This window comes from Pseudomonas sp. MT3 (assembly GCF_054720805.1).
In genome coordinates, this window is the sequence record NZ_JBTVPY010000006.1 from 1 (window position 1) to 56,209 (window position 56,209).

The 56,209-nt window shown below is 65.5% G+C and carries 48 protein-coding genes and 1 pseudogene (1 of these 49 cut by a window edge); 15 read left to right on the forward strand and 34 right to left on the reverse strand.

The window, feature by feature from the left end; translation table 11 throughout:
- The 4 genes from ACYCAX_RS07685 to ACYCAX_RS07700 all read left to right on the forward strand — a co-directional run.
- A partial coding sequence (locus ACYCAX_RS07685) for a type VI secretion system Vgr family protein (protein WP_460247737.1) occupies positions 1-2,078 on the forward strand: 2,078 nt, incomplete at its 5' end.
- Positions 2,075-5,380: a hypothetical protein gene (locus tag ACYCAX_RS07690; RefSeq protein ID WP_460247738.1), complete on the forward strand. Its 3,306-nt coding sequence runs from the start codon at positions 2,075-2,077 to the stop codon at positions 5,378-5,380. The genes ACYCAX_RS07685 and ACYCAX_RS07690, both read left to right, overlap by 4 nt.
- 575 nt (positions 5,381-5,955) lie before the next feature.
- Complete coding sequence (locus ACYCAX_RS07695) at positions 5,956-6,588, forward strand: hypothetical protein (RefSeq protein ID WP_294978773.1); 633 nt, start codon at positions 5,956-5,958, stop codon at positions 6,586-6,588.
- Positions 6,581-7,792 carry a hypothetical protein gene (locus ACYCAX_RS07700; RefSeq protein ID WP_367276023.1) on the forward strand — a complete coding sequence of 404 codons (1,212 nt, stop codon included), beginning with the start codon at positions 6,581-6,583 and terminating at the stop codon, positions 7,790-7,792. The genes ACYCAX_RS07695 and ACYCAX_RS07700 overlap by 8 nt, the downstream gene beginning before the upstream one ends.
- A 905-nt stretch (positions 7,793-8,697) precedes the next feature.
- On the opposite strand, the gene ACYCAX_RS07705 is transcribed toward ACYCAX_RS07700, so the two are convergent.
- The 8 genes from ACYCAX_RS07705 to ACYCAX_RS07740 form a co-directional block, all read right to left on the reverse strand.
- The gene (locus ACYCAX_RS07705) at positions 8,698-10,035 is read right to left on the reverse strand and encodes a carbohydrate porin (protein ID WP_294978750.1); all 1,338 of its coding nucleotides are present in this window, start codon (positions 10,033-10,035) and stop codon (positions 8,698-8,700) included.
- A gap of 99 nt (positions 10,036-10,134) precedes the next feature.
- A complete protein-coding gene (gene fucP / locus ACYCAX_RS07710) occupies positions 10,135-11,364 on the reverse strand; it encodes an L-fucose:H+ symporter permease (RefSeq protein WP_015475550.1) in 1,230 nt (409 codons plus the stop codon).
- A 63-nt stretch (positions 11,365-11,427) separates the two neighbouring features.
- Positions 11,428-11,784 carry an L-rhamnose mutarotase gene (locus ACYCAX_RS07715; protein WP_460247739.1) on the reverse strand — a complete coding sequence of 119 codons (357 nt, stop codon included), beginning with the start codon at positions 11,782-11,784 and terminating at the stop codon, positions 11,428-11,430.
- Entirely contained in the window at positions 11,781-12,557 is a 777-nt protein-coding gene (locus tag ACYCAX_RS07720; RefSeq protein ID WP_460247740.1) for an L-fucose dehydrogenase, read from the reverse strand. Before ACYCAX_RS07720 ends, ACYCAX_RS07715 begins: the two co-directional genes overlap by 4 nt.
- A complete protein-coding gene (locus ACYCAX_RS07725) occupies positions 12,554-13,402 on the reverse strand; it encodes an amidohydrolase family protein (protein WP_294978759.1) in 849 nt (282 codons plus the stop codon). Before ACYCAX_RS07725 ends, ACYCAX_RS07720 begins: the two co-directional genes overlap by 4 nt.
- Positions 13,403-13,455: 53 nt before the next feature.
- The gene (locus ACYCAX_RS07730; protein WP_015475554.1) at positions 13,456-14,748 is read right to left on the reverse strand and encodes an L-fuconate dehydratase; all 1,293 of its coding nucleotides are present in this window, start codon (positions 14,746-14,748) and stop codon (positions 13,456-13,458) included.
- Between the two features lie 243 nt (positions 14,749-14,991).
- Positions 14,992-15,837 carry a fumarylacetoacetate hydrolase family protein gene (locus ACYCAX_RS07735; protein WP_294978762.1) on the reverse strand — a complete coding sequence of 282 codons (846 nt, stop codon included), beginning with the start codon at positions 15,835-15,837 and terminating at the stop codon, positions 14,992-14,994.
- A 21-nt stretch (positions 15,838-15,858) separates the two neighbouring features.
- A complete protein-coding gene (locus tag ACYCAX_RS07740; RefSeq protein WP_460247741.1) occupies positions 15,859-16,599 on the reverse strand; it encodes an SDR family oxidoreductase in 741 nt (246 codons plus the stop codon).
- Between the two features lie 221 nt (positions 16,600-16,820).
- On the opposite strand from ACYCAX_RS07740, the gene ACYCAX_RS07745 reads away from it, so the two are divergent.
- Complete coding sequence (locus tag ACYCAX_RS07745) at positions 16,821-17,585, forward strand: FadR/GntR family transcriptional regulator (protein ID WP_015475557.1); 765 nt, start codon at positions 16,821-16,823, stop codon at positions 17,583-17,585.
- Positions 17,586-17,666: 81 nt separating this feature from the next.
- On the opposite strand, the pseudogene ACYCAX_RS07750 reads toward ACYCAX_RS07745, so the two are convergent.
- From ACYCAX_RS07750 to eat, 8 genes and pseudogenes are all read right to left on the reverse strand, one after another.
- Positions 17,667-17,831, reverse strand: a pseudogene (locus ACYCAX_RS07750) (isochorismate synthase); the annotation flags it as partial.
- 413 nt (positions 17,832-18,244) lie between these two features.
- On the reverse strand, positions 18,245-18,775 hold the full coding sequence (gene ppa, locus ACYCAX_RS07755; protein WP_015475559.1) for an inorganic diphosphatase: 531 nt from the start codon (positions 18,773-18,775) through the stop codon (positions 18,245-18,247).
- An 80-nt stretch (positions 18,776-18,855) separates the two neighbouring features.
- Positions 18,856-19,674: a M90 family metallopeptidase gene (locus ACYCAX_RS07760; RefSeq protein ID WP_294978770.1), complete on the reverse strand. Its 819-nt coding sequence runs from the start codon at positions 19,672-19,674 to the stop codon at positions 18,856-18,858.
- Between the two features lie 7 nt (positions 19,675-19,681).
- On the reverse strand, positions 19,682-20,341 hold the full coding sequence (locus tag ACYCAX_RS07765) for a DedA family protein (protein ID WP_015475561.1): 660 nt from the start codon (positions 20,339-20,341) through the stop codon (positions 19,682-19,684).
- A 318-nt stretch (positions 20,342-20,659) separates the two neighbouring features.
- Positions 20,660-21,124 (reverse strand): GNAT family N-acetyltransferase, encoded by a 465-nt coding sequence (locus ACYCAX_RS07770; RefSeq protein ID WP_294980096.1) that lies wholly within the window; start codon positions 21,122-21,124, stop codon positions 20,660-20,662.
- 340 nt (positions 21,125-21,464) lie between these two features.
- On the reverse strand, positions 21,465-22,262 hold the full coding sequence (eutC, locus tag ACYCAX_RS07775; RefSeq protein WP_294980094.1) for an ethanolamine ammonia-lyase subunit EutC: 798 nt from the start codon (positions 22,260-22,262) through the stop codon (positions 21,465-21,467).
- Positions 22,263-22,277: 15 nt separating this feature from the next.
- Positions 22,278-23,672: an ethanolamine ammonia-lyase subunit EutB gene (locus ACYCAX_RS07780; protein ID WP_294980092.1), complete on the reverse strand. Its 1,395-nt coding sequence runs from the start codon at positions 23,670-23,672 to the stop codon at positions 22,278-22,280.
- An 11-nt stretch (positions 23,673-23,683) separates the two neighbouring features.
- Positions 23,684-25,048, reverse strand: a complete 1,365-nt coding sequence (gene eat / locus ACYCAX_RS07785; RefSeq protein ID WP_460247742.1) for an ethanolamine permease — start codon at positions 25,046-25,048, stop codon at positions 23,684-23,686.
- Positions 25,049-25,394: 346 nt separating this feature from the next.
- On the opposite strand from eat, the gene qhpR reads away from it, so the two are divergent.
- Entirely contained in the window at positions 25,395-26,447 is a 1,053-nt protein-coding gene (qhpR, locus tag ACYCAX_RS07790; protein ID WP_294980089.1) for an AraC-like transcriptional regulator QhpR, read from the forward strand.
- A 193-nt stretch (positions 26,448-26,640) separates the two neighbouring features.
- Here qhpR and exaC read toward each other — a convergent pair whose 3' ends face one another.
- Positions 26,641-28,161, reverse strand: a complete 1,521-nt coding sequence (gene exaC, locus ACYCAX_RS07795) for an acetaldehyde dehydrogenase ExaC (RefSeq protein ID WP_460247743.1) — start codon at positions 28,159-28,161, stop codon at positions 26,641-26,643.
- Between the two features lie 319 nt (positions 28,162-28,480).
- Between exaC and ACYCAX_RS07800 the strand changes: the two genes are divergently transcribed.
- The 4 genes from ACYCAX_RS07800 to ACYCAX_RS07815 all read left to right on the forward strand — a co-directional run bounded on the left by ACYCAX_RS07800 (position 28,481) and on the right by ACYCAX_RS07815 (position 32,973).
- Positions 28,481-30,394: a sigma-54-dependent Fis family transcriptional regulator gene (locus tag ACYCAX_RS07800; protein WP_460247744.1), complete on the forward strand. Its 1,914-nt coding sequence runs from the start codon at positions 28,481-28,483 to the stop codon at positions 30,392-30,394.
- A gap of 317 nt (positions 30,395-30,711) precedes the next feature.
- The gene (gene mpl, locus ACYCAX_RS07805; protein WP_460247745.1) at positions 30,712-32,064 is read left to right on the forward strand and encodes a UDP-N-acetylmuramate:L-alanyl-gamma-D-glutamyl-meso-diaminopimelate ligase; all 1,353 of its coding nucleotides are present in this window, start codon (positions 30,712-30,714) and stop codon (positions 32,062-32,064) included.
- Between the two features lie 2 nt (positions 32,065-32,066).
- Positions 32,067-32,696 (forward strand): flavin prenyltransferase UbiX, encoded by a 630-nt coding sequence (ubiX, locus tag ACYCAX_RS07810; protein WP_015475570.1) that lies wholly within the window; start codon positions 32,067-32,069, stop codon positions 32,694-32,696.
- Entirely contained in the window at positions 32,686-32,973 is a 288-nt protein-coding gene (locus ACYCAX_RS07815) for a YceK/YidQ family lipoprotein (RefSeq protein WP_015475571.1), read from the forward strand. The genes ubiX and ACYCAX_RS07815 overlap by 11 nt, the downstream gene beginning before the upstream one ends.
- Positions 32,974-33,139: 166 nt before the next feature.
- Here ACYCAX_RS07815 and ACYCAX_RS07820 read toward each other — a convergent pair whose 3' ends face one another.
- From ACYCAX_RS07820 to ACYCAX_RS07830, 3 genes are all read right to left on the reverse strand, one after another.
- On the reverse strand, positions 33,140-33,781 hold the full coding sequence (locus ACYCAX_RS07820) for an oxidoreductase (RefSeq protein ID WP_015475572.1): 642 nt from the start codon (positions 33,779-33,781) through the stop codon (positions 33,140-33,142).
- Positions 33,782-33,822: 41 nt separating this feature from the next.
- Positions 33,823-35,541 carry a C13 family peptidase gene (locus ACYCAX_RS07825; RefSeq protein WP_460247746.1) on the reverse strand — a complete coding sequence of 573 codons (1,719 nt, stop codon included), beginning with the start codon at positions 35,539-35,541 and terminating at the stop codon, positions 33,823-33,825.
- A gap of 93 nt (positions 35,542-35,634) precedes the next feature.
- Positions 35,635-36,090: a MaoC family dehydratase gene (locus ACYCAX_RS07830; protein ID WP_015475574.1), complete on the reverse strand. Its 456-nt coding sequence runs from the start codon at positions 36,088-36,090 to the stop codon at positions 35,635-35,637.
- A 181-nt stretch (positions 36,091-36,271) separates the two neighbouring features.
- Here ACYCAX_RS07830 and ACYCAX_RS07835 point away from each other — a divergent pair, with 181 nt between their 5' ends.
- From ACYCAX_RS07835 to ACYCAX_RS07845, 3 genes are read left to right on the forward strand one after another with little or no spacing between them, the layout of a single operon-like run.
- Entirely contained in the window at positions 36,272-36,634 is a 363-nt protein-coding gene (locus ACYCAX_RS07835; RefSeq protein ID WP_015475575.1) for a CidA/LrgA family protein, read from the forward strand.
- Positions 36,634-37,347 (forward strand): LrgB family protein, encoded by a 714-nt coding sequence (locus ACYCAX_RS07840; protein ID WP_015475576.1) that lies wholly within the window; start codon positions 36,634-36,636, stop codon positions 37,345-37,347. The genes ACYCAX_RS07835 and ACYCAX_RS07840 overlap by 1 nt, the downstream gene beginning before the upstream one ends.
- Before the next feature lie 18 nt (positions 37,348-37,365).
- Positions 37,366-37,956, forward strand: coding sequence for an LON peptidase substrate-binding domain-containing protein (locus ACYCAX_RS07845; protein ID WP_460247747.1), 591 nt, complete (start codon positions 37,366-37,368; stop codon positions 37,954-37,956).
- Positions 37,957-38,126: 170 nt separating this feature from the next.
- Here ACYCAX_RS07845 and prpF read toward each other — a convergent pair whose 3' ends face one another.
- The 5 genes from prpF to ACYCAX_RS07870 all read right to left on the reverse strand — a co-directional run bounded on the left by prpF (position 38,127) and on the right by ACYCAX_RS07870 (position 44,955).
- On the reverse strand, positions 38,127-39,314 hold the full coding sequence (prpF, locus tag ACYCAX_RS07850; RefSeq protein ID WP_015475578.1) for a 2-methylaconitate cis-trans isomerase PrpF: 1,188 nt from the start codon (positions 39,312-39,314) through the stop codon (positions 38,127-38,129).
- Positions 39,315-39,446: 132 nt separating this feature from the next.
- Entirely contained in the window at positions 39,447-42,056 is a 2,610-nt protein-coding gene (gene acnD / locus ACYCAX_RS07855) for a Fe/S-dependent 2-methylisocitrate dehydratase AcnD (protein WP_460247748.1), read from the reverse strand.
- Between the two features lie 14 nt (positions 42,057-42,070).
- The gene (gene prpC, locus ACYCAX_RS07860; protein WP_294980710.1) at positions 42,071-43,231 is read right to left on the reverse strand and encodes a bifunctional 2-methylcitrate synthase/citrate synthase; all 1,161 of its coding nucleotides are present in this window, start codon (positions 43,229-43,231) and stop codon (positions 42,071-42,073) included.
- 128 nt (positions 43,232-43,359) lie between these two features.
- Entirely contained in the window at positions 43,360-44,247 is an 888-nt protein-coding gene (prpB, locus tag ACYCAX_RS07865) for a methylisocitrate lyase (protein ID WP_015475581.1), read from the reverse strand.
- Positions 44,248-44,250: 3 nt separating this feature from the next.
- A complete protein-coding gene (locus ACYCAX_RS07870) occupies positions 44,251-44,955 on the reverse strand; it encodes a GntR family transcriptional regulator (RefSeq protein WP_015475582.1) in 705 nt (234 codons plus the stop codon).
- A 228-nt stretch (positions 44,956-45,183) separates the two neighbouring features.
- Between ACYCAX_RS07870 and ACYCAX_RS07875 the strand changes: the two genes are divergently transcribed.
- Complete coding sequence (locus tag ACYCAX_RS07875; RefSeq protein ID WP_294980706.1) at positions 45,184-45,795, forward strand: class I SAM-dependent methyltransferase; 612 nt, start codon at positions 45,184-45,186, stop codon at positions 45,793-45,795.
- A 95-nt stretch (positions 45,796-45,890) separates the two neighbouring features.
- Here ACYCAX_RS07875 and ACYCAX_RS07880 read toward each other — a convergent pair whose 3' ends face one another.
- On the reverse strand, positions 45,891-46,133 hold the full coding sequence (locus ACYCAX_RS07880) for a hypothetical protein (protein WP_015475584.1): 243 nt from the start codon (positions 46,131-46,133) through the stop codon (positions 45,891-45,893).
- A 116-nt stretch (positions 46,134-46,249) separates the two neighbouring features.
- Positions 46,250-47,143 carry an NmrA family NAD(P)-binding protein gene (locus tag ACYCAX_RS07885; protein ID WP_294980703.1) on the reverse strand — a complete coding sequence of 298 codons (894 nt, stop codon included), beginning with the start codon at positions 47,141-47,143 and terminating at the stop codon, positions 46,250-46,252.
- A 169-nt stretch (positions 47,144-47,312) separates the two neighbouring features.
- On the opposite strand from ACYCAX_RS07885, the gene ACYCAX_RS07890 reads away from it, so the two are divergent.
- Entirely contained in the window at positions 47,313-48,281 is a 969-nt protein-coding gene (locus ACYCAX_RS07890; protein ID WP_460247749.1) for an AraC family transcriptional regulator, read from the forward strand.
- 182 nt (positions 48,282-48,463) lie between these two features.
- Here ACYCAX_RS07890 and ACYCAX_RS07895 read toward each other — a convergent pair whose 3' ends face one another.
- From ACYCAX_RS07895 to ACYCAX_RS07925, 7 genes are all read right to left on the reverse strand, one after another.
- Complete coding sequence (locus tag ACYCAX_RS07895) at positions 48,464-48,913, reverse strand: hypothetical protein (protein WP_015475587.1); 450 nt, start codon at positions 48,911-48,913, stop codon at positions 48,464-48,466.
- Positions 48,914-49,107: 194 nt separating this feature from the next.
- Complete coding sequence (gene aauR / locus ACYCAX_RS07900; protein WP_015475588.1) at positions 49,108-50,442, reverse strand: two-component response regulator AauR; 1,335 nt, start codon at positions 50,440-50,442, stop codon at positions 49,108-49,110.
- A complete protein-coding gene (locus ACYCAX_RS07905; protein WP_086009543.1) occupies positions 50,439-52,334 on the reverse strand; it encodes a sensor histidine kinase in 1,896 nt (631 codons plus the stop codon). The genes aauR and ACYCAX_RS07905 overlap by 4 nt, the downstream gene beginning before the upstream one ends.
- 80 nt (positions 52,335-52,414) lie before the next feature.
- Positions 52,415-54,088 carry a gamma-glutamyltransferase gene (ggt, locus tag ACYCAX_RS07910; protein WP_460247750.1) on the reverse strand — a complete coding sequence of 558 codons (1,674 nt, stop codon included), beginning with the start codon at positions 54,086-54,088 and terminating at the stop codon, positions 52,415-52,417.
- Positions 54,089-54,156: 68 nt separating this feature from the next.
- Positions 54,157-54,891: an amino acid ABC transporter ATP-binding protein gene (locus tag ACYCAX_RS07915; RefSeq protein ID WP_015475591.1), complete on the reverse strand. Its 735-nt coding sequence runs from the start codon at positions 54,889-54,891 to the stop codon at positions 54,157-54,159.
- Complete coding sequence (locus ACYCAX_RS07920; protein WP_086009545.1) at positions 54,888-55,556, reverse strand: amino acid ABC transporter permease; 669 nt, start codon at positions 55,554-55,556, stop codon at positions 54,888-54,890. The genes ACYCAX_RS07915 and ACYCAX_RS07920 overlap by 4 nt, the downstream gene beginning before the upstream one ends.
- Positions 55,553-56,209 carry the 3' portion of an amino acid ABC transporter permease gene (locus ACYCAX_RS07925; RefSeq protein ID WP_460247751.1) on the reverse strand. It continues 90 nt past the right edge of the window, so 657 of the gene's 747 nt are visible here — the last part of the coding sequence; its start codon lies off the right edge, out of view; the stop codon is at positions 55,553-55,555. Before ACYCAX_RS07925 ends, ACYCAX_RS07920 begins: the two co-directional genes overlap by 4 nt.

Here is a 56,209-nt window from a genome sequence, read left to right on the forward strand (position 1 = left end):
TGTTCGCCCCGGCCAACCAGACTCATTTCAGCCTGAGCATCGAAGACGCCAGCAGCGATCTGCAGGTGCTCGAGTTCACCGGGCGAGAGACCCTGAACCAGCCCTTTCACTTCGAACTCGAACTGGTCAGCGACAACCCCGCGCTGGAGCTGGAACGCCTGCTGCACAAGGCCGCCTACCTGGCCATCGGGCAGGATGGAGCCGGCATTCATGGCCAGGTCTACCGGGTGTCCCAGGGCGAATCCGGCAAGCGCCTGACCCGCTACCAGGTCAGCCTGGTGCCGCACCTGGCCTACCTGGCCCATCGCTTCAACCAGCGGATCTTCCAGCAACTGAGCGTGCCGCAGATCATCGGCAAGGTACTGGAAGAGCATGGCATCCTCGCCGACGCCTATCGCTTCCAGCTCGGCCCGACCGTCTATCCCAAGCGTGACTATTGCACGCAGTACGACGAGTCCGACCTGCACTTCATTCAGCGCCTGTGCGAAGAGGAGGGCATTCACTACCACTTCGAGCACAGCGCCCAGCAGCACTTGCTGGTCTTCGGCGACGACCAGACCTGCTTCCCGAAACTGGCCCCACTGGCCTACCAGCAGGATTCCGGCCTGGTGGCCGACGTACCGGTGGTCCGCCGCTTCGGCCAGCGCCTGGAAACCCGCACCAGCCGCACGACCCGCCGCGACTACCATTTCGAGAAGCCTCGGCTCGACCTCGAAAGCGCCGCCCGCAGCGACGTCAAGCCGGACCTCGAAGACTACGACTACCCCGGCCGCTTCACCGACCGCGAGCGCGGCAAGCACCTCAGCCAGCGCGCGCTGGAGCGCCACCGCAGCGACTTCGTCCTCTGCGAAGGGCGCAGTGACCAGCCCAGCCTGCGCAGCGGGCATTTCCTCTCGTTGGCCGGGCACCCGCGCGCCGACTGGAACGACCTCTGGCTGCTCACCGAAATCCACCACGAAGGCAAGCAGCCCCAGGTGCTGGAAGAATCCATCAGCAGTGACACCGCCGAGCTCAAGGACGACTTCCATCAGGGCTATCGCAACCGTTTCGCCGCGACGCCCTGGAACGTGCCCTATCGCCCGCCGCTGGAGCATCCGAAGCCGCGCATCCTCGGCAGCCAGAGCGCCGTAGTGACCGGTCCCGCCGGGGAGGAAATTCATTGCGACCCGTACGGCCGGGTCAAGGTGCAGTTCTTCTGGGACCGCGAGGGCCAGGCCGACGACAAGACCAGTTGCTGGCTGCGTGTCGCCTCCAGTTGGGCCGGCAAGCAGTTCGGCGCCATCGCCATTCCGCGCGTGGGTATGGAGGTGCTGGTCAGTTTCCTCGAGGGTGATCCGGACCAGCCGCTGGTATCCGGCTGCCTCTACCATGCCGAGAATCAGGTGCCGTACGAGCTGCCGGCGAACAAGACCCGCAGCCTGTTCAAGACCAACAGCTACCCCGGCGGCGATGGTTTCAACGAACTGCGTATCGAGGACCGCAAGGGCCAGGAGCAGATCTTCATCCACGCCCAGCGCGACTGGGACGAGAACATCGAGCACGACCAGCGCATCCGCATCGGCCATGAACGCCACGACACGGTCGAGGCGAACACCTACAGCGAGTTCAGGGCCGAGGAGCACCGCACCACCCACGGCGACCGCAAGGTGGAGCTGCGCAGCGACGACCACCTCATCGTCGGTAACAACCAGCACCTCAAGATCGGCACCGGCCAGTTCGTCGAGGCCGGCCAGGAGATTCATCTGTCCGGCGGCCTGAAAGTGGTGATGGAAGCGGGCAGCGAACTGACGCTCAAGGCCGGCGGCAGCTTCGTCAAGCTGGATGCCGGCGGCATCACGCTCAGCGGCGCCACGGTGAAGATGAACAGTGGCGGCAGTCCCGGAAGCGGGACGCCGGCGGCGCCGTTGTTGCCGGAATTACCCACGCCGGCGGATACCGCTCCACCCGGCTCAGTGCTGAGAAACCCTGCCAGACCGCGGGAGAAGGCGGCTGACCAACGCAAGCTGATCGTCGACGTGTGGGGTGATCCCGAGATGGGCGGCCAGGTGAAACTGCTCGATCCGGAGGCGGACGCATGAGCGAGCTCAAGGATGAATCCATCAAGCAGGGCGTACGCAAGAAGACCGAGTACGAGGACAGCCGTCGTGCCCGACTCGCCCTGACCATCAAGCGCAAGGATGGCGGGGAGCTGAGCATTCCCATCGCCGCGGATATGCGCAGCCACCGCGAGGAAAAGGAGATCCAGCAGAACACCCTGCTGGCGATCATGCCGCTGGTGCGCCTGCCCGGCCATGACAAGCTGGGTGAGCGACCGCGCCCGGCGGTGCCACGGCGGGGCTGCATCTATGTATTCCAGGACAGCAAGCTCTGGCGCGAGGCCCTATGCGACGGCAAGGGCGGGCTCGCCGAGGTGGACATCGCCCACTGGCGCAAGCAGGCCGAGCAGAAGAAGCCGGCGGATGAGCGCCCGGCGGTGGGGGTGGAGCAGAGCATCCTGCTGACACCGATCCTGATCCAGGGACGTGCGGTGGGCGACAGGTACCAGATGGCCTACAGCGAAATGCCCTGGACCTGGGAGTTCATCACCTGGCTGGAGGAGGACCCGAACCGGGTCAACGCCGTCAGCCAGATGGTTTCCGTTGCCTGGGCCGCCGCCGTGGTCGGTGGTGAGCGCTGGTATCCCACTCAGGCCATGCCCTCCATCGTCATCGACAGTCACAGCGATGGGCTTCGTCCTCGTGATTACGGCATCGAGACGCTGCTGGCCGACCCGTCGAAGTTCAAGCCCAACCTGGCGTCCTACCCTGCTGGTGAGCTGATCAGCGAACACCAGCAGGTGCTGGTGGAACTGGCGGGCTATGAAAAGTCCAAGGCGCCTGAAGCTCTGCCTGAGCTGGTGGCTGGCAGCGATGTGCTGAGCGAAAAGAGTTTGCGCGGTTACCCGCAACTGGTCGGCCTGATGCTGGATGACCCTCTGTTCAACCTGCGCCATGCCGCTGCACAGATTCGCCTTGCCGAAGGGCAGCTGCTGGCACTCAATGCACTGGTCGGTCACAAGCCCAACGGCCGATATGCCCAGGTACTGCAGGGGACGGTTATGCAGCCGGGGAAGAACCCGCTGGCGGACTTGCAGGACTGCGTGAATCTCGAGCAGTTCAAGCTGGCCATCCTGGACAAGGAACGGCGTCGTGCCAGGGATCATTTCAGGCTCATGCAGCAACGCATCATCGACCTGTTCGGTTCGGCTTCCAGTCTCTCGCTGCCGCAGTGGCATCTGAGTCGTGACGAGCGCTTGCTCGAACCCTATGCGCTGTTGACCGAGGTGCTGGATTGCCTGAGCAAGAGTCCGGGCCAGATCGATTCGCTGTCCACTGAGGAGTCGGGCAAGGAGGCTCTGGCAGCGGCGGCAAGCCTCTGTACCCGCCTGCTGGAGGGTACGCATCCGTTCTCCAGCTACTTCCTTGGCGGCAAACCGGACACCGTCCCCGATGCTGTCCAGCGTCTGCAGACGCTGGCCGCGACACAACGCGCACCGCAGCCGGAACATCTGGGGCTGAGCAGCCTGCTGCAGGGTATCAGTATCGATCCCGCCGATACTGACCGGGTGTTGGCGTACAAGAACGTTCATGCGTTGATCGGTGACTTCATGGATACCTTCTCGGCGAGCGTTGTGACCTGCATCGGTCGACTCAAGCAGAGCGGAGTGCTGCGCCAGGTGGAGTTCAAGCGCCTCTTCGTCCCTTCGGTGGGTGTGCTGAACAAGCTTTCGCCTACCTGGAAAAATATTCGGATCATGACTGAGAGCGAGGCCGGAGCGCAGAACCTGCGCATCCTCGGCGTCAATGGCGGCGGCTTGAGCAATGGTTTGACTGCTGCTGAGCGCATGCAACTGCGGCAGGAGAACTTCCTTTACGGCACCATTACCGATCACGAGGGCAAGGTGGTTGCTTCAAGCAGCCCTCGCCATGCGCCTCGGCCAAGCTCGAATCTAGGGCGGACCATGTTCCTCGTGGCGCCCGCCAACGATCCACAGGTCCAGAAATTCAGCGCATGGAAGTCCACTGTAAATCGTAAGGTGGAGTCGGTCAGTGCTACAGGAGCGGTGCCGATCGTGGCTGTTGCCTGTGCGATGTACAACCTGCAGGCGCAGGTTGAAGGGATGGCAGGATTGCTCGCCGAGCCGGGAGATGGTTCATCCCGTTATTACATTGGCGCAGGTTCAGCGGTGGCGGACCTGGCAGTTGCTATGGGGAACCTGGCAATACCGCTGTTTGGTGATGTGGGGCTGGTCAAAATGCTCAACAAGCCCCGCTTCGACGTCGCACGAGTGTCAACGCGTTGGGCTATGAATCTCTCGCAGCAAACCGGCAGTCCCAAGCTTCCGATTCTGCGCGCTGCATCTGCCAGCGCTATGTTGCTTACGACATTGGTTACCGCGTGGGATGCCGGACGGGCCTGGCGGCAGGGTGACACTGATGCCGCGTTGGCATATGGCGTCGCTGCGGTCGGCGGCGCCGTATGGACGGCCTACGCGGCAGGACTGATTCTGAACCCGTATGCTCTTGTGGCCGGCGCAATATTGTTCATCGGAGGTAGTATCGTCGCGGGGTGGCTGACCGACAGCGATGCTGAAGTTCTAATCAAGCATGGTCCTTTCGGTTCCGAGCAAGGCGAGGTAGGTATTCTCGATAGTGTGCTGGGCAATGATGCGCGCTTCGCCCACCTGAGCAATCCGCAATACGCCTATGTCGAATTGATTGGCCTGCTGGGTAAACCAGTGATTACAGTGACTCGCTACGCGGATTGGCTACGCAACGCGCCCGCTCCGGATCGCATGCGGGTACAGGCCATCAACGTGTCACGCCGTGCTTCGGCTCCCGTAGGGGGATTGAGCTGCCAGAGAGCCAGTGTCGAAGCTTTCGTCGAAGAGGATTGGGTAGTTACGGTTTATTCTCCGCTGCTTGCGATGTTTAAGGCGCAGCACGAGTTCCGATTGTTCGCCACCGAGCAATTCGGTGTGTTGCCCTTCAGCGGAGCTTTCAACGTTGAGCGGGTCGAGACTAAGGTAGTGAATGAACCTAAGCTTGCGGCCTACCCTCTGAATAGCTCGACGGTTCTGTATGTCTTGCCCAAGCAGTTTCCGCAGGTCACTCTCACGCCCTTGCAGAGGCATAGTGGAAAGGTCACCCAGCGGCTGAAGGTTATTGGTCAGTTCCAACTAGGTAGCAAGGAGCTGCCTGATGAACGGCTCGTATTGCCACAGCCCAGTCCCAAGACTTGGACACCATACGCGCCTGCGTATAGCCGCCCACCAGAATTGAAGGTTCAGCCCGGCGATGCGCCTTACTGGCAAATAGAAATCACGGAGTTCAAAGCTTGAGTGCACAGGAATCCTGCACCCTTTATGGTCCGGCGGCATACCGCGCCAAGGGAATCCCACCGTTGGCGCGCGCCGTCGATGAGCCGGGAGGTATTGTCGATACCCCATTGAAGTGGGGACATTACGCGGCTCTGGACTCTCCCGTGGAGACGACGCTTCAACTGGAGGAAGGCAAACATCTGTTCTACGAAGTGCAGGAGAAGGAGGGGCGAAAGCAGCTGGCTCATTGCGACGCCGAACGGTGGCGGTTCGATAACACTGGATCGGCGAAGATTCCGCAGCTCGTTTTCCTTCTTCAACTGGCCTGCTCGTTCCTTCCGTGGATTCTCTGGAGCGCAAAGGTGTCATCGATTCTCGATGCGAAAGGTGTCGGAGGGGCGATGGTGGTGACGGTTCTGGGAGTCGCCGGTGCCTTCTCGGGGCTTTTCCTGATGAGCGAATGGCGTCGCTTGGCTGCTCTGGCTATGGCTTCAGCCGGCTTGGTCACGGCCGCATTCATTGCTTGGCAGGAACAGGCCCTTTGGGGCTTCTGGTCCGAACAGACAATCTGGTGGTGGGGTGTAGGTTTGGGGCTGATGGGCGTCGTAGGGGCGGACGCGCTGATGACCCTGTACGCCCTCTGCTACCGCCACGACGGCAGCGAATTCAACCGTCGTGACGGCATGCTGCGCATGGCCCGCAGTTGGTGGCGGAAACCCTTCGTGGCGCCCTTCTACGAATTCGACCCGACACTGCAACTGCAGATTCTGCCCCACGGTGGGCGGGACTACGTGCTGTGGCTGCGGCACCGCTACACCAGCAACAAGCTCTGTCTGGCGTTCAAGATCCACAGCCTGGGCCTGGACCGGGAAAACGCTCTGGCCGTCTGGGACACCCTGCAGCGCTACATGGACGTCGAACAGCCCTTGCCCGACCTGCCCATCCTGGAGCAGAGCCGCCACCTCGATCCGGTCACAGCTGCCCACGATGCGGCCATCCAGCGTCCGCCCCGCTACTGGCGCGACATCGATGCCAGGGCCTGGTCGCGGGGAGCGGGGCGGGAACTGCGTGCCAAGGTGGCGGCCTATCCCTGGCAGCAGGAGCCCTGTATCCGCGAGCCTCATGTCGACCCTCAGCTCAGCGTCGAAGCCTATTACCGCAGCCAGGAAGCCAGGGGCATCGTGTCCACGCCCAAAGGGGACGATTTCGACGATATCCACCGTGGCTGATCGCGCTCCTTGCCTCCCCTACGGCCCGGCCGCCTACCGGGCGGGTGTTCTACCGCCGCTGGCGTCCGCTGTCGAAGAGTCGGGCGGGATCGTCGATACGCCACTGAAGTGGGGGAGCTATGCGGGGCTGGATTCTCCTATCCAGATCAAGGAGCAGTTGGAGGAAGGCAAGCACCGGCTTTATGAGGTGCAGGAAAAGGAAGGGCGAAAGCAGCTCGCGCCTTGCGATGCTGAACGTTGGCGATTCGATAACACCGGTTCGGCAGCTATTCCTAAGCTGATATTCCTGTTGAAGCTGGCCTGTTCTTTCCTTCCGTGGGTTTTATGGAGTACCGAGATTTCGGGGATTCTCCGCAAGCACGGCTCAGAGCGGACATTCGTACCAATTGCCGTTGGAGTCGTTGGTTTCTTTTTAGGAATCTGGCTGATGAGCGTGCGTCGTCGCTACGCTGTATTGGCTTTGGCAATTGCAGGATGTATCACTGCCTCCTTTATCGCTTGGAGTCAGCAGGCTATATGGGGCTTCTGGGCTGAACAGAGCGTTTTCTGGCTGGCCGCCGGCTGTGGGCTTGTAGGTGTCGTCGGCACAGATGCCTTGATGACCCTGTACGCCTTCTGCTACCGCCACGACGGCAGCGAATTTAACCGCCGCGACGGCATGCTGCGCATGGCCCGCACCTGGTGGCGCAAGCCCTTCGTGGCGCCCTTCTACGAATTCGACCCCACGCTGCAACTGCAGATTCTGCCCCACGGTGGGCGGGACTACGTGCTGTGGCTGCGGCACCGCTACACCAGCAACAAGCTGTGCCTGGCGTTCAAGATTCATAGCCTGGGGCTGAACCGGGAAAACGCCCTGGCCGTCTGGGACACCCTGCAGCGCTACATGGACGTCGAGCAGCCGCTGCCGGACCTGCCGATCCTGGAGCAGAGCCGCCATCTGGACCCTGTGACCGCCGCCCACGACGCCGTCGTGCAGCGACCGCCCCGTTACTGGCGCGACATCGATGCCAAGGCCTGGTCGCGTGGAGCGGGGCGGGAACTGCGTGCCAAGGTGGCGGCTTATCCCTGGCAGCAGGAACCCTGTATCCGCGAGCCCCATGTCGATCCACGACTCAGCGTCGAAGCCTATTACCGAAGCCAGGAGGCCAAGGGCATCGTTTCCACGCCCAAAGGGGACGATTTCGACGATATCCACCGTGGCTGAGTGGTCTATGACGGCCGCCTGAGCGTCAATAGCCCGGTTGCTGATCCCCTGATGCTCTGCCACCAGCTTGAGCATCCTCAGCGATTCGAACGGCGCATCCACCACGAACCAGTTCGCCAGCCACGATGGCAGGTTGCCGCCGGGTTCGCCGCGCATCTGATAGGTGACTTCGGTGAGCTTCGAACTCCGGGGAGCATCCGCCAGGAGCCGGGCAGTACCGGCACGCGGATACGGCCTTGCACCGGCAGGATGTAGTCTGGCGCCGCCTGCAGGTGGCGACTCATGCCGCCGTCCGGGGTTTCTTCGGTGGTCACCTGTAGCACCGGGTCGAGGGGCCCGCGGGTCAGGGGAGCTTGGGGTCCAGGTAACCCAGATGGCTTCGTCGCTGTACTTGAGCAGGCGCATCCGCGCTCAGGCATAGAGCGGCTCCCCAGGGTGGCGACATCGGCCTTCACCAGGGTAACGCCACGGAAACTCTTGTAGCGCGAGCCGAGCTCCGTGCTGAGGAGACGTGGACGCCATGCGCTTCTTTCGCCTATTTCGATCTGCCCGACCATCGCCAGTTAAAAAGTCAGCGTGTAATCGCGCTGACCACGGCGCACACCGTCTGCCATAGGAGTTGTCCGCTGTGATCAACTGAATCCCCGCAAGCTCGATTGCCGGAGCCTTGGCAGTTACACCACCTCCTGGGACGCGATCCAACTGGATGGCATGATTCAGTGGCTGCATGAGGATTTGGGGCAAGGTTCGTACCGCCACCGTGGGCTGAAGCTGCCGAAACGCAATAACCCAGCAGATGCATGAGCGGACCAGCGAGCGCCATCCGGATAGCGTCGCTGGTCTGCGCTTATCGTTCTCGCCGTATACCTACGGCTGGAGAGGCGTCGCCGGTTGCCTCGGTGGCCTCAGAACGTACTGCTGAATTTCAGGCCCGCGACCCAGGCATCGTCGATCTCCTTTACGCCACCGGGGTAGCGGACGTACTGAAGGTTCGGGCGGATGGTCAACCAGTTGGTGGCATGGATACCGTAGAACAATTCGGCGTTGTACTCGTCATGCGGGAGCGGCAGGTAGCGAGGGTCGGAGTAGTCGGAGACGCCGTTGACCTGATTGGCGATGGCCTGGCGCTGGCGATAGTCGGAGCTGGCGTGGATTTGCGAGAAGCCCAGGCCCAGAGTGTCCTTGGGACGGGCATCGAAGGGGCCGGCGTAGGTCGCGCCGAACTGGATGAAGCGACTGATGGGATTGCTTTCCTCGTCATGCACCGTGAGGTTGGCGAACAGGCTGAGCCCGCGGGCGTTGCTACCACCGCGCGAAGTGATCTGCTGCTGCGCCACCAACCAGTAGGCCCGTTTGCTGCTGTGCTGGCGGAAGTCGCCGCCGCTCAGTGGCTGCGGGCGGCCATCGGTGCCTTCGAGCACGTCATCGGCATCGGCGCTGCTGTGGAAGGCACCGATCCGATACTCGCCAGGCAGCCCGGCGAAACTGGGCTTCCACAGCAGCTCCACGGGAATCAGCGTGCCTTTGGTACCGCTGCCGCTGAGTTTGAAGCCGTTGCCGGTTTCCAGGTTGGAGGGGTTTTGCTCGTAGGCGCCGATCTGTACGAACCATTGGGGAGCGAACCCATACTTGATCCGCAGGCCCCACTGGCTGACCGGCCAGTTGTACCAGACGCCGCCATCCCAGGCGCCAATCTGCGAGCCGCAGAACGCGAGGTTCTGGAAATCGCAGGGGAAGCTGTTGAAGTCTTCCGCCTCGCCCATGCGCCCGGCCTTGATATCCAGGCGGTCGTCGAAGAAGCGTCTGCTCATCCACATCTGCGTCAGCCGCCAGGTCTGGCCGCGCCCGTAGACTTCCTGCACCTGGCTGAAGCCGGCGGCGCGGGGGTCGTTGATGCGATCGCTGGAGAGGCTGTTGCCATTGCGCTCGGTGACGGTCAACTGAAAGTCCGTGGCGTTCCAGCCGAAGATCTTTTGCAGGTCGAGGTGCGTACCCAGGGTTACCTGATCGGTGTAGCGGGCGGTGCGGTCGTTATCGTAGCCGCCGCCGAGGTTGGCCGCCGCCTCGCCGGTGTAGCCGAAGGTGAAGTCGTAGCCCTGTTCGAGCAGCTTGCTGCGTGTTCCACCCCAGTCGCCGAGCATCCACGGCGAGTCGCTGGAAAAGGCTTCGGCGGCATGCAGGGGCAAGGCGCCGATCAGTAGGCCGAATGAGGTTAGCAAAGGTAGTACGGGTAGTTTTTTCATTATTGTTCCCTGGGTCTTATGGGCATGAGCCGTTTTTACAGACAGCCGGCTCCCTGGCCTGTCGTAGAGGCCGGACCTGGTCATTGTGTCGAGGGGGAGTCAGTGCGCCCGGTGGCTCCAGCCGAACCAGGCGACGATGGCGAAACATGCCAGCGGCAGGCTATAGGCGGCCGCGGTATTCATCTGGTCGGCGATGCTGCCCATCAGATAAGGCATCAGGGCTCCGCCGACGATGGCCATGATCATGAACGAACTGGCGCGCTTGGTATGTGGGCCGAGGTTCTTGAGCCCTATCGCGAAGATGGTCGGGAACATGATCGACATGAAGAAGAACAGGGCGATCAGGGCGATCACCGCCGCGCCGTCGACACCCGCTACGACCAGCCCGCAGAGCGCCATGCTGATCAAGGCGTATATCGTCAGGAGGCGTGCCGCCGCGATGTAGCCCATCAGCCAGGTGGTGAAGAAGCGCCCGAACATGAAGCTGAGCATGGCCATCGACAACAGGAAAGAGGCTTTCTGGCTGCCGATGCCGGCCCAGTGCTCGGTGACGTAGTTGATGAAGAACGCACCGACACCGACCTGGGCCGCGACATAGAAGAATTGCGTGGCCACCCCGGCGACGAAGTGCTTGTGCTGCCAGAGCGTACGGCTGCTGGAGGTCTGTGGGCCGTCTTCGTTGCCGCGGATATCCGGCAGCGAGGTACGCGCGATGGCCACGGCGATGAGCAGTACCAGGGCGGCGATCAGCAGGTAGGTCAGCTTGACCGAGCCTAGGTCTTGCGACGGCTGGGTTTCTGTCGTGGAGAAGAACAGCATGCCGCCGATCAGTGGGCCGAAGAATTGCCCCAGCCCATTGAACGACTGCGACAGATTGAGGCGGCGCTCGGCGCTATCGGCTTCGCCCAGGACGGTAACGTAGGGGTTGGCCGCCGTTTCCAGGCAGCCCAGGCCGCAGGCGATGACGAACAAGGCGAAGAGGAACAGTGGGAAGCTCGCCACGCTGGCGGCCGGCATGAACAGCAGGGCCCCCGCCGCGTAAAGGCACAGGCCAACGAGGATACCGGCCTTGTAGCCATGCTTGTCCATGAAGATCCCGACAGGCAGGGCGACGAGGAAGTAGGCACCGAAATAGGCGGCCTGGAGCAGGCCGGATTGCGCCTTGTTGACATGCAGCGCCTCCTGGAAGTGTTTGTTGAGCACATCCAGCAGGCCGTACGACAGTCCCCACATGAAGAAGAGGCTGGTGATCAGAATGAAGGCCCAACGATACGGGTTTGCAGTGCGGCTGGCCGATAGGCGGCCGGTAAGACTCGGGTCGTTGCTCATGATGCTGTCTCGCGTTGTTATTGTTTCGAGCATGATGCGTGGGGCTGGAGGCCAGGCCGTGGGTCAAGGTGGCGCCTGGGGCTGTTCGGCCAGACTGAAGATGCAGTCCATTGGCACCCACTTCTGCCCCGGGGCATTCCAGGGCGTGGATCTCTGGTAGCGCCACATGAGCGTCTCCCATTCCTGGATGCGTGGAGAATTGGCGCTGGCCTGGTCGAGAGCCTGGAAACTGAAGCGCTCGCTCACCTCCATGACCATGAACAGGCGGGTGCCCAACTGCCAGATCTGCATGTCCAGGACGCCATTGGCGCGCAGGTTGGCGGCCACCTCCGGCCAGATACACTGGTGCGCCTGCCGGTATTGCGCGATCAGCTGCGGATCGTCGGCCAGGTCCAGCGCCAGGCAATGCCGCTGGCTCATGTCAGTGCCCGGTCCAGGTGGGTGTAGCCGCCGTCCACCACCAGCCATTGCCCGGTGGTGTGCGAGGCGCGGGAGGACAGCAGGAACAGAACGCTGTCGGCGATTTCCTCGGCGGTGGTCATGCGCCTGCCCAGCGGGATCTTGCTGACGATGGAGTCGAGCTTGGCCTGCGGGTCGTCGAAGCTGTCGATCCAGCGGCGGTACAACGGCGTCATGACTTCCGCCGGGATCACGGCGTTGACCCGGATGCCATCCTCCAGCAGCGAGGTGGCCCATTCGCGGGTCAGGGCCAGTTGCGCACCCTTGGCGGCCGTGTAGCCACTGGTGCCACCCTGGCCGGTGAGCGCGGTCTTGGAGCTGATGTTGACGATGGCGCCGCGGCTGGCGCGCAGGGCCGGCAGGCAGAAGTGCGCCATCAGGTAGTAGTGGATGAGATTCTTCTCCAGGGAATGCATGAAGGCGCTACGTCCGGCCTCGAGGTCGACGCCATCGTTGATGCCGGCATTGTTGACCAGGCCATCGATGTGACCGAAGCGCTCCAGGGTCTGCTCGACCGCCGCGCGGCAGGAGTCTTCGTCACGCAGCTCGGTGCGGATGAACAGCGCCTGCGCTTGCAAGGCGTCCAGGCGCTGGGCGAACTCGGCCTTCGGCTCGCTGTGGCCGAGGATCACCGGAATTGCGCCCTCGGCGGCCAGGCCCAGAGAGATGGCCGCGCCGATGCCCGAAGCACCACCGGTGACTATCACCACCTTGTCGTTCAATTGCAGATTCATCGTGTTTCTCCGAATTCGTAGAGGCGGCAGGCGGTGCCTCCGCTAATGGCCGCGCGCTCGTCCGTGCTCAACTCGTCGAGCAGGCTGCGTTGCAGCTCGATGACCTGTGCGTAGTCGGCGGCCAGCAAACACACCGGCCAGTCCGAAGCCAGCAGCAGGCGGTGTGGGCCGAAAAGCTCCAGGGCGATCTCGAGATAGGGCCTGAGCTGTGCCGTTGACCAGCCCTGCCAGTCGGCCTCGGTGACCAGGCCGGAGAGCTTGCAGGCCACGTGCGGTAGCTCCGCCAGAGGGGCGATCCGGCGTCGCCACTGGTCCGGCGACTCATGGCCGAGGTCGGGTTTGCCCAGGTGGTCGAGCACCAGCCAATGGGCAGCGTGGCGGCGACAGAAGTCGGCAGCGGCGGCCAGGTCCCTGGCGTGGACCAGCAGTTCGTAGACATAGCCGTGTGCTTGCAGGAGCGCCACGCCGCGATTGGCGGCGGCGTCCTCCAACCAGGTGGATGGCGACGGCTCGTCTTGTACCTGGTGGCGAAAGCCACGCAGGAGCGGGTTTGTGCTCCAGCGCTGCAATTGACTGGCCAGGCCTGGCGAGCGCAGATCGGCCCAGCCGACCACCGCGCGTATCCAGGGGCTGTTGGCAGCGAGCGCCAGGAGTTCGTCGGTCTCCTCGCTGTCGGCGCGGGCCTGCACGGCGATGGAGCCGTCCAGGCCGTGTGCGGCGAGCAAGGGCGCCAGATGCCCGGGCAAATAGTCCTGGCGTAGTTGCGGCATGTGCGCGCCGACCCAGCGATAGCGGGCTGGGTCAAAGCGCCAGAAGTGCTGATGGGCGTCGATACGGGGCGTCATTGTTGTTCTGTTCCCGAACAGGGCCTGCGAGGCCCTGTTGCATCAAGAGCTCATTAGGTCGGTTGGATGGCGGGGCGCCGACGATACTGTTCCCGCGACGCACGCTTCATGGTGATCGAGAAGCCTGGCGCCTGCGGCGGCATGTACGCGGCAGCGCGGACGACGCAGGGATCTTCGAAGTGCTCGTGGAGGTGGTCCACGTACTCGATCACGCGGCCCTCGCGGGTGCCGGAGATGCACAGGTAGTCGATCATCGACAGGTGCTGGACGTACTCGCACAGGCCCACGCCGCCGGCGTGCGGGCATACCGGCAAGTCGTACTTGGCCGCCATCAGCAGCACCGCCAGGACTTCGTTGACCCCGCCCAGGCGGCAGGAGTCGATCTGCACCACGTCGATGGCGCCGCGCATGATGAACTGCTTGAAGAGGATGCGGTTCTGGCACATCTCGCCGGTGGCGACCTTCACCGGGGCGACGCCCTCGCGGATGACCCGGTGGCCTTCCACATCGTCGGGGCTGGTGGGTTCCTCGATGAACCAGGGTTTGGCGAAGGCCAGCTCGCGCACCCAGTCCACCGCCTGGCCGACTTCCCAGACCTGGTTGGCGTCGATCATCAGGTTGCGCTGCGGGCCGATGACTTCGCGGGCGATGCGTACCCGGCGGATATCGTCGTCGAGGTCGCGGCCGACCTTGAGCTTGATGTGCGAGAAGCCAGCGTCCACCGCCTCCTGGCACAGGCGGCGGAGCTTCTCGTCCGAGTAACCGAGCCAGCCGGCGGAGGTGGTGTAGCAGGGGTAGCCTTCGTCCTGCAGGACCTGGATGCGCTCGTCCTTGCCGTGGGCGCGCTCGCGCAGCAGTTCGAGGGCTTCCTCGGCGGTGATGCAGTCGGTGAGGTAGCGGAAGTCGACGCAGCGCACCAGTTCCTCTGGGCTCATGTCCGCTACCAGGCGCCACAACGGCTTGCCCTCGGCCTTGGCCCAGAGGTCCCAGGCAGCGTTGACCACGGCACCGGTGGCCAGGTGGATGGCGCCCTTGTCCGGGCCGATCCAGCGTAACTGGCTGTCGCTGGTGACATGGCGCCAGAAGCGTCCCATATCGGCGGCGATCCATTCCAGCTCCAGGCCGACCAGCAATGGTTCCAGGGCGGCGATGGCGGTGCAGCAGATTTCGTTGCCGCGGCCGATGGTGAAGGTCAGGCCGTGGCCTTCCAGGCCGGGGGTGTCAGTTTCCAGGATGACATAGGCGGCGGAGTAGTCCGGGTCCGGATTCATCGCGTCGGAGCCGTCCAGGGCGAGCGAAGTGGGGAAGCGGATGTCCTCGACGCGAACGCGGGTAATGCGGGTCATGTAGGTGCTCTCTCTTTGAACCTGTCTAGGCTCTGCTGTGCGCTGGCGGAACTGCATTGGAAACAGGCTCGGAAAGCCGCTTTTGGCTAACGCACTTCAGTGCGGCCCCCGTGGGGGCTCGCGAAGCGAGTACGTGCCATTTACAACTCGTAGACTCCGTGTCCTCGCCTTGTTCCGCTCTAGCTCGCGAGACCGTAAACAGGTTCTTGTTCTGGTACGGCCGGCAGCGTGCCGACCGCGGGGTCAGTCGGCTTGTACCGTGCGCTGGTTCTGTTCGCCCAGGCCATCGATACCCAGGCGCATGTGCTGGCCAGGGCGCAGATAGACTGGAGGCTTCAGGCCCAGACCAACGCCCGGTGGGGTCCCGGTGGAGATCACGTCGCCCGGTTGCAGGCTCATGAAGCGACTGAGGTAGGCGATGATCTGCGGTACCCGGAAGATCATGGTGCGGGTATTGCCGTTCTGGTAGCGCTTGCCGTCGACTTCCAGCCAGATGTCCAGCTGGTGCGGGTCGGTGATCTCGTCGGCGGTCACCAGCCACGGACCGAGCGGGCCGAAGGTATCGCAGCCCTTGCCCTTGTCCCAGGTGCCGCCGCGTTCCAACTGGTACTCACGCTCGGAGATATCGTTGATCACGCAATAACCGGCCACATGCTCCAGCGCCCGGCTTTCGTCGATGTAGCGGCCGCCACGGCCGATCACCACGCCCAGTTCCACTTCCCAGTCGGTCTTGGTCGACTGGCGGGGGATTTCCACGTCATCGTCGGGGCCGCAGATGGCACTGGTCCACTTGTTGAATATCACCGGCTCGGCGGGCACTTCCATGCCCGATTCGGCGGCATGGTCGGCATAGTTCAGGCCGATGCAGATGAACTTGCCGACCTGGCCGACGCAGGCGCCGAGGCGCGGCGTCCCATCCACCAGCGGCAGGCTTCGCGGATCGAGCTGGCGCAGGCCGTCGAGACCCTCGGGGGTCAGCACGTTACCGGCGATATCACCGATGTGCTGGGAAAGGTCGCGGAGCCGGCCGTCCGCGTCGAGCAGTCCGGGGCGTTCGGCGCCCTTGGCGCCATATCGTAGAAGTTTCATCGGGTCACTCCACAGATTGGGTCAGTTGCTCCAGCCGCCATCGATGACCTGCACGGTCCCGGTGGTGAAGGCCGAGGCGTCGGCGGCGAGGTACAGCGCCAACTGGGCGATTTCCTCGGGCGTGCCGATGCGCCCCAAGGGCTGGCGGCCGACGAAGCTGGCGTAGACATCACTCTCGCTACGCGACTCCGCGAGGGCTTGCGCAGCGATGCGCTGGCGCAGGGAGGGCGACTCGACGGTGCCGGGGCAGATGGCGTTGCAGCGAATGCCTTGGCCGATGTAGTCCGCGGCAATGGCCTTGCTCATGCCGATCACCGCGGCCTTGCTCGCACAGTAGGCGAAGCGATTGGGCACGCCTTTCACGCTGGATGCCACCGAGGCCATGTTGATGATCGAGCCGGCGCCCTTGGCCAGCATGCCGGGGAGGAAAGCACGGATCATGCGGTACATGGCGTTGACGTTGAGTTCGAAAGAGAAATTCCAGTCTTTCTCGTCGCACTCGAGAATCGTGCCGCTGTGCACATAGCCGGCGCAGTTGAACAGCACATCGATCTGGCCCACGCGCTGAGCGAGCGCAACGATGGCCTGGGGATCGGTGACATCGAGGATTTCCTGCTGGGCGCCGGCCAGGCTGGCGAGAGCGTCGCCGTTGACATCGGTCGCGATCACTTCGGCACCGGCGGCAAGGAAGGTTTCGGCGCTGGCGCGGCCGATGCCCTGAGCTGCGGCGGTAAGGAGAACCCTTTTACCGGCAAGGTCCATACTGACTCCTGATATTTATTATTAATGGATCAAAGGTCAGGCCATTTGAGGTGCGGCAAGCCCCGGATTCTGGCTTCATCTTTGCTATGATGACTCGGACTCCAGGGTTCAATGGCCTGACCATTGAGCCAATAGTTAGCACGTGAAAAATATTCCTACAAGTTCAGGCATAGAAATTTTTCGCCGATGAGTCGTCACACACTTGCCTGTCGAGTCTCTAGATGCCATTACAAGTTGTTGATAACAAAAGACTTTACCGTCAGATAGCCGACCAGCTCAGAGCCTTGATCGAAAGTGGCGAGTTTCCACCCGGCAGCCGCTTGCCTGCCGAGCGTGATTTGGCCAAGCAGCTTGGCGTCAGTCGCGCTTCGGTGCGCGAGGCGCTGATCGCCCTGGAGGTCATTGGCCTGGTGGATGTGCGCGTCGGCAACGGGGTGATCGTCTGTGAACCGCCGATGGAACTGGTCGATGCTCCCGTGATGGAGTTGGCTTCACGTGATCAGTGGCGCGAGATCGACCCGGAACTGGGTATAGAGGTCGACTTCAACGCGGAAATCCCCCCGTTCTCACTGTTGCAGGCGCGCCGCCTGGTCGAGCCCGAATGCGCGGCATTGGCGGCGGAGCTGGCGAGCGACGAGGAGCTTCGGGGGATTCGCGAGGCGTTCGAACGCAACGTCGAGGATAACCTCGGGCGTTCCCAGACCCACCCAGGGGACCGGCTCTTCCACATCCGTATCGCCCAGGCGAGCGGCAATCCAGCGTATGGCCTGTTGATCCAGCATTTGCTCGGGCACCGTTACGGCTCGATGTTCCAGCGCCTGCAAGCTCACTACACGCCAGAGGACATGCCGCACCGCTCGGAAAACGAGCACCGCAGGATACTCGATGCCATCGAGCGCCGAGACCCGGAAGCAGCGCGTATCTCGATGCAAGCCCACCTGGATACAGTGATTCGTATCTTCATGCGCGGACAGGTGGGGCGATAAGGTGGAGAGTGCCGTTTCTCCAGCACGGGAAACGGCATTTTCCTTGAACGAAAGTGCTGGCCCGGTGCTTCGTCGTGGCTATTACGACTCGATCTCCAGGGCGTGAAAAATGCTGCGCCGCTTGGCCTCGCTCTCTTCGTCCCCGTCCTCGGGCCCTGAGTTCTCGACAATGCCGCAGCCGGCGAACAGGTGGCGATGCCGCTCGTGCAGAATGGGCGAGCGCAAGGCCACCAGGAAGTCGCCATTGCCCTCGGCGTCGGGGAGCGGCGGCCGAAACCTTCGTGCTGGCGAATGAGGTCCAGGGCCTGGGAAGAGGGACCTCTCACCTTACCCACACCTTCACCCACACTTTGGCGATGGATTCTGCCAGTCTTCGTCGGATGTCTCGAGACAATGCTAGGCCTCAAGCCCTTGATTTTATAGAGCCTTATGGCTGCCAGTGGATTTCCGTAGGCATTAAAAAAGCCGGCTTGTGGCCGGCTTTCAGGGGGTGGTCCAACCTTACTTCTGGTACGGCGGACCGCCTTGATTCTGTGGCAGCGCAGCGAGCTGCGTGCGGGGCGCAGATGGTAGCAAAGTCGGGACGAAAAGCCTAATCCCGGTCATGAAAAAGCCCCGCCTGGGCGGGGCTCTTCACGGCGCGGTCACCCGCGCCACCATCACTTGGCCTGGAAGGCAGCGACGGCCTTGTTGATGTAGTCGTGGGCCTGGGCGGTGTCGCCCCAGCCTTCGACCTTCACCCACTTGCCCTTCTCGAGATCCTTGTAGTTCTCGAAGAAGTGCTTGATCTGTTCCAGCAGCAGGGCCGGCAGGTCGGTGTATTCCTTCACGTCCTTGTACAGGACGCTCAGCTTGTCGTGCGGTACGGCGATCAGCTTGGCGTCGCCGCCGGCTTCGTCGCTCATGTTCAGCACGCCAACCGGACGGGCGCGGATCACGGAGCCCGGAGCGACCGGGTAGGGGGTCACGACCAGCACGTCCAGAGGGTCGCCGTCGTCGGCCAGGGTGTTCGGGATGAAGCCGTAGTTGGCCGGGTAGAACATCGGGGTGGCCATGAACCGGTCGACGAACAGGCAGTCGGTGTCCTTGTCGATTTCGTACTTGATCGGCGCGTGGTTGGCCGGGATCTCGATGGCGACGTAAATGTCGTTCGGCAGGTCTTTGCCAGCCGGGATGCTGCTGTAGCTCATGGACGACTCCAGGGGGTTGTCGGGCCGAAAAAGTGCGGCGGATTATAGTGAGATTGCCGTGGCCAAGCCACAGACATCGCTTACTGCGCCTGAGTTTCCTGATATTCGGGGTGCTCGCGCTGAAGCTGCTTGAGGCGCGAGAGCGGATCTTGCCGGTAGAACAGTGCGAGCTGCTCGTAGACCTTCGGATAGGCCTCGTGCAGCAGGTCGGGTGCGGTGAAGAAGTATTCGCTGGTGACAGCGAAAAACTCCGCCGGATTCTCTGCCGCGTAGGGGTCGATGGCGGTGCGAGCCCGCGGATCGCGGTCGAGCTGGCGGTTCATGTCGTCGTAGGCGCTCTGCATCGCGGTGGCCCAGTCGGCGACGCGCATGTCGCGGTGCAGCGGCGGCAGGCCGTTGGCGTCGCCGTTGAGCATGTCCAGCTTGTGCGCCAGTTCGTGGATCACCAGGTTGTAGGCGTCCCAACCGCCGCCGCTTTCCACGCCGGGCCAGGCGAGGATCACCGGGCCCTGCAGCGAGGTTTCGCCAGCGCGCTCGTCGTCGAACTCGTGGACGACGCCGGCCGGGTCCCGGTGCTTCTGCGGGCTGACGAAGTCGTCGGGGTACAGCACCAGTTCGTGGAAGCCCTGGTACCAGTTCAGCTCCGGCAGGTGCAGCAGCGGCAGTTGCGCCTGGGTGGCGAGCAGCAGGCGGCGGAGGTCGTCGAGCTCGACACCGGGCAGGGCGGAGAGGTGCTTGTCGCGCAGGAACAGCAGCGCCCGCTCGCCGAGCAGGCGCAGTTCGTCATCGTTCAGGCCATCGAGGATCGGCAGGCGCCGGCGTACCTGTGCCCACAACTGCGCGTCGAGCGGGTGGCGGGCGAGGAAGCGTCGGCGGCGCCAGTCGCTGAAGGACCACATGGCCGGCTCAGTGCTCGCTGGTCTGGGCCTTGGCCGACGGGCGCATCTTGTGGCGGATGAAGCCGATGATCATGGGCAGCAGGGAGAAGGCGATGATGCCGATGATCATCAGCGAGAGGTTCTGCTTGATGAACGGCACGTTGCCGAAGAAGTAGCCCAGGGTCACCAGGCCGCCGACCCAGGCCACGCTGCCGGCCACACTGAAGAACAGGAAGCGCAGGTAGGGCATGTAGGCCATGCCGGCGACGAACGGTGCGAAGGTCCGCACGATGGGCAGGAAGCGCGCCAGGGTCACGGTCTTGCCGCCGTGACGTTCGTAGAAGGCGTGGGTCTGGTCGAGGTAGTCGCGGCGGAAGATTTTCGAGTCCGGCTTGCTGAACAGGCGTTTGCCCAGGGTTCGGCCGATCACGTAGTTGGTGCTGTCGCCGGTGATGGCGGCGACCAGCAGCAGGCCGCCGAGCAGCCAGGGGTCCATGCCGCCGGTGGCGCAGATGGCGCCGGCGATGAACAGCAGCGAGTCGCCGGGGAGGAAGGGCGTTACGACCAGGCCGGTCTCGCAGAAGATCACCAGGAACAGGATGGCGTAGATCCAGACACCGTAGTTGCTCACTAGCAGGGACAGGTAGGTGTCGAGATGGAGAATCAGGTCGATCGGGTTGAAATCCATGAGAAGCCTGTGTTGACAGCGGGGTGAGCGGCCGGGGTGCGCATTATAGGGGCGGTTGCGTGCCGGAAACGCGCTTCATCGCGTCCTGCGACGAACGTCAGCTCAGGATATTACAGGTCGAAGGTGAAAATTCGGTTGGAACGATGGCTGAAATGCCGTGTGACAAATGCGCAGGAGCCCTCCGTTCGGGCGCTGGCCAAGCCTCGGGGCGGGGCTTCAGGCCGTGGTCGAAGTACGGCGCGCCGGGTGGCGAGTCGATGGCCGGCCTTCACTCGCGTGCGACCGGCCCACTGATACTGGCGGGCCCCGGGATAGCCGTCAGACCAGGTCGTCGCTGATCGGCAGGATGTAGTTCTTGAACTCGCTGTCTTCGCGGAAACCGATGGACTCGTAGACCTTTTGCGCCACTTCGTTGTTGACGCTGGTGGAGACGCGCATGCGCACGGCCTGGGTCTCGCGGGCCATCTGCCGCGCGGTTTGCAGCAGGTGGTCGGCCACCAGTTGGCGGCGCGCTTCCTCGGCGACGTAGATGTCGTTGAGGATCCACACGCGCTTGAGGGACAGGGAGGAGAAGCTCGGATAGAGCTGGCAGAAGCCCAGCAGCTTGTCGTCGCTGTCGTCGGCCAGGGCCAGGTAGATCACCGATTCCTTGCGGCGCAGGCGCTTTTCCAGGAATTTCCGCGAGGACTCGGGGTAGGGGAGCATGCCGTAGAACTCGCGGTATTTGACGAACAGCGGGGCGAGCAGATCGAGGTGGTCGAGCGTGGCTTGCACGATACGCATGGGCGGGCCTCGGTGTGGTGTGGATAGGCTGACAGGGCAATGCAGGGGTTATGCCAGCGGATAAGCAATGTATCCGATGCTGCACCAGAAATTGTTGAAAGCGCAATCCAAGCAAGCGTTTGATCTGGAATGTGTGGCAGACGGGTCTGCGCAGTCTGCAGGAGCAAGCTTGCTTGCGTAGTTTTGCGGGGGGGTGACAGGAAGGCTGATTTGTCAGGGGGAGACCGACTGTAGGAGCGAGCTTGCTCGCGAATCGTATTTTCCGACAGCTCCGGTACCTGGACGGTTCGCGAGCAAGCTCGCTCCTACAAAAAGAGAGCATCACGCCGCGGGTGGCGCCTCAGGTCAGCAGGAAATTCGCCCCAGGCCCTGTGCCTTCCAGTGCCGGCAGTTCCGCCTCGTCCTTCAGGTTCACCCCCGACAGTTGCCGACGGCACGCCTCGCGCATCAGGTACAGCAGCCGGTGCGTGGCCAGGCCGTAGCTCAGGCCTTCCAGGCGCACGTTGGAGATGCAGTTGCGATAGGCGTCGTTCAGACCGACCTTCGGCGCCCAGGTGAAGTACAGGCCCAGGCTGTCCGGAGACGACAGGCCGGGGCGCTCGCCGATCAGGATCACCACCATCTTCGCCCGCAGCAGCTCGGCGACTTCGTCGGCCACGGCGACGCGGCCCTGCTGCACCAGTGCCACCGGCGAGAGGCTCCAGCCTTCGTTGCGCGCCTGTTCTTCCAGGCGTTCGAGGAAGGGCAGGCTGTGACGTTGCACCGCCAGCGAGGACAGGCCGTCGGCGATCACCACCGCTAGGTCGTAACCCTGAGGATGGCGGTCGGCATGGCGGCGCAGAATGTCCGCCGATTCCTCATTCAGCCGGCGACCCAGGTCGGGCCGTTGCAAATAGGTATTGCGATCGGCGGCGGCGCTGTGCAGGAGCAGGGTGTCGCGGCCGCGCTCGGCGAGTTGGGCCGCCAGCCCGTCGCGGTCGAAGGGCAGGTGCACGGCGTCGCGCGCCTGGGCGTGGGCGAACTGGAAGTCCAGCTGCGCGCCGGTCGGCAGGCTGGTGCCGGCGCGGCCCAGGGCGATTCGCGCTGAGGTCAGGCGGCGCAGTTCCTGCCAGGGGTTGGGGGTGAAGCTGTCGCTCATCGAAAACTCCTCAACTCAGGACAGTTGCGCGAGTGCGTGGCGGAAGGCGCCGGGCAGTTGGCCGGCCATCTGTACGCGGCCATCCTGCTGGCGGAGGATTTCCATGCGCGCAAGCCACGCCTCGAATTCCGGCGCCGGCCTCAGGCCCAGCGTCTGGCGCGCGTAGAGCGCGTCGTGGAAGGAGGTGGTCTGGTAGTTGAGCATTACGTCGTCGGAGCCGGGGATGCCCATGATGAAGTTGATGCCGGCCACGCCCAGCAGGGTCAGGAGCATGTCCATGTCGTCCTGGTCGGCCTCGGCGTGGTTGGTGTAGCAGATGTCGCAACCCATGGGCACGCCGAGCAGCTTGGCGCAGAAGTGGTCTTCGAGCCCTGCGCGGATGATCTGCTTGCCGTTGTACAGGTATTCCGGGCCTATGAAGCCGACCACGGTGTTCACCAGGAACGGCTTGAAGTGCCGCGCCACCGCGTAGGCGCGGGTCTCGCAGGTCTGCTGGTCGACGCCGTGGTGGGCGTTGGCCGATAGCGCGCTGCCCTGGCCGGTCTCGAAGTACATGAGGTTGTCGCCGAGCGTGCCGCGCTTCTGCGACAGCCCGGCCTCGTAGCCTTCCTGGAGGATCGACAGGCTCACGCCGAAGCTGGCGTTGGCCGCTTCGGTGCCGGCGATGGACTGGAACACCAGGTCCAGCGGCGCGCCGCGGTTGATCGCCTCGATGGAGCTGGTGACGTGGGTGAGCACGCAGGACTGGGTGGGGATTTCGTAGCGCTGGATGATCGCGTCGAGCATCTCCAGCAGGGTGCAGATCGACTGCAGGCTGTCGGTGGCCGGGTTGATGCCGAGCATGGCGTCGCCGTTGCCGTAGAGCAGCCCGTCGAGCACGCTGGCGGCGATGCCGGCCGGGTCGTCCGTCGGGTGGTTGGGTTGCAGGCGCGTGGACATGCGCCCGCGCAGCCCCATAGTGTTGCGAAAGCGGGTCACCACGCGGATTTTCTGCGCGACCAGCACCAGGTCCTGTACGCGCATGATCTTCGACACCGCTGCCGCCATCTCCGGCGTCAGCCCTGGCGCCAGGGCGCGCAGGCTGGTTTCGTCGGCCGCATCGCCGAGCAGCCAGTCGCGCAGGCCACCCACGGTGAGGTGGCTGACCGGGGCGAAGGCCTGGCGGTCGTGGCTGTCGATGATCAGCCGGGTGACTTCATCGCTTTCGTAGGGGATCAGCGCTTCGTCGAGGAAGCGCTTGAGCGGGATGTCGGCCAGCGCCATCTGCGCGGCGACGCGCTCGGCGTCGCTGCCGGCGGCGACCCCGGCGAGGCGGTCGCCGGAGCGCGCCGGGCTGGCCTTGGCCATCACCTCGCGCAGGCTGTCGAAGCGCCAGGTCTGGCCACCGACGCTGTGGACGAATCCGGACATGGCGCTTCTCCTCAACCCTGGCTGGCGAACGAGGCGTCGGTGCCGCGATTGAGGCTGATGACGATGCTGCAGCAGGAGCAGCCGCCGATCATCAGCACCAGGAACACCGAGGCGATCACGCTATTGAACCATAGCATCGCGGCCAGGCAGACCAGCGCCAGGACCAGCGCGATGGCCGGCACCACCGGGTAGCCCGGCGCACGGAAGCTGCGCTCCAGGTCCGGCTCGCTGCGGCGCAGCTTGAACAGGCTGAACATGCTCATGATGTACATGACGATGGCGCCGAACACGCTCATGGTGATCATCGCCGCCGTCAGGGGCATGCCCTGCAGGCTGATCAGGCTGTCGCTGAAGATCGCCGCGATGCCCACGGCGCCGCCGGCGAGGATGGCGCGGTGCGGGGTCTGGAAGCGCGACAGCTTGGCCAGGCCGCGCGGCAGGAAGCCCGCGCGAGCCAGGGCGAAGAACTGCCGCGAGTAGCCCAGGATGATGCCGTGGAAGCTCGCCACCAGACCGAACAGGCCGATCCACACCAGCATGTGCATCCAGGTGGAGTCGTTGCCCACCACGGCTTTCATCGCCTGCGGCAGCGGGTCGTTGATGTTCGACAGGGCGCGCCAGTCGCCGACGCCGCCGGCGAAGATCATCACGCCGATGGCCAGCGACACCAGGGTCAGGATGCCGGCGATGTAGGCGCGCGGGATGGTGCGTTTCGGATCCTTGGCCTCCTCGGCGGCCATCGCCGCACCCTCGATGGCGAGGAAGAACCAGATGGCGAAGGGGATCGCCGCGAAGATACCGGCCATCGCCGGGGCGCCGAAGACGTCCGAGCCGGCCCAGCCGTTGAGCACGAAGTTGCTGAAGCTGAAGCCCGGCGCCACCACGCCCATGAAGACCAGCAGCTCGGCTACCGCCAGCACGGTCACCACCAGCTCGAAGGTGGCGGCGATGCTCACGCCGAGGATGTTCAGGGTCATGAAGATCACGTAGGCGCCGGTGGCCGCCCACTTCGGATCGAGACCGGGGAACTGCACGTTGAGGTAGGCGCCGATGGCCATGGCGATGGCCGGCGGGGCGAAGACGAACTCGATCAGGGTGGCGACGCCGGCGATCATCCCGCCGGTCTTGCCGAAGGCCCGCAGGCTGTAGGCGAAGGGGCCGCCGGCGTGGGGGATGGCGGTGGTCAGCTCGGTGTAGCTGAAGATGAAGCAGGTGTACATCACCGCCACGATCAGCGTGGTGACGAGAAAACCCAGGGTGCCGGCGGCGGCCCAGCCGTAGCTCCAGCCGAAGTACTCGCCGGAGATCACCAGGCCCACGGCGAGCCCCCATAGGTGCAGGGTGCCAAGCGTTGGTTTGAGTTGTGATGCGCTCATTGTTGTTATTCCTCTCTCCGCAAGGGATAGGCCGCAAGGGGGCGGGCCGCAAGGGCGTGGACGGATACCCGAGCTTCGATGGTAGTGGCGCAAGGCCCCGCGAGACTTGACTGCTGGAACCGGCTTTCGCCGCGCAAGGTCAACTGGCTGTTACCCATCGCCCCACCCAGGGCGCCGCGCCCGATTACGGTGCCGAAATCGGGCCGGATGCCCCATGCGGTGGCAACTGCCGGCCAGGCAGGGCGCGGTGTGTGACTGCCGGGACGATGAGGGGCGAGGCACGGGATTTGCTTCGTGGATGAGTCCGACGTGCCCTGCGTGTTTCATAACAAGATCGGTAACCGACATGAGCCAGCCTCTGTTTTCCCCGTCCGGCCTGAGCCTGCCCCTGGCCAGCAACATCGGCGTGTTGTCCGCCGCCGCCAGCGGCCTGGGACGCTTCATCGGCGACCAGGGCGGTGACATCGATCGCGTCTTCGGCCGCGCCGGCATCGACCCGGAGCGTCTGCTGCATCCGACCCTGAGCCTGGCGCTGACCAACTACTGCCAGGTGCTCGAGGAGGCCGCGCGACAGTCGGGTTGCGACAACTTCGGTCTGCGCTACGGCGAGCAGTTCCGCCCGCGCGAGCTGGGCCTGCTGGGCTATGTGGGCCTCTGTTCGGAAACCCTGGAAGACGCGTTGAGGAATTTCGCCGCGGCCTTCCCCTATCACCAGCACGACACCCTGATCCGCCTGGTGGATTGCGGCGAGTGCTATCGCTTCGATTACCAGGTGCGCCACGGCGCCATCCTCGAGCGCCGCCAGGACGCCGAGCTGACCCTGGGCATGGCGCTGAACCTGATGCGCCATGCGCTTGGCCAGGACTGGGCGCCGCGTGCGGTGAGCTTCGAGCACGCCCGCCCGGAAAGCTGGCAGGAACACTCGCGGGTGTTCGATGCGCCGGTGCTGTTCCAGCGTGGCTGCAACTCGATGTTGATCCCCAAGCGCGATCTTTACGACCGGCGGATGCCCGAGCGTGACGCCAACCTGCTGTTCCTGGTGCAGGACGTGATCCGTCGCCTGGGCGAGCAGGGCGGCGCGCCGAACCTGGTGGAGGATGCCGGTACGCAGATTCGCCTGGCGCTGGCGGATGGCGAGCCGTCCCTGGAGGCCGTCGCCGAGCAGTTGGAGCTCACCACCGCCGGCCTGCAGCGGCGCCTGCGCGAGGCTGGCCTGAGCTTCAGCCAACTGGTGGAAAACACCCGTCGCGAGCTGGCGCTGCACTACCTGCGCCAGCGCCAGCGACCCATCTCCGAGCTGGCGCCGCTGCTCGGTTACTCCGAGACCAGCGCATTTTCCCGCGCCTTCCGCCGCTGGTTCGGGGTCAGTCCGCGGCAGTGGCGTAGCGACGCCAGCTGAGGCTCATCTGTAGGAGCGAGCTTGCTCGCGAACGGATTCCCCGGCAGCTCTGCAGCCTGGCAGGTTCGCGAGCAAGCTCGCTCCTACGAAAAGCCGCTTTTCCCCAGGCAAAAAAAAGCGCGGCCCGTGGGCCGCGCAAGGATCGATGTGAGGACGCGCCCGGCGCGAACCGGGCGGATGGATCAGGAGAGACTCAGAAGAAGCCCAGCGGGTTGATGTCGTAGCTCACCAGCAGGTTCTTGGTCTGCTGGTAGTGGTCGAGCATCATCTTGTGGGTCTCGCGACCCACGCCGGACTTCTTGTAGCCACCAAACGCGGCGTGCGCCGGGTACAGGTGGTAGCAGTTGGTCCACACACGGCCGGCCTTGATGCCACGGCCCATGCGGTACGCGCGGTTGATGTCGCGGGTCCACAGGCCGGCGCCCAGGCCGTACTCGGTGTCGTTGGCGATCGCCAGCGCTTCGGCTTCGTCCTTGAAGGTGGTGACGCCCACCACCGGACCGAAGATTTCCTCCTGGAACACGCGCATCTTGTTGTTGCCCTTGAGCAGGGTCGGCTGGATGTAATAGCCGCTGGCGAGGTCGCCGCTCAGGCGCTCGACCTGGCCGCCGGTGAGAATCTGCGCGCCTTCCTGCTGGGCGATGTCGAGGTAGGAGAGAATCTTCTCGTATTGCTGCTGCGAGGCCTGGGCGCCGACCATGGTGTCGGTGTCCAGCGGGTCGCCGCGCTTGATCGCCTTGACCTTCTTCATCACCACTTCCATGAACTGCGGGTAGATGGACTCCTGCACCAGGGCGCGGGACGGGCAGGTGCACACCTCGCCCTGGTTGAAGAAGGCCAGCACCAGGCCTTCGGCGGCTTTCTCGATGAACGAGGGTTCGGCCTGCATGATGTCTTCGAAGTAGATGTTCGGGCTCTTGCCGCCCAGTTCCACGGTAGACGGAATGATGTTCTCGGCGGCGCACTTGAGGATGTGCGAGCCCACCGGGGTCGAGCCGGTGAAGGCGATCTTGGCGATGCGCTTGCTGGTGGCCAGCGCCTCGCCGGCCTCGCGGCCGAAGCCCTGGACGACGTTGAGCACGCCCGGCGGCAGCAGGTCGCCGATCACTTCCATCAGCACGCAGATGCCCAGCGGGGTCTGCTCGGCCGGCTTGAGCACCACGCAGTTGCCGGCGGCCAGGGCCGGGGCGAGTTTCCACGCGGCCATCAGCAGCGGGAAGTTCCACGGGATGATCTGTCCGACCACGCCCAGCGGCTCGTGGATGTGATAGGCCACGGTGCTGTCGTTGATCTCGGCGGCGGAGCCTTCCTGGGCGCGGATGCAGCCGGCGAAGTAGCGGAAGTGGTCGGCGGCCAGCGGGATGTCGGCGTTGAGGGTTTCGCGGATCGGCTTGCCGTTGTCCCAGGTTTCGGTGATGGCCAGCAGTTCCAGGTTCTGTTCGATGCGGTCGGCGATCTTCAGCAGCACCAGCGAGCGGTCCTGCACTGAAGTGCGGCCCCAGGCATCGGCGGCGGCGTGGGCGGCGTCCAGCGCCTTGTCGATATCCTCGGCGGTGGAACGGGGGAACTCGGCGATGGGTTGGCCATTCACCGGCGAGGTGTTGGTGAAGTACTGACCCTTCACCGGCGGGACGAACTCGCCGCCGATGTAGTTGCCGTAGCGCGCCTTGAAGGAAACGATGGCGCCTTCGCTACCGGGATGGGCATAACGCATGGTCGGATCTCCTGGGTCTTGTGCTTGTTGGGGAGGACGTTGAACAAGCGTAGAGCAAGGGCCGGGCCATGCCAGCGCACGCCGCGCCGCACAAGGCCTCGGGGATTCCGTCGGGGGTGCTGAAACGCCCGCTGTGGCAGGCCTGGGACAGTGCGTGGTGACACTTTGTCCCGTATGCGTGACAGTCGTGACCTGACGGTCGGACAGGCGTTGCATTGCCCGGACACGTGGAGGATGCTGTCCGAGGTTCGTGGCCGATTCATGACGGCGACGGACCTTCGGGGCTGCCTCCCCGTCCCCTTTGCGGAGAACAACAAGAATGCGTGCCAACGATATGAGCCGCCACGCCCGCCAGGTCATGACCGTCGCCGAGGGCCGTGTCCGTGCCGGCGCTCCCGGCGCCGATCCGTCGATTGCCCGTTCCTGGTTGCGCTGCCTGGAGCAGCACCACCTGGATCCGGCCCAGACCCAGGCGCCCACCGTACTGGAACACGCCCGCATGCTGGAGCGCCGCGAGCGTTTGCAGCAGGTGCTGGAAATCGCCAGCGGCGAGATGAGCAGCCTGCACCAGCAGCTTTCCGGTGCCGGCCACGCAGTGCTGCTCACCGACTCGCGCGGCATCATCCTCAACTGCGTCAGCGAGGACGTCGACCGCCGCACCTTCGAACAGGCCGGGCTGTGGCTCGGCGCCGACTGGAGCGAGGCACGCGAAGGCACCAATGGCATCGGCACCTGCCTGGTCGAGCGCCAGGCGCTGACCATCCACCAGGACGAACACTTCCGCAGCCGCCACACCGGACTGACCTGCTCGGCCAGCCCGGTGTTCGACCCGCAGGGCGAACTGCTCGCGGTGCTCGACGTTTCCTCAGCGCGCCGCGAGGTGTCGCGGCAGAGCCAGTTCCACACGATGGCGCTGGTCAATCTGTCGGCCAAGGCCATCGAGGGTTGCTACTTCCTGCGCCATTTCGAGGACCAGTGGCTGCTGCGCTTCCACCTGCAGCCGGACGGCCTTGGCCTGTTCAGCGAGGGTATGCTGGCCTTCGACGGCGACGGGCGCATCCAGGCGGCGAACCAGAGCGCCATCAACCTGCTCGGCAGCCATCGCGAGAGCCTGCTGGGACGTGCGCTGGAGCAATTCTTCGACTGCCGGCTGGATGACCTGCTCAGGCGCGCCGATCCGCAGCCCACGGCCAGTTGGCCGTTGCGCACGCATTCCGGCCGCACGCTGTTTGCCCTGCTGCGCGGACAGCGCGCCGTGCCGGCTGCTCCGGTGCTGCCGCGGGTGCCCCTGGCCAAGGGGCTGTGCATCGACGACCCGCACCTGGCCCATGACTTCCGCCGTGCGCTGAAGGTCTACGCCCATGACGTGCCGCTGCTGCTGCAGGGCGAGACCGGCACCGGCAAGGAGGCCTTCGCCCGCGCCGTGCACCTGGGCGGTGAGCGTGCCGGCAAAGCCTTCGTCGCGCTGAACTGCGCGGCGATTCCCGAAACCCTGATCGAGAGCGAACTGTTCGGCTATCGCGGCGGCAGCTTCACCGGTGCGCGCAAGGAAGGCATGCGCGGCAAGCTGCAGCAGGCCGATGGCGGCACGCTGTTCCTCGACGAGATCGGCGACATGCCGCTGGCCCTGCAGACGCGCCTGCTGCGCGTGCTGGAAGAGCGCCAGGTGGTGCCCATCGGCGGTGAGCCGCAGGATGTGGACATCCGCCTGATCAGCGCCAGCCACCGCGATCTCGAAGCGCTGGTGGCCGCCGGGCAGTTCCGCGAAGACCTCTACTACCGTCTCAACGGCCTGGTGGTCGCGCTGCCGCCGCTGCGCGAGCGCGAGGACCGCGAAGCGCTGCTCGACCATCTGCTCGCCGAGGAGAGCAAGGGCCGCGCCGTGCGCCTGGACGACGACGTGCGCCGCCACCTGCTCGACTACCCCTGGCCGGGCAACGTGCGCCAGTTGCGCAATGTGCTGCGCACACTGTGCGCGCTGTGCGACGGCGGGCGCATCCAGATGGCCGACCTGCCGCCGGATTTGCGTCGTGCGCCGTCTCCCGCTGTTGTCGCGACGATCGTTGCGAGCGAGGCGAGCGGCGATGCGCTGGGCAACGCCGAACGCGTGGCGCTGCTGGAAGTGCTGGAGGCGCATCACTGGCATGTCAGCCGGGTGGCGCAGCACTTGGGCATCAGCCGCAATACGCTCTACCGCAAGCTCAATCGCCACGGCCTGAGCCGCCGGAGCTGAGAGGGGCAATCTCGTAGGGACAACTGTCTTTCACTCGGCTGCGGTTCGCGAGCAAGCTCGCTCCTACGAAGAGCCCGCGTGCCAGACCTGTAGGAGCGAGCTTGCTCGCGAACCGAGGCAGGCACGGATATCAGGACTGATTGCAGGCGCTCCGTAATCGCCAGCCGACGATGGAAAAGCGATCCCCCTCACTCCCTGCCGGGAACTGCCTCCCCTCCTCGTCGTCCGATGCCCCGGCGGCGGGCCGCGCGGGGGTGCGCTGTGCTACTCTGCCGCCCATTCGAAGTGCCTTCAAAGGCTTGATTGCAGGAGTCTGCATGCATATCCACATCCTCGGCATCTGCGGCACCTTCATGGGGTCGCTGGCCGTCCTGGCCAAGGAGCTGGGCCACCGTGTGACCGGTTCCGACGCCAACGTCTACCCGCCCATGAGCACCCAGCTGCAAGCCCAGGGCATCGAGCTGATGCAGGGCTACGATCCTGCGCACCTGGAGCCGGCCCCGGACCTGGTGGTGGTCGGCAACGCCCTGTCGCGCGGCAACCCGGCGGTGGAATACGTGCTGAACAAGGGCCTGCCCTACGTCTCCGGCCCGCAGTGGCTGGCCGACCACGTGCTGCAGGGCCGCTGGGTCCTGGCGGCTGCCGGCACCCACGGCAAGACCACCACCAGCAGCATGCTGGCCTGGGTACTGGAACATGCCGGCATGAGCCCGGGCTTCCTGATCGGCGGCGTGCCGCAGAACTTTGGCGTCTCTGCGCGCCTGGGCGGCACTCCGTTCTTCGTGGTCGAGGCCGATGAGTACGACAGCGCCTTCTTCGACAAGCGCTCCAAGTTCGTCCACTACCACCCGCGCACGGCGATCCTGAACAACCTGGAATTCGACCACGCCGACATCTTCCCCGACCTCGCGGCCATCGAGCGGCAGTTCCACCACCTGGTGCGCACCATCCCCGGCGAAGGCCTGGTCATCCATCCGACCTCCGAAACCGCGCTCAAGCGCGTGATCGACATGGGCTGCTGGACCCCGGTGCAGACCACCGGCGAAGGCGGCCAGTGGCAGGCGCGTTTGCTCAGCGAAGACGGCTCGCACTTCGAGGTGCTGTTCGACGGCAAGGCCCAGGGCACCGTGGACTGGGAACTGACCGGCCAGCACAACGTCGCCAACGCCCTGGCCTGCCTCGCGGCGGCCCGCCATGTCGGCGTGGTGCCGGAGTTGGGCTGCGCCGCGTTGTCGGCCTTCAAGAGTGTCAAGCGGCGCATGGAGAAGGTTGCCGAGGTCAACGGCGTGACCATCTATGACGACTTCGCCCACCACCCGACCGCCATCGCCACCACCCTCGACGGCCTGCGCAAGCGCGTCGGCGATGCGAAGGTGATCGCCGTGGTCGAACCGCGCTCCAACTCCATGAAGCTCGGCGCCCACCGCGACGGCCTGCCGGAGTCCGTGGTGCAGGCCGACACGGTGTTCTGGTACGCGCCGCCGAACCTCGGCTGGGACCTGGCCGCCACCGTCGCCAGCTCCACCGTGCCGACCCAGGTGTGCGACTCGCTGGACGCCATCATCGCGGGCGTGAAAGCCATCGCCACGCCAGGCACCCAGGTGGTGATCATGAGCAACGGCGGTTTCGGCGGCCTGCACGGCAAGCTGGCCCAGGCGCTGGAGGGCTGAACATGGCCGGAGCCGAACGCGTCACCCTCGCCATGACCGGTGCCTCGGGCGCCCAGTACGGCCTGCGCCTGCTCGACTGCCTGGTGCAGGAGGACCGCGAGGTGCACTTCCTGATCTCCAAGGCCGCGCAACTGGTGGTGGCCACCGAGACCGACGTGACCCTGCCGGGCAAGCCGCAGGCGATGCAGGCTTTCCTCAGCGAATACACCGGCGCCGCGCCGGGGCAGATCCGCGTGTACGGCAAGGAAGACTGGATGGCCCCGGTGGCTTCCGGCTCCGGTGCGCCCAGCGCGATGGTGGTGGTGCCCTGTTCGACCGGGACGCTCTCGGCCATCGCCACCGGCGCCTGCAACAATCTGATCGAGCGCGCCGCCGACGTGGCGCTGAAGGAGCGCCGCCAGTTGATCCTGGTGCCGCGCGAAGCGCCGTTCTCCAGCATCCACCTGGAGAACATGCTCAAGCTGTCCAACCTGGGCGCGGTGATCCTGCCGGCCGCTCCAGGCTTCTATCACCAGCCGCAGACGGTCGACGATCTGATCGACTTCGTCGTCGCGCGCATCCTCAATCAACTGGGCATTCCCCAGGACATGCTGCCGCGCTGGGGCGAACACCATCTTGTCAGTGACGAATAAGCTTCTCGCCGCCTTGCTGCTGTTGCAACTGGGCGGCTGCGCCACCGTGAAGACCCTCAATGCCGGCAAGCCCGACGCGCCGCTGATCTATGCCGGCACTCGACTGGACTGGTATTCGCTCCAGGGTGGCTGTTGCCCGATGGACCGCTTCGGCGTCGAGGCGCCGGCGTATCCGGGGCTGGACCTGCCGGGCAGCGCGCTGCTGGATACGCTGTTGCTGCCGTTTTCCATCGCGGCGGAGCTGGGCGTCGGCCTGCAGGTGCGCGGCGGGAACTGACGGCGCGTATCCTGGGCGCCCACGCTGACCCTGTAGGAGCGAGCTTGCTCGCGAACAGCCCCGCAGCGGGTCCGGTTCGCGAGCAAGCTCGCTCCTACGGAAAGCGGTTGAGCATGGTCCGGGGCGTACGGCCGCGAACGGACGCATGTCCTGCACCTGCGAAAGATTACTTACCCAGCCGGCGCAACTCGTCCGATTCGACGACGCGGGTGCCCTTGCCGGTTTCCAGCGCCAGGCGCCAGAGCGCGCGGGCCAGGGCACAGGCTTCGATGCCGTGCAGCTTGCCCGGCAGGATGCGGGCGAAGGGGGCGGCGAGCAGTTCGGCCAGGCGTACCTCTTCGCGCTGGCCCAGCAGCAGCGAGGGGCGGGCGATGGTCAGTTGCGGCCAGCCTTGCTGGCGTAGGGCGTCTTCCAGTTCGCCCTTGACCCGGCTGTAGAAGATCGACGACTTGCTGTCGGCGCCCAGCGCACTGATCACCACGTAGTGCCGCGCGCCCAGCTCCAGGCCGCGTGCGCCCAGGGCCAATGGCAGGTCGAAGTCGATGCTGCGGAAGGCCTCTTCGGAGCCGGCCTCCTTGATGGTTGTGCCCAGGCAGCAGAACACGGTATCGACCGGTCGGGTCAGCGCCGGAATCAGTTCGGCCAGTGGGCCGATGGGGTTTTCCAGGCGTGGATGTTCGGCCAGCTTTCGCCGGGTCGGCGCGAGTACGCGCTTGACGGTGGGCTCGTTGAGCATGCGGTCGAGCAGGTGCTCACCGGTCAGACCGGTAGCGCCAGCAAGCAGGACATTCGTCGGTGTTGAGTACATCTGTGTTTCTCCCTGACACACTGACAAGCTTAGTTGCCGGCCTATTGTTTTGCTTGTGCGGCGGCATTCTTCGTATCGAACACCGCAGGGCGTTGCTGCGTACGCAGCGCCTTCCAGCGCGATAGGACCGCCGTCGGTGCCCAGAGTTGCGGTTCCGAGGGCTCGAACTGTTCCTCCTTCTCGCGCCGCGCGACCGTGTCGCTGGCCAGCGCGAAGGCTTTCTCGAGGTCGTCGGTCTGCTGGAGGGCCTTGGCGAACAGCGCGTCGCCGAAGTAGGTGAAATCGGCCTCCTCGGAGCAGCCGAAGGATACCCGGTCGCTGCGCGCGGCGGTCATGATCAGTGTCTTGTCGTCCTTGAGCGCGGGGATGAAGCCACCGCTGTAGCAGGCCGATATCACCAGAACCTTGTGACGATCCTTCAATGGCGCGAGCAGGGTGGCCAGTTCGCTGGCCGGCAGGTCGTTGAGCTTGAGCCCCGGCATGTCCAGCACCAACTGGTGGTCGTGGGAGCCGTGGCTGGTCAGGTAGATGAACACCAGGTCTTCCGGTCCGCTGCGCTCGGCCAGCGTGCGCAGGGTACGGGCGAGGCTTTCGCGGGTGGCCATCGGGCGGTCGGTGAGGTGGTCGCGGTGGTTCACCAGCGTCACCACGCCCTGGCCGCCGAAGCGTCTGCCCAGCAGCTTGGCGACGTAGTCGGCCTCGCGCAGGAAGACGCTCTGCTTGCCGTCGCCACCGACGCTCAGGCCGTAGAGTTCGATGGCCGGGGTGGAGCGCGGGATGGCGGCCAGCGCCTTGTCCAGCAACGTTCCCTGTTCCAGCAGGCCGACTTCCAGCGCATTGGGCAGCAGCGCGCCGTGCTCGTCGCGGATGCGTTGGCCGTTGCTCCAGCTGCCGCGCTGGATGCTGCCGTCGCTGCGGGTGAGGGTGCCTTCGCCGGCGTATTCGCCACGGGAGAACGCGCCGCTGTAGACCTGACCGTCGGCCTGGCTGAGGGTGCCCTTGCCATCGAAGCGCCACTGGCGGAACTCACCCAGGTATCGGCTGCCGTCGCTGCCGATGAACTCGCCCGGGCCGTCCAGCGAGCCTTCCCGGAAGCGGCCGAGCCAGACGTCGCCGGAGAGGTTCTGGAAGCGCCCCTTGCCGTCGAACTGGTCGTTGCGGAACTCGCCGCTGTAGTGGTCGCCGGCATCGTCGCGGAAGGTGCCCTTGCCGTTGAGCGTGCCGTTCTTGAAGTGGCCGGTGTACTGGTTGCCGAGGCTGTCCAGACGCGAACCCTCGCCACTGGCCTCGCCGCCCGCGAACCAGCCCTGGTGGCGGGTGCCATCGGGCAGTTCGAGGATGCCCGCGCCGTCGTAGCGACCCTTGCGGAAGCCGCCGCTGTACTGGGTCTGGCCTTGGCTCAGGCGTCCTTCGCCGTCGAACTCGCCTTGTTTGAACTGGCCGTCGTAGACGCTGCCGTCGGCGAACTGCAGATGCCCCCGCCCATCGAACAGGCCCTCGCGGAAGCTGCCGACATAGGTCGAGCCGTCACCGCCGTGCCACGTGGCCTGGCCGCTCTGCAGGCCCTTGTCGAACTCACCGTCGTACCAGGCGCCGTTGGGGTAGTCCAGGCGGCCCTTGCCCTGCAACTGACCATCCACCAGCTCGCCACGGTAGCGCGCGCCATCGGGCAGGCGGCCGTCGGGGGGAGTCAGAGGCTCGCCTTCGCCACAGGCTGCAAGGAGCAGGGCGAGGCCGAGGGGCAGGAGGTGGCGTGGCATGGACATCTCGAATCGGCGGAGGGACGCGATGCCAGTGTGACGCAAAAAAGCCCGCGGACGCGGGCTTTTTTCACAGCGATGCGGCAACGGCCGTCAGACGAAGCACAGGCTCAGGGATTCGGCGATGTAGGCGGGCTTGGCCTGTCCGTCGATCTCCAGGGTGCAGCGTGCCTTGATCAGCCATTGGCCGGGATTCTTTTCGGTGATGTCGCTGATGGTCACTTGCAGGCGCACGCGGGAATTGACCGGCACCGGCTGGATGAAGCGCACGCTGTCCAGGCCGTAGTTGACCACCATCTTGGGGTTTTCCGGCAGCACCAGCAGACCTTCGCAGAGTTTCGGGATCAGCGACAGGGAGAGGAAGCCGTGGGCGATGGTGCTCCCGAACGGGGTCTTCTTCGCCTTCTCCGGGTCGACGTGGATGAACTGGTGGTCCTCGGTGCACTCGGCGAACTGGTTGATGCGCTCCTGGTCGATGGTGAGCCACTGCGAATGGCCCAGGTCCTTGCCGATGTAGTCCTTCAGTGCGCTTACGGGTACGAATGCCATGTTTCCTCCGGGGAATGCGTTGTTCTTCTAAGGCGTCCAGCAGATCGTAAAGCAGCCGGTAGATCAGCATGGGCATCGGATGCGGTCAAGCCGGTCCGGCTTTCATGCTTTGGGCGAATGCCGTGCCATAGCAGTGCCCGGCTGGGCATAATGGCGCCTCCTTGCGCTGGAGATGTCCCTGATGTTGTTACGCGGCCTGACCTGGCTGGTGCTGTTCCAACTGCTCGGCACGGGCCTGAATGCTCTCATCCTGCATATGATTCCCGGCCCCATCATTGGGCTGGTGCTGCTGTTCGCCTTCCTGGTGTGGAACGGCGAGGTGAGCAACCCGGTGAACGAGGCGGCTGCCTCGCTGCTGCGCTACCTGCCGTTGCTGCTGGTGCCGGCGGCGGTGGGGGTGATGGTCTACGCGAAGCAGATTGCCGCGGATTTCTGGGCCATCGTCGGTGCCTTGTCGCTGTCGCTGGTGCTGTCCTTCATCTTTGCCGGCTGGTTGATGCAGAAGCTCATCGACCGCCAGCGCAAGCAGAAGGAGGGCGCCTGATGTTCGACTGGCAAGGTGCGGTGTCGTCCGTCATTCATCATCCATTGTTCTGCGTCGGCGTTACCCTGGGTGCCTACCAACTGGCGCTGGCCGCCTACGAGCGCACCCGTTGGGTGTTCCTGCAGCCGGTGCTGGTGTCGATGCTGATCGTCATCGCGGTGTTGCTGGCCTGCGGCATCGACTATGCCGAATACAGCACCAGCGCCAAGGTGCTGACCATCCTGCTCGGCCCGTCCACCGTGGCCCTGGCGGTGCCGCTGTTCCTCAACCTCAAGCGCATTCGCCAGCTGTTCTGGCCGACCCTGATCACCCTGGTGGTGGCCGGTCTGTTCGCCACCACGCTGGGGATCGGCCTGGGCTGGCTGTTCGGCATCGATCACGAAATGCTGATGAGCCTGGCGCCCAAGTCGGTGACCTCGCCGATCGCCATGCTGGTGGCCAGCCAGATCGGCGGCGTGGCGGCGCTGGCGGCGGTGTTCGTGCTGATCACCGGCGTGCTCGGCGCCATCCTCGGTCCGGAACTGCTGCGCCGCGTCGGCGTGCATCACCCGGCCGCGCAGGGCATGGCGCTGGGCATGACCGCCCACGCCGTGGGCACCTCCCGCGCACTGCAGGAAGGCGAGGAATGCGGTGCCTTTGCCGCCCTGGCGATGAGCCTGATGGGCGTGGCCACTGCTGTGCTGCTACCGTTGGCGGTAGCGCTGATTGCCTGACGAATCGACGGAGTGTCCATGAGTTTCCCGCTGTTCCCCCTCAACACCGTGCTGTTTCCCGGCTGCCGTCTCGACCTGCAGATCTTCGAGGCGCGCTACCTGGACATGATCGGCCGCTGCATGAAGCAGGGCGCGGGTTTCGGTGTGGTGGCCATCGTCGAGGGCGAGGAGGTCGGCGATGCGCCGGAGCGCTACAGCCTGGTGGGCTGCGAAGCGCGCATCCGCGACTGGCAGCAGCGGCCCAATGGCTTGCTGGGCATCCGCGTCGAGGGTGGCCGGCGTTTCCGCGTGCTTTCCGCCAATGTGCAGCCGGATCAGTTGACCGTGGCCGAGGTGGAGTGGTTGGACGAGCAGCCCGACCAACCGCTGACCAAGGAGCACGACGACCTGGCGGCGCTGCTGGAGGCGTTGTCCATGCATCCGATGGTTTCCGCGCTGGAGATGGGCGGGGAAGTCAGCGGACAGCAGGAATTGGCCTGCCAGCTCGCCTACCTGCTGCCCTTCGATCCCGAGCAGAAGCAGGTGCTGCTGGAGATGGACGACCCGACCGTGCGCCTGGCGCGGATTCAGGTGCTGCTGGAACAGTTGCAGGGCGATTTCATCGCCTGATGCTTTTTGTAGGAGCGAGCTTGCTCGCGAATCCGCCCAGCTCCGTCACCACCGGTTCACTCTGTTCGCGAGCAAGCTCGCTCCTACAAGGGGATGCCGTGCATGAATCCGCTCTGAAACGACAAGGCCCGCTGATGCGGGCCTTGTGCTTTCCACGGTAGAGCCTGCGATCAGAACGAATCGCCCGGCACCCGTACCCAGCCTTCCATGAGGATGCGCGAGCTGCGGCTCATGATGGCCTTGGTCACGGTCCATTCACCGTTCACCTGCTTCGCCTCCGCACCCACGCGCAGGGTGCCGGAGGGGTGGCCGAAGCGTACGGCGCTGCGCTCGCCACCGCCGGCGGCGAGGTTCACCAGGGTGCCGGGGATGGCCGCAGCGGTGCCGATGGCCACGGCGGCGGTGCCCATCATCGCGTGGTGTAGCTTGCCCATCGAGAGTGCGCGCACCAGCAGGTCGACGTCGCCGGCCTGGACTTGCTTGCCGCTGGAAGTGACGTAGTCCTTCGCCGGCGCGACGAAGGCGATCTTCGGCGTGTGCTGGCGGGTCGCGGCTTCTTCCGGGGTCTTGATCAGGCCCATGCGCAGGGCGCCGGCGATGCGGAATTTCTCGAAGCGCGCCAGTTGCTCGGGGTCGCCATTGATCGCTTCGCGCAGCTCGGCGCCGGTGTAGCCGATGTCCTGGGCGTTGACGAAGATGGTCGGGATGCCGGCGGTGATCATGGTCGCCTTGAAGGTGCCGATGCCCGGAACCTCCAGGTCGTCCACCAGGTTGCCGGTGGGGAACATGGCGCCGCCGTCTTCACCGTCGTCGGACGGGTCGAGGAACTCCAGCACGATCTCGGCGGCGGGGAAGGTCACGCCGTCCAGCTCGAAGTCGCCGGTCTCCTGCACCTGGCCGTTGGTGACGGGCACGTGGGCGATGATGGTCTTCTGGATGTTGGCCTGCCAGATGCGCACCACGCAGGTGCCGTTGTCCGGAATGCGCGACGGGTCGACCAGGCCGGCGTGGATGGCGAAGGAGCCGGCGGCAGTGGAGAGGTTGCCGCAGTTGCCGCTCCAGTCGACGAAGGCCTTGTCGATGGAAATCTGGCCGTAGAGGTAGTCGACGTCGTGGTCCGGCTGGGTGCTTTTCGACAGGATCACGCACTTGCTGGTGCTGGAGGTCGCGCCGCCCATGCCGTCGATGTGCGCGCTGTACGGATCGGGGCTGCCGATCACGCGCATGAACAGCTTGTCGCGGGCCGCGCCGGGCACCTGGCAGCGCTCGGGCAGGTCCTGCAGGCGGAAGAACACGCCCTTGCTGGTGCCGCCACGGATGTAGGTGGCGGGGATCTTCACTTGGGGTACGTGGGGCATTCTCAGGTCCTGTGCGTTACTTGTAGGAGCGAGCTTGCTCGCGAACCCATCCCCGCTGCGGGGCCGTTCGCGAGCAAGCTCGCTCCTACAGGATTGGGGCCGACCCGCCGTGCAGCCGGGCCGGCTGTTACATCACGCTACCGCGCCTTCCAGGAAGTCCTTGGCGAAGCGCTGCAGCACGCCGCCGGCGTTGTACACCTTCACTTCGGCGGCGGTGTCGAGGCGGCAGGTGACCGGGACTTCGACCACTTCACCATTCTTGCGATGGATGACCAGGGTCAGGTCGCAACGCGGCGAGACTGCGCCCTTGATGTCGTAGGTCTCGGTGCCGTCCAGGCCCAGGGTCAGGCGGGTGGTGCCCGGCTTGAACTCCACCGGCAGCACGCCCATGCCCACCAGGTTGGTGCGGTGGATGCGCTCGAAGCCTTCGGCGACGATCACTTCCACGCCCGCCAGGCGAACGCCCTTGGCCGCCCAGTCGCGGGACGAGCCCTGGCCGTAGTCGGCGCCGGCCACGATGATCAGGTTCTGCTTGCGGTTCATGTAGGTTTCGATGGCTTCCCACATGCGCATCACCTTGCCTTCCGGCTCGACGCGGGCCAGCGAACCCTTCTTCACCTCACCGTTGACCACGGCCATTTCGTTGACCAGCTGCGGGTTGGCGAAGGTGGCGCGCTGGGCGGTCAGGTGGTCACCGCGGTGGGTGGCGTAGGAGTTGAAGTCCTCCTCCGGCAGGCCCATTTTCGCCAGGTACTCGCCGGCGGCCGAGTCCGCCAGGATGGCGTTGGACGGCGACAGGTGGTCGGTGGTGATGTTGTCCGGCAGGATCGCCAGCGGACGCATGCCCTTGAGCGTGCGCTCGCCGGCCAGCGCGCCTTCCCAGTACGGCGGACGGCGGATGTAGGTGGACATCGGGCGCCAGTCGTACAACGGGCTTTCCGCTTCCTGCACACTGCCCAGGTCGAACATCGGGATGTAGACCTGCTTGAACTGCTCGGGCTTGACGCTGGCGGCGACGATGGCGTCGATCTCTTCGTCGGACGGCCAGAGGTCCTTCAGGGTGACGGGGTTGCCGTCCTTGTCGGTGCCCAGCGGATCCTGCTCGATGTCGAAGCGCACGGTGCCGGCGATGGCGTAGGCGACCACCAGCGGCGGCGAGGCGAGGAAGGCCTGCTTGGCGTAGGGGTGGATGCGGCCGTCGAAGTTGCGGTTGCCCGAGAGCACGGCGGTGGCGTACAGGTCGCGGTCGATGATCTCTTTCTGGATCACCGGGTCCAGCGCGCCGGACATGCCGTTACAGGTGGTGCAGGCATAGGCGACGATGCCGAAGCCGAGCTTCTCCAGCTCCGGCAGCAGGCCGGCTTCTTCCAGATACAGCTTGGCGACCTTCGAACCCGGCGCGAAGGAGGTCTTCACCCACGGTTTGCGCAGCATGCCGAGCGCGTTGGCCTTCTTCGCCACCAGGCCGGCGGCGATCACGTTGCGCGGGTTGGAGGTGTTGGTGCAGCTGGTGATGGCGGCGATGATCACCGCGCCATCGGGCATCAGGCCTTCGGCCTCCTCGACGCGACCGGACTCCAGCTTGGCTTCGTCGGCGATGCCGCGCTCGGCCAGCGCCGAGGTCGGCAGGCGGCGGTGCGGGTTGGACGGGCCGGCCATGTTGCGCACGACGCTGCCCAGGTCGAACTCCAGCACGCGCTCGTACTCGGCGGTTTCCAGAGCGGTGCTCCAGAGGCCGAGGGTCTTCGCGTAGTTTTCCACCAGCGCCACCTGCTCGGGCTCGCGGCCGGTGAGCTTGAGGTAGTCGATGGTCTGGCCGTCGATGTAGAACATCGAGGCGGTGGCGCCGTATTCCGGGCACATGTTGGAGATGGTCGCGCGGTCGCCGATGGTCAGGCTGTCCGCCCCTTCGCCGAAGAACTCGACGTAGGCGCCGACCACGCGCTCCTTGCGCAGGAACTCGGTGATCGCCAGGACGATGTCGGTGGCGGTGATGCCCGGCTTGCGCTTGCCGGTGAGCTTGACGCCGACGATGTCGGGCAGGCGCATCATCGACGGGTGGCCGAGCATCACGGTCTCGGCTTCGAGGCCGCCGACGCCGATGGCGATCACGCCCAGGGCATCCACGTGCGGGGTGTGCGAGTCGGTGCCGACGCAGGTGTCGGGGAAGGCCACGCCACCGCGCGCCTGGACCACCGGGCTCATTTTCTCCAGGTTGATCTGGTGCATGATGCCGTTGCCGGCCGGGATCACGTCGACGTTCTTGAACGCGGTCTTGGTCCAGTCGATGAAGTGGAAGCGATCCTCGTTGCGGCGGTCCTCGATGGCCCGGTTCTTCTCGAAGGCATCCGGGTCGAAGCCCGCGGCTTCCACGGCCAGCGAGTGGTCGACGATCAACTGGGTCGGCACCACCGGGTTGACCTTGGACGGGTCGCCGCCTTTCTCGGCGATGGCGTCACGCAGGCCGGCCAGGTCGACCAGCGCGGTCTGGCCGAGGATGTCATGGCAGACCACGCGTGCCGGGTACCAGGGGAAGTCGAGGTCGCGCTTGCGGTAGACCAGTTGCTCCAGGGAGGCGGTCAGGTCTGCCGGGTCGCAGCGTCGCACCAGCTGTTCGGCCAGCACGCGGGAGGTGTAGGGCAGTTTGTCCCAGGCGCCGGCCTGGATCGCGTCGACGGCCTCGCGGGCGTCGAAGTAATCCAGTGCGGTGCCGGGCAGGCGTTTGCGGAATTGAGTGTTCATCATGCTGTTCCTAATTAAGCCCGGTCCTTGAGCGGCACGAACTGCAGATCTTCCGGGCCGACGTAGTTGGCGCTCGGGCGGATGATCTTGCCGTCGATGCGCTGCTCGATGACGTGGGCGGACCAGCCGGCGGTACGGGCGATCACGAACAGCGGAGTGAACATGGCGGTCGGCACGCCCATCATGTGGTAGCTGACGGCGCTGAACCAGTCGAGGTTGGGGAACATCTTCTTGATTTCCCACATCACGCTTTCCAGGCGCTCGGCGATGTCATACATCTTGGTGTTGGACTGCTCGTTCGACAGCTGGTTGGCGACTTCCTTGATCACCTTGTTGCGCGGGTCGGACACGGTGTAGACCGGGTGGCCGAAGCCGATCACGACCTCCTTCTTCTCGACGCGGGCGCGGATGTCGGCCTCGGCTTCGTTCGGGTTGTCGTAGCGCTTCTGGATCTCGAAGGCCACTTCGTTGGCGCCGCCGTGTTTCGGGCCGCGCAGCGCGCCGATGGCGCCGGCGATGCAGGAGAACATGTCCGAACCGGTGCCGGCGATCACGCGGGAGGTGAAGGTGGAGGCGTTGAACTCGTGCTCGGCGTACAGGTTGAGCGAGGTGTGCATGGCGCGCACCCAGGACTCGCGGGGCTTCTCGCCGTGCAGCAGGTGCAGGAAGTGGCCGCCGATGGAGTCGTCGTCGGTCTCGACGTCGATGCGCTTGCCGTTGTGGCTGAAGTGGTACCAGTAGAGCAGGGCGGAGCCCAGGGAGGCCATCAGCTTGTCGGCGATGTCGCGGGCGCCCGGATGGTTGTGGTCGTCCTTCTCCGGCGACAGGCAGCCGAGCACGGACACGGCGGTGCGCATCACGTCCATCGGGTGGGCCGAGGGCGGCAGGGTTTCCAGGGCGGCCTTGACGCCGGCCGGCAGGCCGCGCAGGGCTTTCAGCTTGGCCTTGTAGCCGGCCAGTTCGGCGGCGTTGGGCAGTTTGCCGTGGACCAGCAGGTGGGCGATTTCCTCGAAGTCGCAGCGGTTGGCGAAGTCCAGGACGTCATAGCCACGGTAGTGCAGGTCGTTGCCGGTACGGCCGACGGTGCACAGGGCGGTGTTGCCAGCGGCGGTGCCACTCAGGGCCACGGACTTCTTCGGCTTGAAGCCGGTGGTGGTTTCTGCGGTAGCGCTCATCGCGTGTCTCCTCATCAAATCCGGTTGCTTGTTCTTGTCCCCCGGCACAGGGCGGGGTATCGGTTCGAATCTGGTTGGCGGATAACGCCCTTGGCGTTATGCGCCCTACTCATCGTTCAGTCTCGTGCTTACTTCTTGCCGGCTGCGAACAGCGCGTCGAGCTTCTGCTCGAAGGCGTGGTAGCCGATGCGGTCGTACAGCTCGGCACGGGTCTGCATCAGCTCGATCACGTTCTGCTGGTGACCTTCCTGGCGGATCGCGGTGTACACGGCTTCGGCGGCCTTGTTGGCGGCGCGGAAGGCGGACAGCGGATACAGCTGGATGGCCACGCCAACCGAGGCCAGCTCGTCGCGGGTGAACAGCGGGGTGGCGCCGAACTCGGTGATGTTGGCCAGGATCGGCACGTTCAGCGCATCGACGAAGCGCTTGTAGGTCGGCAGGTCGTAGGCGGCTTCGGCGAAGATCGCATCGGCGCCGGCCTCGACGTAGCGCTGGCAGCGTTCGATGGCGGCGTCCACGCCTTCGGCCTGGATGGCGTCGGTGCGGGCGATCAGGAAGAAGTTCGGGTCGGTCTTGGCGTCGGCGGCGGCTTTCACGCGGTCGGCCATTTCCTCGACGGAGACGATTTCCTTGCCCGGACGGTGACCGCAGCGCTTGGCGCCAACCTGGTCCTCGATGTGGGCGGCAGCGGCGCCGGCCTTGATCAGGTTCTTGACGGTGCGCTCGATGTTGAAGGCGCTGGGGCCGAAGCCGGTGTCGATGTCCACCAGCAGCGGCAGGTCGCAGACGTCGGTGATGCGGCGCACGTCGGTGAGCACGTCGTCCAGGGTATTGATGCCCAGGTCCGGCAGGCCGAGGGAGCCCGCCGCCACGCCGCCACCGGAGAGGTAGATGGCCTTGAAGCCGGCGCGCTTGGCCAGCAGCGCATGGTTGGCGTTGATCGCGCCGATCACCTGCAGCGGCTTTTCTTCGGCAAGGGCTTCACGGAAACGTTGGCCGGCGGTCTTGTAGCTCATTGTTCACCTCGTTTGTTGGTGGGCGTCCAGGTAGTGACGCTCCACATTGCGTTTCGAGGCGCCGATGTGACGGCGCATCAGCAACTCGGCCAGTTCGCCGTCACGATCGGCGATGGCATCGAGAATCCGGTGGTGCTCGGCGAAGGCCTGGCGCGGCCGGTTGGGCGTCGCCGAGAACTGCAGACGGTACATGCGCACCAGCTGGTACAGCTCGCCGCAGAGCATGCGGGTGAGGGTGCGGTTGCCGCTGCCCTGGATGATCCGGTAGTGGAAGTCGTAGTCGCCTTCCTGCTGGTAGTAGCCACGGCCGGCCTGGAACGCCTCGTCGCGCTCGTGGGTGTCGAGCACCCGGCGCAACTCGTCGATCTCGGCCTGGCTCATGCGCTCGGCGGCCAGGCGGCAGGCCATGCCTTCGAGGGATTCGCGGATCTCGTAGAGCTCCAGCAGCTCCTCGTGGCTGAGCGAAACCACCCGCGCGCCGACGTGCGGCACGCGCACCAGCAGCTTCTGGCCTTCCAGGCGGTGGATCGCCTCGCGCAGCGGGCCGCGGCTGATGCCGTAGGTGCGCGCCAGTTCCGGCTCGGAAATCTTGCTGCCGGGGGCGATCTCGCCCTTGACGATGGCCGACTGGATCTTGCGGAACACGTGTTCCGACAGAGTTTCGCTGTCGTCCGCAACAAGGCTTGGCAGGGGCAGGCTATCGTTCATGGTGTCGACAATCTTCTTGATGTGCGGCGAAAGCTACCCCTCCAGGGCGTCTTGGTCAATGAAGAACTGATGAATTGTCGACAATCGTCTAACAAGCCCCCGGGTTTATGCCCGGCCGGGCCGGCCAACCGGAGGCGTTGTCCGCGAGAATGGCGGATATCCCCTCGTCAGGACCTGTGCCGGCGCCGCCCAGGCCCGCTAGGATCGGCGGAAAAACGGAGACTGCGCATGGAACTCTACGACCGCTATGTCCTGCCCCGGCTGATCGATTTCGCCTGCGGCATGGGCGATGTGATGAAGCAGCGCTCGCTGCTGGTGCCCCGCGCCCACGGCCGGGTGCTGGAGATCGGCCTGGGTACCGGGTTGAACCTGTCGTTCTACGATCCGGCGAAAGTGTCGACAATCGTCGGCGTCGATCCGGCGGCGCAGATGCAGAAGCTGGCCCGCGAGCGCGCCGCGCGCATCGGCATCCCGGTGGAGATGGTGGCGCTGGAGCTGGGCGAGATCCGCGCCGAGGCCGGCAGTTTCGACAGCATCGTCTGTACCTTCACCCTGTGCAGCATCCCCGATGCGCTGGCGGCGCTGAAGGAAATGCGCCGGGTGCTCAAGCCGGGCGGCGAGCTTTTTTTCTGCGAACACGGCCTGGCGCCGGACGCCAGCGTGCGCGCCTGGCAGCATCGGCTGACGCCGGTGTGGAAGCCGCTGGCCGGCGGCTGTCACCTCGACCGCGACATGCCGGCGCTGCTTCAGGCCGGCGGCTTCACGCTGCGCGAGCTGGTCCAGGACTACCTGCCGGGCCCCCGGCCGATGACCTATGTCTACCGCGGCGTGGCCGACTGAGCTGGCCCGGAGCCTGTTTGACTCGCTGGCGCTCGCTACTCCCGTTGCTCGCTGTGCCTTGTTCTGTCCTGGTTCGGGAGATCGTGAACAGGCTCTCAGGCGGCGCGGTGCAGCGGGGTGACGCTGAGGATGTGCGAGCTGGCGAGGAACAGGTCCTGTACCGCGCCGCTGGGCGCCTCGCCGTTCTGGCAGTCGTCCAGGCGCACCATGACGGGCGCATGGCCTTCGTGCAGGGCCAGGAAGTCTTCCCGGCTGATGCGGCCGTGAAGGATGCGTTGCGGGCGGTAGGGAGACCAGGTCTCCACTTCGACCCAGAGGCTATCGGGATCGTGATGCATGGCGGATGGTCCGGTGGGAAAAATGGGGTACCTACTCTAGACAGCGGATCTGGACCAAATTCATCGGGGACCTCCGATAAATTTGTAGGAAATTATGTTCATCTGGGGTGCTCGCCCTACGGCAATGCTGCAAAAGCGGCCGCCCAGTCCTTGGCGAAGGCTTCGAACGGTGTCGTCGTGGTATTGGCCGGCGAGCGAGCCTCCCGCGCACGCACTCGCCCGCTGTTGATCGCCTCGGCCAGTTCAGCGTGGCAGCCCGCCACGCTGGCGGAGCAACCGGCCTCCTGCAGGGCCGTGGCCAGTTCCTCCGGCGACACCTGGACATAGGGCAACTGCGGTTTGCCGATGGCGGCGCCGAGCAGGCGGGTGGCTTCGGCGTAGCCGAGGTCGCGCTGGCCGAGCAGTTCGCGAGTCGCCACGCCCTGCCAGTCCCGTTCGAGCAGGGCGCGGCTGGCGGCATCGGCTACGTCGGCGGTGGCAATCATGGGGACCGGCACGTCCGGCGCCACCGCGTCGCTGTAGCAGCCGCAGGCGCGGACGATTTCCAGCGCGCCGTAGAGGTTCTCGAACAGCGCGCCGGAACGCAGCATCAGTACGTTCACCTCCGCCGGCAGCGTGCGCAGGCGCTGTTCCTGGTCGTGCATGCTGATGATCGGCCCGCTGCCGGACGACAGATCCGCCCCGACGCTGCTGAGGAACACCACACGGCGCACGCCGCTGCTGCGGATGGCGTGCAGGATGGCCTCGCCCTGGGCGGCCTGCCGGTTGCGGTAATCCTCGGTGTCCGGCCCGTAGGCGAGCAGCGTGTAGACCGCCTCGGCGCCCTGGAAGGCCTTGCCGAGGAAGTCGGCGTCGTCCGGCTCGCCGATGGCGATCTGCGCGCCGGCTTCGGCCAGTGGCGCCAGGCGTTCGGCATTGCGCCCGAGGGCGCGGACCGGCACGCCGGCATTGAGCAGGGTCTGGCAGATTCTTGAACCGGTGCGACCGGTGGCGCCCATTACGGTGATCATGGCGATGTCCTCGTGGTGGGCCTGTCCCGCGGCGCCCGCCGTGGGTTCGTTGGCCTGGGGCCAGTCTCACGCGGAAGGGCCGGACGGTTAATGCCTGGGAGTCGCTATTTCATGCTCTTTCGTCCAGAGGTGTTGGACGTTGGCGGCGCGGCGGGCCAGTCTCGACTCCATGAAACCGTCGCCCGCTTTTGCCGAGCCGACCGATGCCTGGGCCTCCATCGATCCCCTGGGCGAGGCCCTGCATTTCCTGCGCATGAGCGGGACCTTCTACTGCCGCTCGGAATTTACCGCGCCCTGGGGCCTGGAGCTGCCGGCCATGCCGCAGTGCCTGATGTTCCACATGCTGACCGTGGGCGAGTGCTGGCTGGAGGCGGACGGTGAGGCGCCGCGCCGGTTGGCGCCCGGCGATCTGCTGCTGGTGCCCCACGGCGAAGGGCACCGCTTGGTCAGCGCCCCGGGCGAAGCAGCGGCGGGGCTGTTCGGCCTGCCACGCGCCTACGCCAGCGACCGCTACGAAGTGTTGCGCCAGGGCGGCGGGGGCGAGCCGACGGCGATGATCTGCGGCGCGGTGCGTTTCGACCATCCCGCCGCGCTGCAACTGGTGCGTTTGCTGCCGCGTGTGCTGGAGGCGCGGATCAGCGATCCCGGGCAGCGCGACTGGCTGCTGAGCACGCTGCGGCTGATGGAGGACGAGGCGCGGGCGATGCGGCCGGGCGGAGAGACGGTGATCACCCGGCTGGCCGACATCCTGGTGATCCAGGCCATCCGCGTCTGGATCGAGCAGGATCCGGCGGCGCAGACCGGCTGGCTTGGCGCATTGCAGGATCGCCAGCTCGGCCGTGCGCTGAGCCTGATCCACCGAGAGCCGGCGCGGGACTGGAGCCTGGCGGCGCTGGCCGAAGCGGCGGCCATGTCCCGCTCGGCCTTCGCCGCGCGTTTCGCCGAGAAGGTCGGCATGCCGGCCATGCACTACGTCACCCGCTGGCGCATGCATGTGGCGCTGGGCTGGCTGCAGGAGCGCGAGATCGCCGTGGCGGAATTGGCCGAGCGTCTGGGCTACCAGTCCGAGGCGGCGTTCAGCCGGGCGTTCAAGCGCTGTATCGGTGTTTCGCCGGGGAGTGTGCGGCGCAGCCTGTAGGGGCGCGCGATCGCGCGTACGTGACGGGGAATGACGGAGCCTTCCGGGGCAGGTTCGCGAGCAAGCTCGCTCCTACGAAGAGCGCCGTCGTGCAGAGTTGGCCTGTAGGAGTGAGCTTGCTCGCTAACCGCACGGCTCGATGGCCAGTGCAGCCGGAGGCCGCTCCCAAGAAGGCGCGCTGATCAGAGCTGGATATCGTCGCGGATCAGTACGCAGGTGCAGCCGTCGTTGTCTTCGCGCCAGTCGTGGAGGAAGTACATCTGGATCTTGCCGGCATCCATGACGGCCAGGAAATCGCCCACTTCCGGAACGAAGAAGGCCGGCGTGCCCGGCTCGGCTTCGGCCTCCAGGCGGGCGTTGAAGAACAGCGCCGGGTCGGCGTCGTCGAAGAACTCTTCGCGCTCGGCGGCGTCCCACTCGACGGGGGCTTCGAAGGGACCGAGGAAGAGGACCTTGGCGTCGCCCATGTCGAGTTCTTCGGCGTCCGGGTCGTTGTCGTCCGGGCGGTAGACGTTGGCGTCCAGCGCCTCGGTGCTGGCGAGGATGGCGCGGCGAGCGGCCATGCGCTGCTGCGGGTCGACGCCGGCGTCGGCACAGAGCTGGTTCCAGAGGGTTTCGGCTTGGGTGGACATGGGGGCTCCCGCTCGTGCGGCCGGTGGAAAGGGCGATAGTGTCCGGGACACTTCACTTCAGATCAATGGGGCGCTCCGCCGCGTGGCTTTTCGATTGTAGGAGCGAGCTTGCTCGCGAACGCTTTTCGCCGGGGATCACGATATAGGGCTGGTTCGCGAGCAAGCTCGCTCCTACGATGAGCCGATTGCGTCGTTCACTCGCCCTTCAGGCCGTACTTCTTCACCTTGTCGAACAGCGTGGTCTTGGCCATGCCCAGGGCGTGCGCCGCCTGGCTGAGGTTGCCGGCGTGGCGCTCCAGGGCGGTGGACAGCAGGCTCTTCTCGAAGGCCTCCACGGCTTCGGCGAAGCGCGGTTCGCCCGCGTCCGGGCCGAGGTTGCCGCCGGCCAGCACCGGCAGGCCGAGGGCGAAGCGTTCGGCGACGTTGCGCAGTTCGCGCACGTTGCCCGGCCAGTCGTGGGCCATCAGGGTGGCGGCGGTGGCGTTGTCGATGGTGGGCGCTGCGCGGTCGAAGCGCAGCGAGGACTGCTGCAGGAAGTGTTCGAAGAGCATCAGGATGTCTTCGCGCCGTTCGCGCAGCGGCGGCAGGTTGAGGGTGACGACGTTGAGGCGGTAGTAGAGATCGCTGCGGAAGCTGCCGTCGCGGCCCATGGCGGCGAGGTCGGACTTGGTCGCGGCGATCACCCGGCAATCCACGCGGATCAGTTCGTTGGAGCCCAGGCGTTCCAGCTGCTGTTCCTGCAGCACGCGCAGCAGCTTGATCTGCAGGTTCAGCGGCATGCTCTCGATCTCGTCGAGGAACAGGCTGCCACCGTTGGCGTGCTCGATCTTGCCGATCCGACGCTTGCCGGCACCGGTGAAGGCGTGGGCCTCGTGGCCGAAGATCTCGCTGTCGATCAGGCTTTCCGGCAGGCCGCCACAGTTGAGTGCGACGAAGGGCTTGGCCTGGCGCCGGCTGGAGTCGTGCAGGCAGCGCGCGACCAGTTCCTTGCCGGTGCCGGTTTCGCCTTCGATGAGTACATTGGCCGAGGTATCGGCGACGTTGGCGATCAGCTCGCGCAGCGCCTGCATGGCCGGCGAGCGGCCGATCAGCCGGCTTTCCAGGGCCTGGCGGCCGGCGAGCTGGCGGCGCAGTTGGCTGACTTCACGGGTCAGCGCACGCTGGGCCAGCGCCCGGCGCGCGGTGTCGACCAGGCGCTCGGGGGAGAAGGGTTTCTCCATGAAGTCGTAGGCGCCGTCGCGCATGGCCTTGACCGCCATCGCGATGTCGCCGTGTCCGGTGATCAGCACCACCGGCAGGCTGGGGTCCAGCGCCTTGAGCCGTTCCAGCAGTTGCAGGCCGTCCATGCCGGGCATGCGGATGTCGCTGACGACGATGCCGGGGAAGTCCACGCCAACCTTTTTCAGCGCTTCCTCGGCGCTGCCGACGCCATCGCTGTCGATGTCTTCCAGGGCCAGCGCCTGTTGGCAGCCGAGCAATACGTGCGGGTCATCCTCGACGACCAGGACGCGCAGGGATTCTTCGCTCATGCAGGGTTCTCCAGGGCAGGCAGCAGCGGCAGGTAGAGCTCGAAGGCGGTGCCGCCGGCCTCCGGGTAGGCCACGCTCAGGCTGCCGCCGGCGGCGGTGGCGAGGCTGGCCGAAAGGGTCAGGCCCAGGCCCAGGCCGAGTTCGCCGGGCTTGGTGGTGAAGAAGGGTTCGAACAGGTGCGCTCGCGCGTCCTGCGGGATGCCGGGGCCGTTGTCGCGGACCACCAGGCGGTAGTGGTCGTCGCCCTCGATGCGGCCTTCCAGCCAGAGCTGGCGGTCGTCCTGCGGGCTCATGGCGTCCAGCGCGTTGGCGACCAGGTTGACCAGGATCTGCTCCAGGCGGGTCTGGTCGATAGCCAGGCGGGCGTCGGGGAAGTCGCGGTGCAGGCTCACCGGCACCTGCTTGAGGCGCACCTGCAGGACCATCACCGCGGCATCCACCGCCTTGCCCAGGCTGGCCTGGCCGTGGTCGTCGGCGCGCCGGGCGAAGGCGCGCAGGCTGGCGGTGATGCGGCCCATGCGGTCGACCATTTCGTTGATGGCGACCAGGTTGCTGCTGGCGATGTCCAGCTTGCCGCGCGCCAGGAAGCGCACGGTGTTGCCCGAAAGGGTGCGCAATGCCGCCAGCGGCTGGTTGAGCTCGTGGGCGATGCTGGTGGACATCTGCCCGATCACCGCCAGCTTGCCGGCCTGCACCAGGCGGTCCTGGGCCTTGCGCAGGGTGTCTTCGGCCTGGCGGCGTTCGCGGATCTGTTCACGCAGGTGCTGGTTGCTGGCGCGCAGGTCGCTGGTGCGCTCGGCGATGCGCCGCTCCAGGGCGTTGTTGGCCTGCTCCAGCGCCTCGCGGGCGGCGAGGCGGGTGGCGATGACCTTGCGCCGCTCGTTCCAGGCGATCAGCAGGAAGGCCAGCAGGGCGAAGCCCAGGGCGGCGAGCATGCCGTGGATCATGGCTTCGCGGCGTACGTCGTGGAGCGGGCTGAGCAGGGTGAAGTTCCACGAGGTGTCCTTCAGCCGGCGGGTCTGCATCAGGTAGCTGACGGGGTTGTGGCCGTCGGCTTCGGGCGATTGCGGCGGGAAGCTGATTTCTTCCACGCCCTCGCCCAGGGGACGGCGGGCCAGCGGCTGCCATTCGTTGAGCGCCCACCAGTAGTACTGCAGGCTGCGCGCCAGGCGCTCCTTGTCGTCGGCGCTCAGCGGGCGTACCGCCTTCAGGCGCAGGGCGGGATCGCTGGAGAGGATGATGATGCCGTTCTCGTCGCTGACGAAGGCTTGCAGGCGGGCTTTTTCCCAGCGCTCTTCGAGCGCCTCCATCTTCACCTTGACCACCGCCACGCCGATGATCCTGTCGCCGCTGACCAGGCCGTGGGCCAGGTAGTAGCCCGGCTCGCCGGAGGTGCTGTCCATGCCGTAGAAGCGTCCGGGGCGGCCGGCCATTGCGTCCTGGAAGTAGGCGCGGAACGACTGGTCCTCGCCCTGGTAGCTTTCCACGTTCTGCCAGTTGCTGGTGGCCAGCACTCGTCCGGAGGTGTCCAGCAGGTAGATGGCACGGCTGCCGGCGCGGCGGTTCAAGCCTTCGAGGTAGGCATTGACCAGGTTGCGGTTGTAGGGGGAGGGATCGAGCAGCAGGCGCGTGACGTTCTTTTCCAGCTCCAGCACGCTGGGCAGGTAGGTGTAGCGGCTCATCTCGCTCTCCACGCCGCGGGCGTGCAGTTCGAGCTGGCGTTCGCCGCTGCCGATCAGGGCGCGGGTGCCGGCGCCGTCGCTGATCAGGTAGCCGCCGTAGCCGAAGCCCAGGGTGAGCAGGAGCAGCAGGATAGGCAACAGGAAGTTGCGCAGCAGGCGTGGCTTCACGGTAAGCGATGATGGCAATGGGCTGGACGCGCATTGCAGCACAGTCGCCGGGACCGAACCAGCCCGACGCCGGGGGGCGGCGATGGACTGGCTCGGGTACCACACGGTGCGCCTCGCGCGAGTTACTGGGCAACCACCAGTCCGACGCCGCGGCCACGCGGATCGGAGGCGGTTTCCAGGGCCTTGCCGTTCACACGGATGGCCTGGATGTCACCCATGTTCCAGCCCTGGTCTTCCAGGGTGTAACCCATGCCTTTGAGCTCGTCGGCGACCTTGCCGGTGAGCGGTGCGTAGGCGTCGTAGTAGATAGTGTCCTTGGGCAGCAGCTGGTGATGCACGCGTTGCGCGGCCACGGCCTTTTCCAGGGGCAGGTGGAAGTCGTAGACGTTGTTCAGCACCTGGAAGATCGAGGTGAAGATCCGCGAGCCGCCGGGGGTGCCCAGCACCAGGCTGACCTGGCCGTCGCGGGTGACGATGCTCGGGCTCATGGAGGAGAGCATGCGCTTGCCCGGCTCGATGGCGTTGGCGTCGCTGCCGACCACACCGAAGGCGTTGGCCACGCCCGGCTTGGCGCTGAAGTCGTCCATCTCGTCGTTGAGCAGGAAGCCGGCGCCCTTGACCACCACGCCGCTGCCGAAGTCCCAGTTGAGGGTGTAGGTGTTGCTGACGGCGTTGCCGTCCTTGTCGACGATGGAGAAGTGCGTGGTCTGGTGCGGCTCCAGGCCCGGACGGACCTTCTCGGTGGGCGAGATGGCGTTCGGGTTGACCTCGGTGGCGCGCTTGGCGATGTAGGCCGGGTCGGTCAGTTGGGCCTCGGGCACCTTGGAGAAGTCCGGGTCGCCCAGGTAGTCGGCGCGGTCGGCGAACACGCGCTTCTCGATTTCCGCGAGCAGGTGGATGTACTTGGCGGAGTTCAGCTCCACGCCCTTGAAGTCGGCGGCGCGCTGTTCCTTGATGCCGATCAGCTGGGCCAGGGCGATGCCGCCTGAGCTCGGAAGCGGTGCGGTGTACAGGGTGTTGCCCTGCCAGTCGATGCGCATCGGTTCGCGCCACTTGGCCTCGTAGCCGGAGAGGTCTTCCTGGGTGATCAGGCCGCCGTCGTGCTTCATCTGCGCGACCAGCAGCTTGGCGGTCTCGCCCTTGTAGAAGTCGTCCGGCCCCTTGTCGGCGATGCGCTCCAGGGTCTTGGCCAGCTCCGGCTGCTTGAAGGTTTCGCCCGGCGACAGGGTGCCGAAGTAGTCGCCGAAGTTGGTCTTGCCGTTGAACAGCGCGATGGCGTCCTGGCGGTACTGGTACTGCTGATCGGCGACCTTGAAGCCGGTCCTGGCGTAGCCGATGGCCGGGGTCAGCAGTTCGCTCCACTTCAGCTTGCCGAAGCGCTTGTGCGCTTCCCACAGGCCCATCACGGTGCCGGGCACGCCGGCGGCCTTGGTGCCCACCAGGCTGAGGTTCTCGATCACCTCGCCCTTGTCGTTCAGGTACATGGTCTTGGTCGCGGCCTTGGGGGCGATCTCGCGGTAGTCGAGGAAGTAGGGCTTGCCGTCGACGTACAGGGTCATGAAGCCACCGCCGCCGATGTTGCCGGCTTCGGGGTAGGTGACCGCGAGGGTGAAGGCGGTAGCGACCGCGGCGTCGACGGCGTTGCCGCCTTTCTTCAGGACGTCGGCGGCGACCTTGGCGCCGTACTGGTCCGGTGCTGCGACCGCGCCGCCGTCGAGGCTGGCGGCGAACACCGAGGAACTGGCGGCGAGGATCGCGACGCCCAGGGGCAGCTTGCTGAAGTGGAACACGCGCATGGAGCTTCCTTATTTATTCTTGTGTTTGCGGTGAGGTGAGGCGCCCGGAAGACCAGGGCTTCGGTGGATCAGTGGGGCAGGATCTTGGCGAGGAACTGCTGGGTGCGCTCGGCGCGGTTCTGCAGGTCGCCGAAGAACTCCTCCTTCGGGCAGTCCTCGACGATCTGCCCGCGGTCCATGAAGATCACCCGGTCGGCGACCTTGCGCGCGAAGCCCATCTCGTGGGTCACGCACATCATGGTCATGCCTTCGTGGGCGAGCTGGACCATCACGTCGAGCACCTCGTTGACCATCTCCGGGTCGAGCGCCGAGGTCGGTTCGTCGAACAGCATCACGATCGGGTCCATCGCCAGGGCACGGGCGATGGCCACGCGCTGCTGCTGGCCGCCGGAGAGCTGGCCGGGGTGCTTGTGCGCGTGTTCCTTGAGGCCGACGCGGTCGAGCAGCTTCATGCCCTTGTCCATCGCCTCTTCCTTGCTCCGCCCCAGCACCTTGCGCTGGGCGATGGTGAGGTTCTCGGTGATGGTCAGGTGCGGGAACAGCTCGAAGTGCTGGAACACCATGCCGACGCGCGAGCGCAGTTTCGGCAGGTCGGTCTTGGGGTTGGCGATGGAGGTGCCGTCGACGGTGATGTCGCCCTTCTGGAAGGGCTCCAGCGCGTTGACGCACTTGATCAGGGTCGACTTGCCCGAGCCGGACGGCCCGCAGACCACCACCACTTCACCCTTGGACACCTTGGTGTTGCAGTCGGTGAGCACCTGGAAGTCGCCATACCACTTGCTGACGTTATCGATGGAGATCATACGGTTAACCTTTTCTGCAGGCGCTTCACGCCGAAGGACGCGGCGAAGCTGATGACGAAGTAGACGAGACCGGCGAAGATCAGGAACTCATGGGGCTGGCCGATGATGTCGCCACGGGAACGGGCGGCGTTGAGGAAGTCCATCAGGCCCACCGAGTAGACCAGCGAGGTGTCCTGGAACAGGATGATGCTCTGCTGCAGCAGCAGCGGGGTCATCTTGCGGAACGCCTGGGGCAGGATGATCAGGCGCATGGCCTGGCCGTAGGTCATGCCCAGGGCGTAGGACGCGCCGATCTGGCCTTTCGGGATGGCCTGGATGCCGGCGCGGACGATCTCGCAGTAATAGGCCGCCTCGAACATCATGAAGGCCACCAGGCACGAGGTGAACGCACCGACCGGGGTGTCCTGGCCGGTGATCCAGCGCAGGATGAAGGGCACCGCGAAGTAGAACCAGGTGATCACCAGCAGCAGCGGGATCGAACGGAAGTAGTTCACGTAGAAGCCGGCGATGTTCGACAGCAGTTTGCTGTTGGACAGCCGCATCAGCGCCAGGATGGTGCCCAGCACCACGCCGCCCAGCACGCCCAGCACCATCAGTTGCAGGGTGCTGAGCATGCCTTCCCACAGGCCGGGGAGGGCGGGGACGATCTGACTGAAGTCCATCATTTACCTCCCACGGAAATCAGGCCCGGGACCGCGACCTTCTTCTCGATGAAGCGCATGCCGAGCATCAGGCTCATGTTCAGGGTGAAGTAGATCAGCGTGGCCAGGGTGAAGGCCTCGAACAGGTTGGCGCTGAACTCGGCGGTCTGCTTGGTCTGCGCCAGCAGTTCCATGAGGCCGATCAGCGAGGCCACCGAGGAGTTCTTGAAGACGTTGAGGAACTCGGAGGTGAGCGGCGGAATGATGATGCGGAAGGCCTGCGGCAGCAGTACGTGGCGGTAGATCGCCGGCAGGCGGAAACCCATCGCGCTGGCGGCGGAGAGCTGGCCCTTGGGCAGCGCCTGGATGCCGGTGCGCACCTGCTCGCAGACCCGCGCGGCGGTGAATAGCCCCAGGCATACGACCACGCTGATGAAGGCCGAGGTTTCCGGCGCCAGCCCCAGCTTGAACCAGTCCTGGATCGGCTGCGGCAGGTAGTCCGGCACCAGGAAGTACCAGATGAACAATTGCACCAGCAGCGGCACGTTGCGGAACAGTTCCACGTAGGCGGTGGCGATGCCGGACAGCCAGCGGTTGGGCAGGGTGCGCATCACGCCCAGCAGCGAGCCGAGCGTCAGCGCGATGACCCAGGCCGCGAGCGAGACGGCGATGGTCCA

Coding starts and splice junctions, on each gene's coding strand:
- ACYCAX_RS07690 (WP_460247738.1), top strand. CDS start 2,075: ATGAGCGAGCTCAAGGATGAATCCATCAAGCAGGGCGTACGCAAGAAG.
- ACYCAX_RS07695 (WP_294978773.1), top strand. CDS start 5,956: ATGGGCGTCGTAGGGGCGGACGCGCTGATGACCCTGTACGCCCTCTGC.
- ACYCAX_RS07705 (WP_294978750.1), bottom strand. CDS start 10,035: ATGAAAAAACTACCCGTACTACCTTTGCTAACCTCATTCGGCCTACTG.
- fucP (WP_015475550.1), bottom strand. CDS start 11,364: ATGAGCAACGACCCGAGTCTTACCGGCCGCCTATCGGCCAGCCGCACT.
- ACYCAX_RS07715 (WP_460247739.1), bottom strand. CDS start 11,784: ATGAGCCAGCGGCATTGCCTGGCGCTGGACCTGGCCGACGATCCGCAG.
- ACYCAX_RS07720 (WP_460247740.1), bottom strand. CDS start 12,557: ATGAATCTGCAATTGAACGACAAGGTGGTGATAGTCACCGGTGGTGCT.
- ACYCAX_RS07725 (WP_294978759.1), bottom strand. CDS start 13,402: ATGACGCCCCGTATCGACGCCCATCAGCACTTCTGGCGCTTTGACCCA.
- ACYCAX_RS07730 (WP_015475554.1), bottom strand. CDS start 14,748: ATGACCCGCATTACCCGCGTTCGCGTCGAGGACATCCGCTTCCCCACT.
- ACYCAX_RS07735 (WP_294978762.1), bottom strand. CDS start 15,837: ATGAAACTTCTACGATATGGCGCCAAGGGCGCCGAACGCCCCGGACTG.
- ACYCAX_RS07740 (WP_460247741.1), bottom strand. CDS start 16,599: ATGGACCTTGCCGGTAAAAGGGTTCTCCTTACCGCCGCAGCTCAGGGC.
- ACYCAX_RS07745 (WP_015475557.1), top strand. CDS start 16,821: ATGCCATTACAAGTTGTTGATAACAAAAGACTTTACCGTCAGATAGCC.
- ppa (WP_015475559.1), bottom strand. CDS start 18,775: ATGAGCTACAGCAGCATCCCGGCTGGCAAAGACCTGCCGAACGACATT.
- ACYCAX_RS07760 (WP_294978770.1), bottom strand. CDS start 19,674: ATGTGGTCCTTCAGCGACTGGCGCCGCCGACGCTTCCTCGCCCGCCAC.
- ACYCAX_RS07765 (WP_015475561.1), bottom strand. CDS start 20,341: ATGGATTTCAACCCGATCGACCTGATTCTCCATCTCGACACCTACCTG.
- ACYCAX_RS07770 (WP_294980096.1), bottom strand. CDS start 21,124: ATGCGTATCGTGCAAGCCACGCTCGACCACCTCGATCTGCTCGCCCCG.
- eutC (WP_294980094.1), bottom strand. CDS start 22,262: ATGAGCGACAGCTTCACCCCCAACCCCTGGCAGGAACTGCGCCGCCTG.
- ACYCAX_RS07780 (WP_294980092.1), bottom strand. CDS start 23,672: ATGTCCGGATTCGTCCACAGCGTCGGTGGCCAGACCTGGCGCTTCGAC.
- eat (WP_460247742.1), bottom strand. CDS start 25,048: ATGAGCGCATCACAACTCAAACCAACGCTTGGCACCCTGCACCTATGG.
- qhpR (WP_294980089.1), top strand. CDS start 25,395: ATGAGCCAGCCTCTGTTTTCCCCGTCCGGCCTGAGCCTGCCCCTGGCC.
- exaC (WP_460247743.1), bottom strand. CDS start 28,161: ATGCGTTATGCCCATCCCGGTAGCGAAGGCGCCATCGTTTCCTTCAAG.
- ACYCAX_RS07800 (WP_460247744.1), top strand. CDS start 28,481: ATGCGTGCCAACGATATGAGCCGCCACGCCCGCCAGGTCATGACCGTC.
- mpl (WP_460247745.1), top strand. CDS start 30,712: ATGCATATCCACATCCTCGGCATCTGCGGCACCTTCATGGGGTCGCTG.
- ubiX (WP_015475570.1), top strand. CDS start 32,067: ATGGCCGGAGCCGAACGCGTCACCCTCGCCATGACCGGTGCCTCGGGC.
- ACYCAX_RS07820 (WP_015475572.1), bottom strand. CDS start 33,781: ATGTACTCAACACCGACGAATGTCCTGCTTGCTGGCGCTACCGGTCTG.
- ACYCAX_RS07825 (WP_460247746.1), bottom strand. CDS start 35,541: ATGCCACGCCACCTCCTGCCCCTCGGCCTCGCCCTGCTCCTTGCAGCC.
- ACYCAX_RS07830 (WP_015475574.1), bottom strand. CDS start 36,090: ATGGCATTCGTACCCGTAAGCGCACTGAAGGACTACATCGGCAAGGAC.
- ACYCAX_RS07835 (WP_015475575.1), top strand. CDS start 36,272: ATGTTGTTACGCGGCCTGACCTGGCTGGTGCTGTTCCAACTGCTCGGC.
- ACYCAX_RS07840 (WP_015475576.1), top strand. CDS start 36,634: ATGTTCGACTGGCAAGGTGCGGTGTCGTCCGTCATTCATCATCCATTG.
- ACYCAX_RS07845 (WP_460247747.1), top strand. CDS start 37,366: ATGAGTTTCCCGCTGTTCCCCCTCAACACCGTGCTGTTTCCCGGCTGC.
- prpF (WP_015475578.1), bottom strand. CDS start 39,314: ATGCCCCACGTACCCCAAGTGAAGATCCCCGCCACCTACATCCGTGGC.
- acnD (WP_460247748.1), bottom strand. CDS start 42,056: ATGAACACTCAATTCCGCAAACGCCTGCCCGGCACCGCACTGGATTAC.
- prpC (WP_294980710.1), bottom strand. CDS start 43,231: ATGAGCGCTACCGCAGAAACCACCACCGGCTTCAAGCCGAAGAAGTCC.
- prpB (WP_015475581.1), bottom strand. CDS start 44,247: ATGAGCTACAAGACCGCCGGCCAACGTTTCCGTGAAGCCCTTGCCGAA.
- ACYCAX_RS07870 (WP_015475582.1), bottom strand. CDS start 44,955: ATGAACGATAGCCTGCCCCTGCCAAGCCTTGTTGCGGACGACAGCGAA.
- ACYCAX_RS07875 (WP_294980706.1), top strand. CDS start 45,184: ATGGAACTCTACGACCGCTATGTCCTGCCCCGGCTGATCGATTTCGCC.
- ACYCAX_RS07880 (WP_015475584.1), bottom strand. CDS start 46,133: ATGCATCACGATCCCGATAGCCTCTGGGTCGAAGTGGAGACCTGGTCT.
- ACYCAX_RS07885 (WP_294980703.1), bottom strand. CDS start 47,143: ATGATCACCGTAATGGGCGCCACCGGTCGCACCGGTTCAAGAATCTGC.
- ACYCAX_RS07890 (WP_460247749.1), top strand. CDS start 47,313: ATGAAACCGTCGCCCGCTTTTGCCGAGCCGACCGATGCCTGGGCCTCC.
- ACYCAX_RS07895 (WP_015475587.1), bottom strand. CDS start 48,913: ATGTCCACCCAAGCCGAAACCCTCTGGAACCAGCTCTGTGCCGACGCC.
- aauR (WP_015475588.1), bottom strand. CDS start 50,442: ATGAGCGAAGAATCCCTGCGCGTCCTGGTCGTCGAGGATGACCCGCAC.
- ggt (WP_460247750.1), bottom strand. CDS start 54,088: ATGCGCGTGTTCCACTTCAGCAAGCTGCCCCTGGGCGTCGCGATCCTC.
- ACYCAX_RS07915 (WP_015475591.1), bottom strand. CDS start 54,891: ATGATCTCCATCGATAACGTCAGCAAGTGGTATGGCGACTTCCAGGTG.
- ACYCAX_RS07920 (WP_086009545.1), bottom strand. CDS start 55,556: ATGATGGACTTCAGTCAGATCGTCCCCGCCCTCCCCGGCCTGTGGGAA.